Annotated in this window: 52 protein-coding genes and 5 pseudogenes (1 of these 57 running past the window's edge); 30 read left to right on the top strand and 27 right to left on the bottom strand. The window is 56.4% G+C overall.

Annotated features, from left to right (window positions below; translation table 11 throughout):
• The 12 genes and pseudogenes from K5I40_RS22770 to rpmH all read right to left on the bottom strand — a co-directional run.
• Positions 1-329, bottom strand: the 5' portion of a protein-coding gene (locus K5I40_RS22770) for an NADPH-dependent FMN reductase (protein ID WP_223075673.1). Its footprint begins 238 nt before the window's first position; the window shows 329 of its 567 coding nt (coding positions 1-329); it begins with the start codon at positions 327-329; its stop codon lies off the left edge, out of view.
• Between the two features lie 38 nt (positions 330-367).
• Positions 368-1,114, bottom strand: coding sequence for a 4'-phosphopantetheinyl transferase superfamily protein (locus K5I40_RS22765; RefSeq protein ID WP_039032228.1), 747 nt, complete (start codon positions 1,112-1,114; stop codon positions 368-370).
• Between the two features lie 143 nt (positions 1,115-1,257).
• Positions 1,258-2,220 (bottom strand): HTH-type transcriptional regulator YidZ, encoded by a 963-nt coding sequence (gene yidZ, locus K5I40_RS22760; protein ID WP_223075672.1) that lies wholly within the window; start codon positions 2,218-2,220, stop codon positions 1,258-1,260.
• Positions 2,189-3,364 carry an MFS transporter gene (locus K5I40_RS22755; protein ID WP_223075671.1) on the bottom strand — a complete coding sequence of 392 codons (1,176 nt, stop codon included), beginning with the start codon at positions 3,362-3,364 and terminating at the stop codon, positions 2,189-2,191. The genes yidZ and K5I40_RS22755 overlap by 32 nt, the downstream gene beginning before the upstream one ends.
• Positions 3,365-3,477: 113 nt before the next feature.
• Positions 3,478-4,734, bottom strand: coding sequence for a low affinity tryptophan permease TnaB (tnaB, locus tag K5I40_RS22750; protein ID WP_072036744.1), 1,257 nt, complete (start codon positions 4,732-4,734; stop codon positions 3,478-3,480).
• A gap of 84 nt (positions 4,735-4,818) precedes the next feature.
• Entirely contained in the window at positions 4,819-6,234 is a 1,416-nt protein-coding gene (tnaA, locus tag K5I40_RS22745) for a tryptophanase (RefSeq protein ID WP_138370940.1), read from the bottom strand.
• Between the two features lie 229 nt (positions 6,235-6,463).
• On the bottom strand, positions 6,464-6,541 hold the full coding sequence (gene tnaC / locus K5I40_RS24185; RefSeq protein WP_138370951.1) for a tryptophanase leader peptide: 78 nt from the start codon (positions 6,539-6,541) through the stop codon (positions 6,464-6,466).
• Between the two features lie 194 nt (positions 6,542-6,735).
• Positions 6,736-8,100, bottom strand: coding sequence for a tRNA uridine-5-carboxymethylaminomethyl(34) synthesis GTPase MnmE (gene mnmE / locus K5I40_RS22740; RefSeq protein WP_039032233.1), 1,365 nt, complete (start codon positions 8,098-8,100; stop codon positions 6,736-6,738).
• Positions 8,101-8,203: 103 nt separating this feature from the next.
• Entirely contained in the window at positions 8,204-9,847 is a 1,644-nt protein-coding gene (gene yidC / locus K5I40_RS22735; protein ID WP_039032234.1) for a membrane protein insertase YidC, read from the bottom strand.
• Between the two features lie 2 nt (positions 9,848-9,849).
• The gene (yidD, locus tag K5I40_RS22730) at positions 9,850-10,107 is read right to left on the bottom strand and encodes a membrane protein insertion efficiency factor YidD (RefSeq protein ID WP_072036746.1); all 258 of its coding nucleotides are present in this window, start codon (positions 10,105-10,107) and stop codon (positions 9,850-9,852) included.
• Positions 10,071-10,429: pseudogene (gene rnpA / locus K5I40_RS22725) on the bottom strand (ribonuclease P protein component). Before rnpA ends, yidD begins: the two are co-directional and overlap by 37 nt.
• Positions 10,430-10,445: 16 nt before the next feature.
• A complete protein-coding gene (gene rpmH, locus K5I40_RS22720) occupies positions 10,446-10,586 on the bottom strand; it encodes a 50S ribosomal protein L34 (RefSeq protein WP_003849659.1) in 141 nt (46 codons plus the stop codon).
• Between the two features lie 603 nt (positions 10,587-11,189).
• Between rpmH and dnaA the strand changes: the two genes are divergently transcribed.
• The 11 genes from dnaA to K5I40_RS22665 all read left to right on the top strand — a co-directional run bounded on the left by dnaA (position 11,190) and on the right by K5I40_RS22665 (position 24,601).
• On the top strand, positions 11,190-12,590 hold the full coding sequence (gene dnaA, locus K5I40_RS22715; RefSeq protein ID WP_039032235.1) for a chromosomal replication initiator protein DnaA: 1,401 nt from the start codon (positions 11,190-11,192) through the stop codon (positions 12,588-12,590).
• 4 nt (positions 12,591-12,594) lie between these two features.
• The gene (gene dnaN, locus K5I40_RS22710; RefSeq protein ID WP_103177630.1) at positions 12,595-13,698 is read left to right on the top strand and encodes a DNA polymerase III subunit beta; all 1,104 of its coding nucleotides are present in this window, start codon (positions 12,595-12,597) and stop codon (positions 13,696-13,698) included.
• The gene (recF, locus tag K5I40_RS22705; RefSeq protein WP_138370939.1) at positions 13,698-14,771 is read left to right on the top strand and encodes a DNA replication/repair protein RecF; all 1,074 of its coding nucleotides are present in this window, start codon (positions 13,698-13,700) and stop codon (positions 14,769-14,771) included. The genes dnaN and recF overlap by 1 nt, the downstream gene beginning before the upstream one ends.
• Positions 14,772-14,799: 28 nt before the next feature.
• On the top strand, positions 14,800-17,214 hold the full coding sequence (gene gyrB / locus K5I40_RS22700; RefSeq protein ID WP_039032238.1) for a DNA topoisomerase (ATP-hydrolyzing) subunit B: 2,415 nt from the start codon (positions 14,800-14,802) through the stop codon (positions 17,212-17,214).
• Between the two features lie 219 nt (positions 17,215-17,433).
• Positions 17,434-18,246, top strand: coding sequence for a sugar-phosphatase (gene yidA, locus K5I40_RS22695; RefSeq protein ID WP_223075670.1), 813 nt, complete (start codon positions 17,434-17,436; stop codon positions 18,244-18,246).
• Between the two features lie 250 nt (positions 18,247-18,496).
• Positions 18,497-19,186 carry a D-galactonate utilization transcriptional regulator DgoR gene (gene dgoR / locus K5I40_RS22690; protein ID WP_039032240.1) on the top strand — a complete coding sequence of 230 codons (690 nt, stop codon included), beginning with the start codon at positions 18,497-18,499 and terminating at the stop codon, positions 19,184-19,186.
• Complete coding sequence (locus K5I40_RS22685) at positions 19,183-20,061, top strand: 2-dehydro-3-deoxygalactonokinase (RefSeq protein WP_223075669.1); 879 nt, start codon at positions 19,183-19,185, stop codon at positions 20,059-20,061. The genes dgoR and K5I40_RS22685 overlap by 4 nt, the downstream gene beginning before the upstream one ends.
• Entirely contained in the window at positions 20,045-20,662 is a 618-nt protein-coding gene (locus K5I40_RS22680; protein WP_039032242.1) for a 2-dehydro-3-deoxy-6-phosphogalactonate aldolase, read from the top strand. The genes K5I40_RS22685 and K5I40_RS22680 overlap by 17 nt, the downstream gene beginning before the upstream one ends.
• Positions 20,659-21,807, top strand: a complete 1,149-nt coding sequence (gene dgoD, locus K5I40_RS22675; protein WP_138370936.1) for a galactonate dehydratase — start codon at positions 20,659-20,661, stop codon at positions 21,805-21,807. The genes K5I40_RS22680 and dgoD overlap by 4 nt, the downstream gene beginning before the upstream one ends.
• Before the next feature lie 178 nt (positions 21,808-21,985).
• Positions 21,986-23,323, top strand: coding sequence for an MFS transporter (locus K5I40_RS22670; protein ID WP_039032244.1), 1,338 nt, complete (start codon positions 21,986-21,988; stop codon positions 23,321-23,323).
• A 51-nt stretch (positions 23,324-23,374) separates the two neighbouring features.
• Complete coding sequence (locus K5I40_RS22665; protein ID WP_223075668.1) at positions 23,375-24,601, top strand: DUF3748 domain-containing protein; 1,227 nt, start codon at positions 23,375-23,377, stop codon at positions 24,599-24,601.
• On the opposite strand, the gene K5I40_RS22660 is transcribed toward K5I40_RS22665, so the two are convergent.
• Positions 24,602-24,934, bottom strand: a complete 333-nt coding sequence (locus K5I40_RS22660; RefSeq protein WP_039032246.1) for a YceK/YidQ family lipoprotein — start codon at positions 24,932-24,934, stop codon at positions 24,602-24,604.
• Positions 24,935-25,242: 308 nt separating this feature from the next.
• On the opposite strand from K5I40_RS22660, the gene ibpA reads away from it, so the two are divergent.
• The 3 genes and pseudogenes from ibpA (at position 25,243) to K5I40_RS22645 (ending at position 28,074) form a co-directional block, all read left to right on the top strand.
• Positions 25,243-25,653: a small heat shock chaperone IbpA gene (ibpA, locus tag K5I40_RS22655; protein ID WP_039032247.1), complete on the top strand. Its 411-nt coding sequence runs from the start codon at positions 25,243-25,245 to the stop codon at positions 25,651-25,653.
• 137 nt (positions 25,654-25,790) lie between these two features.
• A pseudogene (gene ibpB, locus K5I40_RS22650) lies at positions 25,791-26,218 on the top strand (small heat shock chaperone IbpB).
• Positions 26,219-26,412: 194 nt separating this feature from the next.
• Positions 26,413-28,074, top strand: coding sequence for a putative transporter (locus tag K5I40_RS22645; RefSeq protein WP_039032249.1), 1,662 nt, complete (start codon positions 26,413-26,415; stop codon positions 28,072-28,074).
• Here K5I40_RS22645 and K5I40_RS22640 read toward each other — a convergent pair.
• The 4 genes and pseudogenes from K5I40_RS22640 to K5I40_RS22625 all read right to left on the bottom strand — a co-directional run bounded on the left by K5I40_RS22640 (position 28,071) and on the right by K5I40_RS22625 (position 32,474).
• The gene (locus tag K5I40_RS22640; RefSeq protein WP_223075667.1) at positions 28,071-29,555 is read right to left on the bottom strand and encodes a sulfatase; all 1,485 of its coding nucleotides are present in this window, start codon (positions 29,553-29,555) and stop codon (positions 28,071-28,073) included. The genes K5I40_RS22645 and K5I40_RS22640 overlap by 4 nt on opposite strands.
• 9 nt (positions 29,556-29,564) lie before the next feature.
• Positions 29,565-29,888 (bottom strand): PTS sugar transporter subunit IIB, encoded by a 324-nt coding sequence (locus K5I40_RS22635; protein ID WP_223075666.1) that lies wholly within the window; start codon positions 29,886-29,888, stop codon positions 29,565-29,567.
• Positions 29,889-29,916: 28 nt separating this feature from the next.
• Positions 29,917-31,241: pseudogene (locus K5I40_RS22630) on the bottom strand (PTS sugar transporter subunit IIC).
• A gap of 339 nt (positions 31,242-31,580) precedes the next feature.
• The gene (locus tag K5I40_RS22625; protein WP_223075664.1) at positions 31,581-32,474 is read right to left on the bottom strand and encodes an AraC family transcriptional regulator; all 894 of its coding nucleotides are present in this window, start codon (positions 32,472-32,474) and stop codon (positions 31,581-31,583) included.
• 155 nt (positions 32,475-32,629) lie between these two features.
• Here K5I40_RS22625 and K5I40_RS22620 point away from each other — a divergent pair, with 155 nt between their 5' ends.
• Genes K5I40_RS22620 through K5I40_RS22600 form a run of 5 tightly spaced genes read left to right on the top strand, consistent with a single transcriptional unit; the run spans position 32,630 to position 37,695 of the window.
• On the top strand, positions 32,630-34,345 hold the full coding sequence (locus K5I40_RS22620) for a solute:sodium symporter family transporter (RefSeq protein ID WP_223075663.1): 1,716 nt from the start codon (positions 32,630-32,632) through the stop codon (positions 34,343-34,345).
• Positions 34,342-35,835 carry a sulfatase-like hydrolase/transferase gene (locus K5I40_RS22615; RefSeq protein ID WP_223075662.1) on the top strand — a complete coding sequence of 498 codons (1,494 nt, stop codon included), beginning with the start codon at positions 34,342-34,344 and terminating at the stop codon, positions 35,833-35,835. The genes K5I40_RS22620 and K5I40_RS22615 overlap by 4 nt, the downstream gene beginning before the upstream one ends.
• Before the next feature lie 60 nt (positions 35,836-35,895).
• Positions 35,896-36,243: a YidH family protein gene (locus tag K5I40_RS22610; protein ID WP_103177645.1), complete on the top strand. Its 348-nt coding sequence runs from the start codon at positions 35,896-35,898 to the stop codon at positions 36,241-36,243.
• On the top strand, positions 36,233-36,595 hold the full coding sequence (locus K5I40_RS22605) for a DUF202 domain-containing protein (protein ID WP_223075661.1): 363 nt from the start codon (positions 36,233-36,235) through the stop codon (positions 36,593-36,595). The genes K5I40_RS22610 and K5I40_RS22605 overlap by 11 nt, the downstream gene beginning before the upstream one ends.
• Positions 36,592-37,695: an anaerobic sulfatase maturase gene (locus tag K5I40_RS22600; protein WP_223075660.1), complete on the top strand. Its 1,104-nt coding sequence runs from the start codon at positions 36,592-36,594 to the stop codon at positions 37,693-37,695. The genes K5I40_RS22605 and K5I40_RS22600 overlap by 4 nt, the downstream gene beginning before the upstream one ends.
• Position 37,696: 1 nt before the next feature.
• On the opposite strand, the pseudogene dsdA reads toward K5I40_RS22600, so the two are convergent.
• Positions 37,697-38,996: pseudogene (gene dsdA / locus K5I40_RS22595) on the bottom strand (D-serine ammonia-lyase).
• 211 nt (positions 38,997-39,207) lie between these two features.
• Here dsdA and dsdC point away from each other — a divergent pair.
• Positions 39,208-40,134 (top strand): annotated as a pseudogene (dsdC, locus tag K5I40_RS22590) (DNA-binding transcriptional regulator DsdC).
• Here the strand turns inward: dsdC and emrD are convergent.
• The 4 genes from emrD to tisB form a co-directional block, all read right to left on the bottom strand.
• Positions 40,135-41,319 (bottom strand): multidrug efflux MFS transporter EmrD, encoded by a 1,185-nt coding sequence (gene emrD / locus K5I40_RS22585; RefSeq protein ID WP_039032271.1) that lies wholly within the window; start codon positions 41,317-41,319, stop codon positions 40,135-40,137.
• A 175-nt stretch (positions 41,320-41,494) separates the two neighbouring features.
• Positions 41,495-42,328 (bottom strand): DMT family transporter, encoded by an 834-nt coding sequence (locus K5I40_RS22580; RefSeq protein ID WP_223075659.1) that lies wholly within the window; start codon positions 42,326-42,328, stop codon positions 41,495-41,497.
• A 62-nt stretch (positions 42,329-42,390) separates the two neighbouring features.
• Positions 42,391-42,684: a hypothetical protein gene (locus K5I40_RS22575; protein ID WP_223075658.1), complete on the bottom strand. Its 294-nt coding sequence runs from the start codon at positions 42,682-42,684 to the stop codon at positions 42,391-42,393.
• A 66-nt stretch (positions 42,685-42,750) separates the two neighbouring features.
• Positions 42,751-42,840: a type I toxin-antitoxin system toxin TisB gene (tisB, locus tag K5I40_RS22570; protein ID WP_039032257.1), complete on the bottom strand. Its 90-nt coding sequence runs from the start codon at positions 42,838-42,840 to the stop codon at positions 42,751-42,753.
• A 523-nt stretch (positions 42,841-43,363) separates the two neighbouring features.
• On the opposite strand from tisB, the gene ivbL reads away from it, so the two are divergent.
• The 3 genes from ivbL to ilvN all read left to right on the top strand — a co-directional run bounded on the left by ivbL (position 43,364) and on the right by ilvN (position 45,541).
• The gene (gene ivbL / locus K5I40_RS22565) at positions 43,364-43,462 is read left to right on the top strand and encodes an ilvB operon leader peptide IvbL (RefSeq protein WP_138370925.1); all 99 of its coding nucleotides are present in this window, start codon (positions 43,364-43,366) and stop codon (positions 43,460-43,462) included.
• A gap of 99 nt (positions 43,463-43,561) precedes the next feature.
• Positions 43,562-45,250 (top strand): acetolactate synthase large subunit, encoded by a 1,689-nt coding sequence (gene ilvB, locus K5I40_RS22560; protein WP_223075657.1) that lies wholly within the window; start codon positions 43,562-43,564, stop codon positions 45,248-45,250.
• A gap of 3 nt (positions 45,251-45,253) precedes the next feature.
• The gene (gene ilvN / locus K5I40_RS22555; protein WP_039032259.1) at positions 45,254-45,541 is read left to right on the top strand and encodes an acetolactate synthase small subunit; all 288 of its coding nucleotides are present in this window, start codon (positions 45,254-45,256) and stop codon (positions 45,539-45,541) included.
• A 1-nt stretch (position 45,542) separates the two neighbouring features.
• On the opposite strand, the gene K5I40_RS22550 is transcribed toward ilvN, so the two are convergent.
• Complete coding sequence (locus tag K5I40_RS22550; protein WP_223075656.1) at positions 45,543-46,334, bottom strand: DeoR family transcriptional regulator; 792 nt, start codon at positions 46,332-46,334, stop codon at positions 45,543-45,545.
• A gap of 323 nt (positions 46,335-46,657) precedes the next feature.
• Between K5I40_RS22550 and rbsK the strand changes: the two genes are divergently transcribed.
• The 4 genes from rbsK (at position 46,658) to K5I40_RS22530 (ending at position 51,111) form a co-directional block, all read left to right on the top strand.
• Positions 46,658-47,578: a ribokinase gene (gene rbsK, locus K5I40_RS22545; RefSeq protein WP_039032261.1), complete on the top strand. Its 921-nt coding sequence runs from the start codon at positions 46,658-46,660 to the stop codon at positions 47,576-47,578.
• A gap of 29 nt (positions 47,579-47,607) precedes the next feature.
• Positions 47,608-48,924 carry an L-fucose:H+ symporter permease gene (gene fucP / locus K5I40_RS22540; RefSeq protein ID WP_039032262.1) on the top strand — a complete coding sequence of 439 codons (1,317 nt, stop codon included), beginning with the start codon at positions 47,608-47,610 and terminating at the stop codon, positions 48,922-48,924.
• 11 nt (positions 48,925-48,935) lie between these two features.
• Positions 48,936-49,946 (top strand): aldose 1-epimerase family protein, encoded by a 1,011-nt coding sequence (locus K5I40_RS22535; RefSeq protein ID WP_223075655.1) that lies wholly within the window; start codon positions 48,936-48,938, stop codon positions 49,944-49,946.
• Between the two features lie 160 nt (positions 49,947-50,106).
• Positions 50,107-51,111 carry an alpha/beta fold hydrolase gene (locus K5I40_RS22530; protein ID WP_223075654.1) on the top strand — a complete coding sequence of 335 codons (1,005 nt, stop codon included), beginning with the start codon at positions 50,107-50,109 and terminating at the stop codon, positions 51,109-51,111.
• Between the two features lie 360 nt (positions 51,112-51,471).
• Here the strand turns inward: K5I40_RS22530 and K5I40_RS22525 are convergent, their stop codons facing one another.
• Both K5I40_RS22525 and K5I40_RS22520 read right to left on the bottom strand, forming a co-directional pair.
• A complete protein-coding gene (locus tag K5I40_RS22525) occupies positions 51,472-52,272 on the bottom strand; it encodes an MBL fold metallo-hydrolase (RefSeq protein WP_223075653.1) in 801 nt (266 codons plus the stop codon).
• A gap of 79 nt (positions 52,273-52,351) precedes the next feature.
• Positions 52,352-53,254 carry a LysR family transcriptional regulator gene (locus K5I40_RS22520; protein WP_223075652.1) on the bottom strand — a complete coding sequence of 301 codons (903 nt, stop codon included), beginning with the start codon at positions 53,252-53,254 and terminating at the stop codon, positions 52,352-52,354.
• A 100-nt stretch (positions 53,255-53,354) separates the two neighbouring features.
• Between K5I40_RS22520 and K5I40_RS22515 the strand changes: the two genes are divergently transcribed.
• From K5I40_RS22515 to nepI, 3 genes are all read left to right on the top strand, one after another.
• Positions 53,355-53,807, top strand: coding sequence for a DUF1198 domain-containing protein (locus tag K5I40_RS22515; RefSeq protein ID WP_039032266.1), 453 nt, complete (start codon positions 53,355-53,357; stop codon positions 53,805-53,807).
• Between the two features lie 97 nt (positions 53,808-53,904).
• Positions 53,905-54,414: an SRPBCC domain-containing protein gene (locus K5I40_RS22510; RefSeq protein WP_039032267.1), complete on the top strand. Its 510-nt coding sequence runs from the start codon at positions 53,905-53,907 to the stop codon at positions 54,412-54,414.
• Between the two features lie 168 nt (positions 54,415-54,582).
• A complete protein-coding gene (nepI, locus tag K5I40_RS22505; RefSeq protein WP_223075651.1) occupies positions 54,583-55,773 on the top strand; it encodes a purine ribonucleoside efflux pump NepI in 1,191 nt (396 codons plus the stop codon).
• Between the two features lie 99 nt (positions 55,774-55,872).
• On the opposite strand, the gene K5I40_RS22500 is transcribed toward nepI, so the two are convergent.
• Together K5I40_RS22500 and K5I40_RS22495 are read right to left on the bottom strand one after the other, a co-directional pair.
• Positions 55,873-56,778, bottom strand: coding sequence for a DMT family transporter (locus tag K5I40_RS22500; protein ID WP_139563898.1), 906 nt, complete (start codon positions 56,776-56,778; stop codon positions 55,873-55,875).
• Positions 56,779-57,001: 223 nt separating this feature from the next.
• A partial coding sequence (locus tag K5I40_RS22495; protein WP_223074355.1) for a carbohydrate porin occupies positions 57,002-57,170 on the bottom strand: 169 nt, incomplete at its 5' end.

Here is a 57,170-nt window from a genome sequence, read left to right as displayed (position 1 = left end):
GGTTTACCCGCCAGCGGCTGTTCCGGCAGGCGAGAGAGCCAGTCAATGGCGTTCTTTAAGCCTCCCGGCACGGAATAGTTGTATTCCGGGGTGACAATCACCACGCCGTCTGCCTGGCGGATCTGCTCTGCCAGCGCTTCTACCGCAGCCGGGAATCCCTCTTCCTGCTGCACATCCGCGTCGTACAGCGGAATATCACCGATCGACGGCAGGGCGGTAATTTCCATCCCCTCAGGTGCCAGCTTCGGCAGGGTGCGGGCAACTATCCCGTTAAATGAACCCTTGCGCAGGCTTCCCAGTAACGTAACAACATTCAACGTATCAGACATCACTACTCCTTCTTCATCATGATGGCCCTGCTGAAGGGTCAGGTGAGGATAATCGCTTTTTCCGCCGGTAGACTGGTCAGCCGCATCAGGCGAGCCGCCGGTTCGTTGGCGCGGGCGGGAACGTCCGGCAGGCTTTGCCATCCAAGGCGCCCGTCGAACTCCCAGATTTTTAGTCTTTCAATGGCCGGGGTGACGGCAATCGACCAGATCAGCACGTCTTCGGCGTCGCTTAAGGCTTCGACCTGCGCGGCTCTGGAGGCCCGCAGACGACCGGAACCCGGTAACAGTTGCAGCAGGCTGGCGCAGTCGTTGGCCTCGCCTGACAGCTTACGGATGCACTGGCGCAGGGTAATCAGCTGCGCTCTGGCTTCATTGGGGTCGTTCTGATTACGCACCCATAAGTTCTCGTTGCTGGACAGCGGGTAGGTGTCATGCGCGTGGGTACCATCCAGGCTGCGAATGGTTCGCTGCAGCTCCATATCCAGACCGCAGTCGCCCTCGGTGGTCAGCACCAGACCCACGATATTGCCGGCGTAGGCAATAGAAAAACGGGGAAGCTCTGGATCGGCAAACACCGGGCGACCCTCAGGTTCGGTAATCACTTCCGGCAGCTCGCTGGTGCCGTAAAGCATAAACATCAGCTCCGCGAGCAGCGCCCGGGAGGCCAAAAAACGTATTCGACGATGTTCAGGAAGCTTTCGCGCTTCGTTGTGGCAGGATGGCGAGAGCCTGGTCGAAACCACCCATCCCTCGGTCAGCGTCCCTCTTGCAAAATGCGTAGCCATTTTTCACTCCATGATAATGGTTAGTCGTCAGGTTAAACGGTTACATGATTATCGCTTAACTTGCTTACTGTTTTAATGGCTAAATGGGGGTAATGGAAGTTTTGCTGCGGAACTTTACATTTTCTTAGCCAAAAACCAGACATTTAGCGCAACGGCGAACCATACAGCGCCTTAATGGTTTCTCTCAGCCAGAGGGTTTTGGGATTATGGCTGTTACGCTTATGCCAGATCAGGGTAAAAGGCACGGTGAGCTTTTGCGCCTGCGCTTCATCAATGGGGATCGGCAGGGTAACCAGCTTACGCTGGTGAAGCTGATTATAGTGATGGCAGTAGTGCGGTGCCGTCGCAATGTAGTTATGGCCCGGCTGCGCCGCCATAAACATCGACTGCTCGAATCCGGGCAAGCTCATGGCGATATTACGCGTCCGCCCCATCTCTCTCAGCACCTCATCCAGCGCCCAGGTGTCGCTACGCTCCCAGAAAATGCTGATATGCGGATAGCGCAGGAACGTCTCCAGGTTCCACTCTTCCTGGAGGGCCGGGTGATCCTCGCGCAGATAGACGCACGGACGGTCGCTGAACAGAATTTCGTAATCAAGAAACCACGGCATCAGCTTCAGCAATTCACGGGAGCGGGGGTGCGTTTCACGGCCGGTAAAACCGAGGTCGACCTCTCCGCGGGTAATAGCGTCCAGCGAATCGTAATCCCAGTGGCGCATCTTCACGGTCGCCTGGGGATAACGCTGATTCACCTGCTCCAGCAGGGCGTTAAAGCGGATCAGCATCAGCGGCGTTTCTGCCGCCAGCTCAAAGGTCAGGCCGCCGGGGGAGTCATGGTGGAATTTATCGAGGATCTGATTGCCAATCTGCATCCAGTCGGCCAGATCCTGCTCCAGACTCACCGTCAGCGGAGTCGGCAGCAGCCCCAGCGGGGTCTTCACAAACAGCGGATCGTCGAACCAGTCGCGCAGCTTCGCCAGCGACTTACTCACCGCGGACGGCGTGACGTTCATCCGTTTCGCGGCTTTGGTGACGCTGCGCTCCTGCAGCAAAAGCTGCAGGCACAACAACAGGTTAAGATCGAGATTGCTGAGGGGCTTCTTCATGTTGCGCTGCGGGCCGAATGACCATAAGTAGGATGATGCAGAGCATGCTACAGCCAATCAGAACCCCGATCAGCATATTCAATGCATTCAGCCCGATTATTGCTGCCAGCCAAATCCACAGCGATGAGCCGCAAACCTGAGTGATGCCCAGCATCGAACTGGCCACGCCCGCGCGCAGCGCAAACGGGCCTAACGCCTGGCTCATCGCCACGCCAAAGCCCACCGAGAACCCGGCGCAAATCAGGGTGATACCTGCCAGCATCAGGGTTGATGAGCTGGCGGTCGCCAGAAGCATGCCTGCCGCCAGGAACAGCACCTGAGAGGTGAGCATCAGCGTGCGCTGGCTGAAGATATTCAGCGCAAACGGCGTCGAGAAGGATACGGCCATGCTGACCAGGGCGGTTAACGCCATCACCGTGGAATATTCCCCGCGATCAAAACCCATGATTTCCATTAATAACACCGGGGAAACGTTTACATAGGTCAGGATCACCGCCACGCTCAGGGTAGTGATCAGCAATCGGCTGATGAAGAAGCGGTTGAGCAGCTTCTCTTCCGGCGGCACCGACGCGGCATGGCCCCGGTTTTGTGCCCCGGGATGGGTCTCTTTCAGCACCGCGATCGACAGGATAAAGACCAGCATCCCCATTGCCGCCATCGTCCAGAACAGGCTCTGCCACGGGAATTGCAGCATGATCAGGTAGCCCACCACCGGCGCCAGCACCGGGATAATGCAGGTGATGCCGTTCATCATGGAGAGCACTTTGGCGCGGCGCTGGGTGCTTAAGGTATCGCGCAAAATCGCAAAGGCCACCACGTAGCAACCGCCCGCGCCGATGCCCTGGATAAAGCGCCCGGACAGGAACAGGGTGCTCTCCTGCGCCATTGAACAGAGCACCGAGGCGAGGGCGAAAATCACGGCACCGGTAATGGCGATGGGCTGTCGCCCCGCTTTGTCGGCAATCTTCCCGGCAAACACCATCGATGACGCCATCCCCGCAAGGTAGGCTGAAAACGCGATATGCAGCTGCGCTTCGCTGGCGCCCAGATCCCGGGCGATGTGCGGCAGCCCCACCAGATACATATCGATGCCTGATGGATAAAGCAGCACCAGCGCAAAACTACAAAACAGAAAACGAGCCATAAAACCCCCATAAATGCAGGCAAGAAGAATAGGGGGAGAGAGCGTTATTAGCGAGTTGCCATTTGGACAAAGGTGATTTCCTCGCAGGAAATCACCTCAGAAAAGGGGCGGGCTCAGCCAAAGCGCGGCAGGAAATTAAAGACATTGCCGAACCAGCAAACAATGACCGCGACCCCGAACAGGATCACCAGCGAGGGGATCATCATCCCGCCCCAGACGGTGAACATCTTATTCGGGAACTTTTTTCGCGCTTTCAACGCCAGAACCGCTGGGATAATCACCGCCCAGATGGTCGCACACAACCCTGCGCCGCCAATACCGTAGATAAACCCGTTCGGGAAGATCAGGTACAGAATCGTAGGAGGCAGGAAGGTCAGCATGACTGTTTTCAGACGACCTGACGGGGAATTGTCGAGCTTAAAGAGGTCGGCAAGATAGTCGAATAACCCCAATGTGACGCCAAAGAAGGAGCTGGCCACCGCTAAATTGGAGAAAACCAGTAAGCAAAATTCGATAACCCCGTGCTGCCGGGTACCGAGGAAGGATTTCACCAGTGAATCGACGTTGCCCCCTGACGATATGATCTCGTTGAAGCTGTCGCGGGTAATATTCCCCATCGTGCAGTACAGCCAGAACAGGTAGATAAATAGCGCCAGCAGCGAGCCAAACACCAGGCTTTTGATCAGCTTATCTTTCCGCTTGCCATAGCAGATGATGAGACTGGGAATGTTGCCATGAAAACCAAAGGATGCCAGACAGACGGGCAGGGCCATAAAGATATAGGGGAAGTAGGAGTTGTTGCTGGCTGAGGTGACGTTGATATCTCTTAATATCGAGTAGTCAACCTGGAAGAAAAAGGAGCCAAATACAACGATAAAGGCGATGATCTTAATGCCTAAAAACAGCGAGGTAATTCTACTGGCGGCTAATGAGCTAAACCACAATACGGCAGCGACGAAGAGCGCTGTACTGACACCCACAATGCGGGGATTGACGTGCGTCCCCTGATTCATGGCGATGGTTTCGCTGATTATTGCGCCGTTGGCGGAGATATAGGCATACGTCAGGATATAAAGAACAAATGCAACCGTTAAACCGCTGACTATATTCCACTTGTTACCAATCAGATCTTTGGTGACCGTATTAAAACTTGAGCCGACAGGATAATTTAAATTTGCTTCCAGTAATAACAGCCCGGAGTGAAGCATCGAAAACCAGGCAATAATTAAAATAAACGCGCCCCAAAAAAACCACGCCCCTGCCAAATCCACGGGTAAAGCAAACATCCCCCCGCCAATAACCGTACCTGCTATAACCATGACACCCCACACCGAGGAGTGTTTAGTCTCTAACTCTAAAGTCTGTTCCATGGTGCCCCCATCAATGTGGCAAGCTTGACGTTGTTAATCGTTTTTGCGGGTGGATAAACTTATTTAGCCACCCGGGGAGAGACGTTAAACTTCTTTGAGTTTTGCAGTGAAGTGGCGTAATACTTTCGGTTCGTAGGTAAAGGTTAATCCCTTAATATTCATCGCATTTTCTTTAACGTGCTTAAAGGCTTCGACGATGAAATCCATATGGGATTGCGTGTAGGTTGCGCGCGGAATGGTTAAACGCAGTAACTCTGCCGGGCAGGGTAACTGTTTGCCGGTTTTCGGATCGCGGCCTAACAGGAACGAACCGATTTCAACTGCGCGAATACCTGCGACTTTATAGAGCTCACAGGCCAGCGCCTGCGCCGGGAACTGCTCTGCCGGAATATGCGGCAACAGCTTGCCCGCATCCACAAAGGCAGCATGGCCGCCCGCCTGCTGGCAAACCACGCCGATAGCTTCCAGACCGTCGACCAGGTATTGCACTTGATTAATGCGGTATGCCAGCCAGTCCTGGCCCATGCCGTCATGCAGGCCGACAGCCAGACGCTCCATGGCGCCCCCTTCAAGGCCGCCGTAGGTCGGGAAGCCTTCCTGGACGACGCATAAGGTTCTGCATTCGGTATAGACGTCGAAGTAGTCGTCATTCTTGATGCACAGCAGCCCACCCATCGGCACCATGGCATCTTTTTTCGCCGACATGGCCAGCATATCAGCATACTTGTAGGTTTCGCGGGTAATCTCGGCGATGGTCCAGTCTTTATACTCCGCTTCACGTTTTTGAATGAAGTACGCGTTTTCAGCGAAGCGTGCGGAATCCATGACCACCGGGATATCGTATTTTCTGGCAATCGCATACATCGCCTTCAGGTTCGCCAGCGACACCGGCTGCCCGCCAGCGGAGTTGCTGGTGATGGTCGCGACAATATAAGGCACATTGCTCGCACCCACTTCCTCGATGCCGTTTTCCAGACCCTGCAGGTCAAAGTTACCTTTAAAATCGTAACGGACGCCGGTATCAAAGGCTTCCTTGATATAGACGTTGCGCACGGTGCAGCCGTTTATCTGGCTGTGGCCCTGGGTGGTATCAAAGAAGTAGTTTGAGAAGGCGACCATCTTCGAGCGGTCTAAACCCTTTTCCTGCTCGCGTTTTTTGATTAAGACAGGAATATAGATCTGCTCCGCGCCGCGTCCCTGATGGGTTGGAATAGTATATTGATAGCCGAAAATCTCATTCACGGCGTTGGACAGCGCATAGTAGCTGCGGCTGCCGCTATAGGCTTCGTCACCGCGCAGCATGGCGGCCTGCATATTTTGGGTGACCGCACCGGTGCCGCTGTCGGTCAGTAAATCAATAAACACGTCTTCGCTATCCAGCAGGAACGGGTTCATGCCTGATTTAATAATAGCGTTTTCGCGATGCTCCCTTGTGGTACGTTTAACCGGCTCAATAACTCTGATGCGAAATGGCTCTGGTAAATGTTTGAAGTTTTCCATTATATAATTCCTGTTTTTATCGCAGCGGTGCTGGTGGTTATTTTAAATAACCATAAATAGCGGCAAGCCTGAGCTGGATATAACGCCACGCAGTAGGGAGAATAATTCTCACCAACACAGACGTGCAGAGGCGCTATTGCGGTTCTACAAGCGCAATGATTTCAGGCATACCGGATAAATAGAGTGTTAGTCTATTCAGGTTGCATAGAGAAAATGAGGCGAAGGGAGATTACGGATGGTGATTGACAATTTTATTGTCAATATTGAACCACTTAGAGGTGATGTATGTATTTAAGATAATCGTCATTGATTTATCCTCATTAGACACGCTACTACACTATTCGAATGAGAATGTTTGTCTATGTGCAGAGATATTAATTGTGATTGTAATCACACAGAATATAGCTGATATATTTGGTATTTATTCAGCTAATACAGAAAAGAAAAAAGCCGCAATAACATGAACGTTATGCGGCTTTTTAACAGAGGGCTGAAACGGACTTATTTCCCGATACAGAAGCTGGAGAAGATCCGCCCCAGCAAATCATCCGAGGTAAACTCCCCGGTGATCTCGCTTAACGCCTGCTGGGCCAGGCGCAGCTCTTCCGCCAGCAGTTCTCCGGCCCAGGCGCCGAGCAGCTGGGCTTTGCCCTGATCCAGATGCTGTGCCGCCTCTTCCAGCGCCTGCAGATGGCGACGACGGGCGAGGAAGCCGCCCTCCATGCTGGTATCGAAGCCCATGCTCTGCTTCAGGTGGTTGCGCAGCTCATCCACGCCCTCGCCGGTACGCGCCGACAGGCGAATGAGTGAGTGACCGTTCACATCGCTGAGGCCCAGCGTTTCACCGGTCACGTCCGCTTTGTTACGCACCACGGTGATCGGCAGTTTTGCCGGCAGGCGGGCGATAAAGTCCGGCCAGATCTCTGCCGGGTCTACGGCGGCGGTGGTGGTACCGTCCACCATAAACAGCACCCGGTCGGCCTGCTCGATCTCCTGCCAGGCGCGCTCGATACCGATGCGCTCCACTTCGTCGCTGGCATCACGCAGGCCCGCGGTGTCGATGATATGCAGCGGCATACCGTCGATATGAATATGTTCCCGCAACACGTCGCGGGTAGTACCGGCTATGTCGGTCACAATCGCCGCTTCACGCCCCGCCAGGGCATTCAGCAGGCTCGATTTCCCGGCGTTCGGACGTCCGGCAATCACCACCTTCATCCCTTCACGCAGCAGGCTGCCCTGACGCGCTTCGGCGCGTACCGCGTCGAGATCGGCCATCACGTCGTTAAGCTGGGCTTCGATTTTGCCGTCGGAGAGGAAGTCGATCTCCTCATCCGGGAAATCAATGGCCGCTTCCACGTAGATCCGTAGGTGAGTGAGTGCTTCCACAAGATGGTTTACGCGAGCGGAGAACGCCCCCTGCAGCGAGTTCAGCGCGGAGCGCGCGGCCTGCTCGGAGCTGGCGTCGATCAGATCGGCAATCGCTTCAGCCTGGGCCAGATCCAGCTTGTCGTTAAGAAACGCCCGCTCGGAGAACTCGCCCGGTTTGGCGATGCGCACGCCCGGCAGGGTCAGAATGCGTTTCAGCAGCAGGTCGAGGATCACCGGCCCGCCGTGGCCCTGCAGTTCGAGCACGTCTTCACCGGTGAAGGAGTTAGGGCCCGGGAACCACAGCGCGATACCCTGATCCAGAGCCGTACCGTCGTTATCCTTGAAAGGCAGATAGTCGGCGTAACGTGGCTTTGGCAGTTTGCCCAGCACCGCTTCTGCCACCTCGCGCGCCTTCAGGCCGGAGATACGCAGAATGCCCACACCACCGCGTCCCGGTGGGGTTGCCTGGGCGACGATAGTGTCGTTATGGCTCATTGTTTGTCTCTTCTTAATGCAATAAAAAAGGCGGTCAATAGACCGCCCTGTCATCACTGTTCTTTATGCCGGGTGGCGCTTCGCTTACCCGGCCTACTGAGGATCAGGAATTTTTCTTTTCGCGGCTATGCAGGCCACGTTTTTCCAGACCACGGTAGATCAGCTGCTGCTGAAGGATGGTCACCAGGTTGCTGACGATATAGTACAGCACCAGACCTGACGGGAACCACAGGAAGAACACGGTAAAGATGACCGGCATAAAGGTCATGATCTTCTGCTGCATCGGGTCGGTCACGGTGGTTGGCGACATCTTCTGGATGAAGAACATCGTCACGCCCATCAGGATCGGCAGGATGTAGTACGGGTCCTGTGCGGACAGGTCATGGATCCACAGAGCGAACGGCGCATGGCGCAGCTCAACGGAGCCCATCAGCATGTAGTACAGCGCAAGGAAGATTGGCATCTGGATCAGCAGCGGGAAGCAGCCACCCAGTGGGTTCACTTTCTCGGCTTTATACAGGGCCATCATCTCCTGGCTCTGACGCTGTTTGTCATCGCCCAGACGCTCACGCATCGCCGCAATCTTCGGCTGCAGCATACGCATCTTCGCCATGGAGGTGTACTGCGCTTTGGTCAGCGGGTACATGATGCCACGAACGATGAAGGTGATAACGATGATGGAGAAGCCCCAGTTACCCAGGAAGCTGTGGATCCACTTCAGCAGTTTGAACAGCGGCTGAGAGATGAACCACAACCAACCGTAGTCTACGGTCAGATCCAGGTGCGGTGCCACGGCAGCCATTTTGTCCTGGATTTCCGGACCAACCCACAGGGTGCTGGCCAGGCTACCGGTTTGACCCGGCTGAACCAGAACCGGCTCAGACTTATAGCCGATCGCGGCAATACCGTTACCGAGGTTCGCAGTGTAGAAATTATTGGAACCCGCGTTATTCGGTACCCATGCGGTCGCGAAATACTGTTGCAGCATCGCCACCCAGCCGCCTTTCGAGCTGACGTTCAGGTTTTCGTTATCGGCGATGGTGTCGAATTTGTATTTCTCGTACTTGGTATCTGGCGTGGAGTACGCCGCGCCACGGAAGGTGTGCAGCGCGAAGTTGCTGCTTCCAGTGTCACGGTGAGACGGCAGATTGATGGACTGCTTCAGCTGACCGAAGGTGGAGAGCTCCAGCGGTTTCGCACCGGTGTTCTGCACGCTATAGCCCACGTTCACCGCATATTCACCGCGTTTCAGGGTGAAGGTTTTGGTGAAGGTGTTGCCGGCCGCATCAGTGTAAGTCATCGGGATCGCGATTTCGTTCTGGCCATCGGCCAGCACAAACGCATCTTTATCGACGTTATACAGCGGACGAGCGCCGTTAGCCGGGTTATCCGGGCCATCACGACCGGTCAGGCCGCTCTGTGCCTGGTAGATAAACTGCGGCGTGGTTTCCAGTAACTGGAACGGCTCGTTAGAACCGAGCTCTTTCGGGTAAGTCACCAGCTGCGCCTGCTCAACATCACCACCACGGGTGTTGATAGTCAGCTCAAGCACATCGGTCTTAACCGTAATCAGTTTACCCTGGCCACTGGCCGGTACGCCCTGGTCGGCGGCGCTACCCGCTGCGGTGGTCGTTGTCTGCGTGACCTGCTGCTGAGGTTGAGGATTTTTGTCCTGCTCCCAAGCCTGGAAGATCATGAAAGACACGAACAACAAAGCGATGATAAGAAGATTGCGTTGCGAATCCATCGTTAGTGTTCTCTGGTATCAAAAGGTCCTGGAGGGACGGGATCGTCTCCACCTGGGTGTAAAGGGTGGCATTTTAATACGCGTTTCACCGTCAACCAACTGCCTTTTATCACTCCAAACCTGCGCAATGCCTCAATTCCGTATTGCGAACAGGTCGGTCTGAAACGGCAGTGTGGCCCGAGTAGCGGACTAATCAGGCGTTGATAGACCCGGATAAGGCCGATCAGGACCCGTGAGCCAGGCGACAGTGGCGGCGCCATAATTTTCCAACGCTTCCGAGAGAGCACGGTTATCGAGGTCGGCAACCCCTTTTTTAGCCACCACCACGAAATCCATTGAAGGCAGTTCATGTTGACGTAAACGGAAGCTTTCACGCGTCAGACGTTTAATCCGGTTGCGTTCATGCGCACGCTTAACGTTTTTCTTGGCGACAGTGAGACCGATACGGGGATGCCCCAGCGAATTTTGGCGGCCGAGGATGGTGATTTGCGGCGTGCCAGCCCGTTGTGGCTGCTGGAAGACGAAAGTGAAATGAGTGGGAGTTAACAAACGTAACTCCCTGGGAAATGCTAGCTTAACCACTCAGGGGTTAGCTTAATTACTTGGAAACGGTCAGACGTGAACGGCCTTTAGCACGACGACGTGCCAGAACCTGACGACCATTTTTAGTAGCCATACGAGCACGGAAGCCGTGAGAACGGTTGCGCTTCAGTACAGACGGTTGAAAAGTGCGTTTCATGGCGATTTCTACCTAAACTTGAATAAATTCAATGACTTTTTATGGAGTCCGAACGAATAACGAACGATGGACGCCGAAGCCATGGGTGATTAAAGAGGCCGGATTGTAATAATTGTACACTCCGGAGTCAATTCTCTTTCCTTATTTCCCGCGTCTTTCCGCACGTTTTTAGCGTGCAAATTGAGCTGCGTCAGACGCAGGAAATCGAGTCCCACGCGCCGGGTGGGGAATTATACGGGCTCCAGGGCAAATCGCAAGGATCGTCCAGGATCTTCGTTAGATCATTTAAGCAAAAAATTGTCGTTACTCATTAATTTTTCCAATATGCGGCCTAAATCGCGGGGTCGCTTCGCCAGGATCGTTTACACTTACCCGGTTTCGGATCCTCCTGTGGATAAATCGGGAAGAAACTGTGAGAAACAGAAGATCTCTGGCGCAGTTTAGGCTATGATCCGCGGTCCTGATCGCGATCCCAGGATCCCGAGCAGGTAAAAAACCGCAGATAGCGGTTCGCACGTCCCCCTTAACGCCGGGTTCTTTCGACGTGTGTCTACAATCACGACTATTCAATAGCTTTCTTTTTATGTTCGAGTGGAGTCCGCCGTGTCACTTTCGCTTTGGCAGCAGTGTCTTGCCCGATTGCAGGATGAGTTACCAGCCACAGAATTCAGTATGTGGATCCGCCCGTTGCAGGCGGAACTGAGCGATAACACGCTGGCTTTGTATGCGCCAAACCGTTTTGTGCTCGATTGGGTCAGGGACAAATACCTCAATAACATCAATGGACTGCTAAACGAATTTTGCGGTGCCGATGCCCCACAGCTGCGTTTTGAAGTGGGCACTAAGCCGGTCACCCAAACCCTCAAAGAGACCGTTAACGTCGCCGCTGCACCCGCGCAAACCGCGCAGGTTCATATGCCGCGCGTCGCGCCTGCGCCGCGGGCTGGCTGGGATAACGTCCCGGCACCGGCAGAGCCGACCTATCGCTCTAACGTTAACGTCAAGCACACCTTTGATAACTTCGTCGAAGGTAAATCGAACCAGTTGGCCCGCGCGGCTGCCCGTCAGGTAGCGGATAACCCGGGCGGTGCCTATAACCCGCTGTTCCTTTATGGCGGTACCGGTCTGGGTAAAACGCACCTGCTGCACGCGGTGGGTAACGGCATCATGGCGCGCAAGCCCAATGCCAAAGTGGTGTATATGCACTCCGAGCGCTTCGTTCAGGACATGGTAAAAGCCCTGCAAAACAACGCGATCGAAGAGTTTAAACGCTACTACCGTTCCGTTGATGCGCTGCTGATCGATGACATTCAGTTCTTTGCTAATAAGGAACGATCCCAGGAAGAGTTTTTCCACACCTTCAATGCGCTGCTGGAAGGCAATCAGCAGATCATTTTGACCTCGGATCGCTATCCCAAAGAGATCAACGGCGTTGAAGATCGTCTCAAATCCCGCTTCGGCTGGGGTCTGACCGTGGCGATCGAGCCGCCGGAGCTGGAAACCCGCGTGGCGATCCTGATGAAAAAAGCGGACGAGAACGATATTCGTCTGCCGGGCGAGGTGGCGTTCTTTATCGCCAAGCGTCTGCGTTCCAACGTCCGTGAGCTGGAAGGCGCGCTGAACCGCGTCATCGCTAACGCCAACTTCACCGGACGGGCGATCACCATCGATTTCGTGCGTGAAGCGCTGCGCGATCTGCTGGCGCTGCAGGAAAAATTGGTCACCATCGACAATATTCAGAAGACGGTGGCGGAGTACTACAAAATTAAAGTGGCAGATTTGCTGTCGAAACGCCGTTCCCGCTCGGTAGCGAGACCGCGTCAGATGGCGATGGCGCTGGCAAAGGAATTAACCAACCACAGTCTGCCGGAGATCGGCGATGCGTTTGGTGGCCGTGACCACACCACCGTGCTGCACGCCTGCCGTAAGATTGAGCAGCTGCGTGAAGAAAGCCACGACATAAAAGAAGACTTCTCCAATTTAATCAGAACATTATCATCGTGATGCTATGAAATTTACCGTTGAACGTGAACACTTATTAAAACCGCTGCAACAGGTGAGTGGCCCCTTAGGCGGCCGCCCGACGCTGCCTATCCTCGGTAACCTGCTGCTGCAGGTGGCAGACGGCACGCTGTCGCTGACCGGCACCGACCTCGAGATGGAGATGGTCGCACGCGTGACGCTTTCCCAGCCTCACGAAGCGGGCGCAACCACCGTTCCGGCGCGTAAGTTCTTTGATATCTGCCGTGGCCTGCCTGAAGGGGCAGAAATTGCCGTGCAGCTGGAAGGCGACCGCATGCTGGTGCGCTCCGGCCGCAGCCGTTTCTCGCTCTCCACACTGCCTGCTGCTGATTTCCCGAACCTGGACGACTGGCAGAGTGAAGTCGAATTCACCCTGCCGCAGGCCACCATGAAACGCCTGATCGAAGCCACTCAGTTCTCCATGGCGCATCAGGACGTTCGTTACTACTTAAACGGCATGCTGTTCGAAACCGAAGGGGAAGAGCTGCGTACCGTGGCCACCGACGGCCACCGCCTGGCGGTCTGCTCCATGCCGGTTGGCGTGACGCTGCCGAACCATTCGGTGATCGTACCGCGTAAAGGCGTGATTGAGCTGATGCGTATGCTCGACGGCGGCGAAACCCCGCTGCGCGTGCAGATTGGCAGCAACAACATCCGCGCCCACGTCGGTGATTTCATCTTTACCTCTAAGCTGGTGGACGGTCGTTTCCCTGATTATCGCCGCGTATTGCCGAAGAACCCGGACAAAACGCTGGAAGCGGGCTGCGATATCCTCAAGCAGGCGTTTGCCCGTGCGGCGATCCTCTCTAACGAGAAGTTCCGCGGCGTGCGTCTGTACGTGAGCGAAAACCAGCTGAAAATCACGGCGAACAACCCGGAGCAGGAAGAGGCCGAAGAGATCCTGGATGTCACCTACGCGGCGGGCACCGAAATGGAAATCGGCTTTAACGTCAGTTACGTGCTGGATGTGCTGAACGCGCTGAAGTGCGAGAACGTGCGTATTCTGCTGACCGACTCCGTGTCGAGCGTACAAATTGAAGATGCCGCATCACAGTCGGCTGCTTATGTTGTCATGCCAATGAGACTGTAATGTCGCTCACCCGCCTGTTGATCCGCGACTTTCGCAATATCGAAAGCGCGGATCTTGCTTTATCCCCCGGCTTTAATTTTCTGGTTGGCGCCAACGGCAGCGGCAAGACCAGCGTGCTGGAAGCCATCTATACGCTCGGCCATGGCCGGGCGTTTCGCAGTTTGCAGATTGGTCGCGTTATTCGCCACGAGCAGGAAGCGTTTGTGCTTCACGGTCGTTTACGCGGCGAAGAGCACGAGACGGCCATCGGGCTGACCAAAGACAAGCATGGCGACAGCAAGGTGCGCATCGACGGCACCGACGGCCACAAAGTGGCCGAGCTGGCGCTGCTGATGCCGATGCAGCTAATCACTCCCGAGGGGTTTACTTTACTCAACGGCGGCCCCAAATACAGAAGAGCCTTCCTCGACTGGGGATGCTTCCATAACGAAGCGGGTTTCTTCACCGCCTGGAGCAACCTGAAACGGCTGCTGAAACAGCGCAATGCCGCGCTGCGCCAGGTGACCCGCTACGCCCAACTGCGGGCGTGGGACAAAGAACTTATCCCGCTGGCGGAGCAGATCAGCCGCTGGCGTGCGGAATACAGCGCCGGGATCGCGGAAGACATGGCGGATACCTGCCAGCAGTTTTTACCCGAGTTCTCCCTGAGCTTCTCCTTCCAGCGCGGCTGGGAGAAAGAGACGGATTATGCCGAGGTGCTGGAGCGAAGCTTTGAGCGCGATCGCATGCTGACCTACACCGCGCACGGCCCGCACAAGGCGGATTTCCGCATTCGTGCCGACGGTGCGCCGGTAGAGGACACCTTATCACGCGGGCAGCTCAAGCTCCTGATGTGCGCGCTGCGCCTGGCGCAGGGCGAGTACTTAACCCGTGAAAGCGGGCGACGCTGTCTGTATCTGATTGATGATTTTGCCTCGGAACTTGACGACGCGCGGCGCGGACTGCTTGCCAGCCGCTTAAAAGCCACACAGTCGCAGGTTTTCGTCAGCGCGATTAGCGCTGAACACGTAATGGACATGTCGGACGAAAATTCGAAGATGTTTAACGTGGAAAAGGGTAAAATAACGGATTAACCCAAGAATAAATGAGCGAGAAACGTTGATGTCGAATTCTTATGACTCCTCCAGTATCAAAGTCCTGAAAGGGCTGGATGCGGTGCGTAAGCGCCCGGGTATGTATATCGGCGACACGGATGACGGCACCGGTCTGCACCACATGGTATTTGAGGTGGTAGATAACGCTATCGACGAAGCGCTCGCGGGTCACTGTAAAGACATCGTGGTGACCATCCACGCCGACAACTCCGTCTCCGTTACCGATGATGGCCGTGGCATCCCGACCGGTATTCACCCGGAAGAGGGCGTCTCTGCGGCGGAAGTGATCATGACCGTCCTGCACGCAGGCGGTAAGTTCGATGATAACTCCTATAAAGTGTCCGGCGGCCTGCACGGCGTGGGCGTCTCTGTGGTTAACGCCCTGTCGCAGAAGCTGGAGCTGCTGATCCGCCGCGAAGGCAAAGTGCATCAGCAAACCTACGTCCACGGCGTACCTCAGGCTCCGCTGGCGGTTACCGGTGAAACCGACGTGACCGGGACTCAGGTCCGTTTCTGGCCAAGCCTCGAAACCTTCACCAACGTCACCGAGTTTGAATATGACATTCTGGCCAAGCGTCTGCGCGAGCTGTCATTCCTGAACTCCGGCGTCTCTATCCGCCTGCGCGACAAGCGCGACGGCAAAGAAGACCACTTCCATTACGAAGGTGGTATCAAGGCGTTCGTTGAGTACCTGAACAAGAACAAAACGCCCATTCACCCGAACATCTTCTATTTCTCCACCGAGAAAGACGGTATCGGCGTAGAAGTGGCGCTGCAGTGGAACGACGGTTTCCAGGAAAACATCTACTGCTTCACCAACAACATTCCGCAGCGCGACGGCGGTACGCACCTGGTGGGCTTCCGTACGGCGATGACCCGTACCCTGAACGCCTACATGGACAAAGAAGGCTACAGCAAAAAAGCGAAAGTCAGCGCCACCGGTGACGATGCCCGTGAAGGCCTGATCGCTGTGGTCTCGGTAAAAGTGCCGGATCCGAAGTTCTCGTCTCAGACCAAAGACAAGCTGGTCTCCTCTGAGGTGAAATCGGCGGTTGAGCAGCAGATGAACGAACTGCTGAGCGAATACCTGCTGGAAAACCCGTCCGACGCCAAAATCGTGGTTGGCAAAATTATCGATGCGGCGCGTGCCCGTGAAGCGGCGCGTAAAGCCCGTGAAATGACCCGTCGTAAAGGCGCGCTGGACTTAGCAGGCCTGCCGGGCAAACTGGCGGACTGTCAGGAACGCGACCCGGCGCTGTCCGAACTGTACCTCGTGGAAGGGGACTCCGCGGGCGGTTCTGCGAAGCAGGGCCGTAACCGTAAGAACCAGGCGATCCTGCCGCTGAAGGGTAAAATCCTTAACGTTGAGAAAGCGCGCTTCGACAAGATGCTCTCTTCTCAGGAAGTGGCGACGCTGATCACCGCTCTGGGCTGCGGCATTGGCCGTGACGAGTACAACCCGGACAAGCTGCGCTATCACAGCATCATCATCATGACCGATGCGGACGTCGACGGCTCGCACATCCGTACGCTGCTGTTGACCTTCTTCTACCGTCAGATGCCGGAAATCGTTGAGCGTGGCCACGTCTACATCGCCCAGCCGCCGCTGTACAAAGTGAAGAAAGGCAAGCAGGAGCAGTACATCAAAGACGACGAAGCGATGGATCAGTACCAGATCGCTATCGCCCTGGATGGCGCGACCCTGCACGCCAACTCAAGCGCCCCGGCGCTGGCGGGTGAACCGCTGGAGCGTCTGGTGTCTGAGTACAACGCGACCCAGAAGATGATTGGCCGCATGGAGCGTCGCTTCCCGCGCACGCTGCTGAAAGCGCTGGTCTATCAGCCGACGCTGTCCGAAGCCGATCTCGGTAACGAGCAGGCCGTGACCCGTTGGGTGAACACCCTGGTGACCGATCTGAACGAGAACGAGCAGCACGGCAGCCAGTGGAAGTTCGACATCAACGAGAACACCGAGCTGCAGCAGTTCGAGCCGGTGATCCGCGTGCGCACCCACGGTGTGGATACCGACTACCCGCTGGATCACGAGTTTGTGACCGGTGCGGAGTACCGTCGTATCTGTACGCTCGGCGAGAAGCTGCGCGGCCTGATCGAAGACGATGCCTTCATCGAGCGTGGCGAACGCCGTCAGCCGGTTGCCAGCTTCGAGCAGGCGCTGGAATGGCTGGTGAAAGAGTCCCGCCGTGGCCTCTCCATTCAGCGTTATAAAGGCCTGGGCGAAATGAACCCGGATCAGCTGTGGGAAACCACCATGGATCCGGAAAGCCGCCGCATGCTGCGCGTGACCGTGAAAGACGCCATTGCTGCGGATCAGCTGTTCACCACCCTGATGGGCGATGCGGTTGAACCACGTCGTGCCTTCATTGAAGAGAACGCCCTGAAAGCGGCGAATATCGACATCTAAGTCGTTTGTTCCCCTCACCCTAACCCTCTCCCCATAGGGGAGAGGGGACTGCCCGGAGCGGTCTTTGCTCTCTCGCCCCTATGGGGAGAGGGCCGGGGTGAAGGGAATAATGCTGCGCAAAAGAGGAATCCTCCTCTGAACCCCATCCCCCTTTTCTTTACTGTTTTTTGAGCGGAATCGCGTTAGCATGAGGAAAGACTCATTCCAACCGGGGATCCCATGGCTATCAAACTCATTGCAATCGATATGGACGGCACCCTGCTGCTGCCGGACCACACCATCTCTCCCGCCGTTAAAAACGCGATTGCCGCAGCCCGTGCCAAGGGCGTGAACGTGGTGCTGTGCACCGGTCGTCCGTACGCAGGTGTTCATAACTACCTGAAAGAGCTGCACATGAATGAACCGGGTGATTACTGCATTACCTACAACGGCGCGCTGGTGCAGAAAGCGGCCGACGGTAGCACCGTGGCGCAAACGGCGCTGAGCTATGACGATTACCGCTATCTGGAACAACTCTCCCGCGAGGTGGGCTCACACTTCCACGCGCTCGATCGCAACACGCTCTACACCGCCAACCGCGACATCAGCTACTACACGGTGCATGAATCCTTCGTTGCCACCATCCCGCTGGTGTTCTGCGAAGCAGAGAAGATGGACCCGGCCACCCAGTTCCTGAAAGTGATGATGATTGATGAGCCAGAGATCCTCGACAAAGCCATCGCCCGTATCCCGGAAGAAGTCAAAGAGAAGTACACCGTGCTGAAAAGTGCGCCGTACTTCCTCGAAATCCTCGATAAACGCGTCAATAAAGGCACCGGCGTGAAGTCGCTGGCCGAAACGCTGGGGATCAAGCCGGAAGAGATCATGACCCTGGGCGATCAGGAAAACGACATTGCGATGCTGGAATATGCTGGCTTAGGCGTGGCGATGGAGAACGCGATCCCGTCGGTGAAAGAGGTGGCGAACTTCGTTACCAAATCTAACCTCGAGGACGGCGTGGCGTATGCCATTGAGAAGTTTGTCCTGAATTAAGACCCCGCAAAATGCGCGTCCCATAACCCGCACCCGTTGCGGGTTTTTTTATCCCCGCAGGAAGCTTTCTTTAACATTCCTTTCACTGATTGTTCTTTTTGTGATCCAGATTGTAGTACAACACAATGTGATTGTACTACATTACGACCACGGCAATGACGAATGGCATCACGTTTGTACTGCAAAATTGAGGCGAAATTCAGCGGTCGCGGTAAAGTAGTGGTGGACCTACAGAGCACAAGGACTCTCCATGACTCTCAATAAAACCGATCGCATCGTCATCACGCTGGGCACCCAAATTGTGGGTGGCAAGTACGTTCCCGGGTCACCGCTGCCCGCAGAGGCCGAGTTGTGCGAGGAGTTTGAAACCTCGCGCAACATCATCCGGGAAGTGTTCCGCTCGCTGATGGCGAAGCGGCTGATTGAAATGAAGCGTTATCGCGGTGCCTTTGTCGCCCCGCGTAACCAGTGGAACTACCTCGATACCGACGTCCTGCAGTGGGTGCTGGAAAACGACTACGACCCGCGGCTGATTGGCGCGATGAGCGAGGTGCGAAACCTGGTAGAGCCGGCGATAGCCCGCTGGGCGGCAGAACGCGCCACCTCAGGCGACCTGGCGCAGATTGAGTCGGCCCTGAACGACATGATCGCCAACAACCAGGACCGGGATGCCTTTAACGAGGCGGATATCCGCTACCACGAAGCGGTGCTGCAGTCGGTGCATAACCCGGTGTTACAGCAGCTGAGCGTGGCGATCAGCTCGCTACAGCGAGCAGTATTTGAACGAACCTGGATGGGTGATGAGGCCAACATGCCGAAGACGCTCCAGGAACATAAAGCGCTGTTCGATGCGATACGCCATCAGGACAGCAATGCGGCAGAGCAGGCGGCGCTCACCATGATCGCCAGCTCGACACGAAGGTTGAAGGAAATCACATGACATCTCGCTACATCGCAATTGACTGGGGATCGACCAATCTGCGCGCCTGGCTGTATCAGGGCGATCAATGCCTGGAGAGCAGGCAATCAGAAGCAGGCGTCACGCGCCTGAACGGCAGATCTCCTGAAGCGGTGTTAGCAGAGGTGACACAAAACTGGCGCGACAGCGCCACGCCGGTGGTGATGGCGGGGATGGTCGGCAGTAACGTGGGCTGGAAGGTAGCCCCTTATCTGCCGGTTCCTGCCCATTTCTCTGCCATTGGCGAACAGTTAACGTCCGTTGGCGACAATATCTGGATCGTGCCAGGGCTGTGTGTCTCCCGCGACGATAACCACAACGTGATGCGCGGCGAAGAGACCCAGCTGCTCGGCGCACGCACGCTCTCTCCTTCTTCTGTCTACGTCATGCCCGGTACACACTGTAAATGGGTGCAGGCCGATACTGAGCAGATCGTTGATTTTCGCACCGTGATGACCGGCGAACTGCACCATTTGCTGCTTAAGCACTCGCTGGTGGGTGCCGGTCTGCCGGAGCAGTCAGCCTCACCGGAGGCATTTGCCGCCGGGCTTGAGCGCGGGATCGCTTCCCCTGCCGTTTTGCCGCAGCTTTTTGAGGTTCGCGCCTCGCACGTGCTGGGAAACCTTCCCCGCGAGCAGGTGAGCGAATTTTTATCGGGCCTGCTGATTGGCGCAGAAGTCGCCACCCTGAGCGAGCAGTTCGCCGGGCAGCAGGCCATCACCCTCGTCGCGGGTTCATCGCTGACCGCACGCTACCGCCAGGCGTTCCATGCCATCGGCCGGGACGTGAAGGCGGTGGAGGGCGACACGGCATTTCAGGCTGGTATAAGGAGCATCGCTCATGCAGTGGCAAACTAATCTCCCCCTTATCGCGATCCTGCGCGGCATCACCCCTGACGAGGCCTTAGCCCACGTTGGCGCGGTGATTGACGCCGGATTCGACGCGGTGGAAATCCCGCTCAACTCCCCGGAGTGGGAAAAAAGCATTCCGGCGGTTGTGGACGCGTATGGCGACAGAGCGCTGATCGGCGCGGGCACGGTGCTGAAACCGGAGCAGGTGGACCGCCTGGCGAAGATGGGCTGCAGGCTTATCGTCACGCCTAACATCAACCCTGAGGTGATCCGCCGCGCGGTGGGCTACGGCATGACCGTCTGCCCGGGATGCGCCACGGCGACAGAAGCCTTTACTGCCCTCGATGCGGGCGCGCAGTCGCTGAAAATTTTCCCGTCGTCGGCCTTTGGCCCGGATTACATCAAAGCGCTGAAAGCGGTGTTACCCGCCAGCGTACCAGTCTTTGCCGTGGGCGGCGTCACGCCAGAGAACCTGGCCCAGTGGATGAAAGCTGGCTGTGTGGGCGCGGGCCTCGGCAGCGATCTCTATCGTGCCGGGCAGTCCGTTGAACGTACCGCGCAGCAGGCGGCAGCATTTGTAAAAGCGTATCGAGAGGCAATGCAATGAAAATAACCAAACTCACCACCTACCGTTTACCGCCGCGTTGGATGTTCCTGAAAATCGAAACCGACGAAGGGGTGGTTGGCTGGGGCGAGCCGGTGATTGAGGGCCGTGCGCGCACCGTGGAAGCGGCGGTGCATGAGCTGGGCGAATACCTGATTGGTCAGGATCCGGCGCGCATTAACGACCTGTGGCAGGTGATGTACCGTGCGGGCTTCTACCGCGGCGGCCCGATCCTGATGAGCGCCATCGCCGGTATCGACCAGGCGCTGTGGGACATCAAAGGCAAAGTGCTGAATGCCCCGGTCTGGCAGCTGATGGGTGGCCTGGTACGCGACAAGATTAAAGCCTACAGCTGGGTGGGCGGTGACCGTCCGGCAGAGGTGATCGACGGTATCAACAAGCTGCGCGGCATCGGTTTCGACACCTTCAAGCTCAACGGCTGCGAAGAGATGGGCGTTATCGACAATTCGCGGGCGGTGGATCGGGCGGTGAATACCGTAGCGCAAATCCGCGAAGCCTTCGGCAATGAGATTGAGTTTGGACTCGATTTCCACGGTCGCGTCAGCGCGCCGATGGCGAAAGTGCTGATCAAAGAGCTGGAGCAGTATCGTCCGCTGTTTATCGAGGAGCCGGTGCTGGCCGAGCAGGCCGAGTACTATCCGAAACTGGCGGAACAGACCCATATTCCTATCGCAGCGGGTGAACGTATGTTCTCGCGCTTCGAGTTCAAACGCGTGCTGGAAGCGGGCGGGATTGCCATCCTGCAGCCGGATCTCTCCCACGCGGGCGGCATCACCGAATGCTACAAAATTGCCGGGATGGCAGAAGCCTATGACGTGGCGCTGGCGCCGCACTGCCCGCTGGGCCCGATTGCGCTGGCAGCCTGTCTGCACGTGGACTTTGTCTCGCGCAACGCGGTGTTCCAGGAGCAGAGCATGGGCATTCACTACAACAAGGGCGCGGAGCTGCTCGACTTTGTGAAGAACAAAGAAGATTTCAACATGGAAGGCGGTTTCTTTAGACCGTTAACGAAGCCGGGCCTTGGCGTGGACATCGACGAAGCCAAAGTCATTGAGCTGAGTAAAAATGCGCCGGACTGGCGTAATCCTTTATGGCGTCATGAAGACGGCTCCGTAGCCGAGTGGTAATGCGCGTCATACTTCGCGCCGGTAGTGCGTTGGCTGCGTTTTCTTACCCCGGTCACATACTTTTGTATGCTCCCGGGGATGCGAAAACTTGCCGCCTTCCCCCGACACGAATTATTTAGCGCATTCCGGTTACGTTTTTAATTAAAAAATCAAACACACCCTCTGTAAATTACAGGGCATGGTGAGCGGCTTCGCTATGCCCAAAATCTGGAGACAGATTGCGATGGATATTCCAGTTACAGCTACCAAAACCGGGCGTCGCCGTTACCTGACGCTGATTATGATCTTTATTACCGTGGTCATCTGCTATGTCGACCGTGCCAACCTCGCCGTGGCATCGGCCCATATTCAGGAAGAGTTCGGTATTACCAAAGCGGAGATGGGCTACGTCTTCTCGGCTTTTGCCTGGCTCTATACGCTGTGCCAGATCCCGGGCGGCTGGTTCCTCGACCGCGTCGGCTCGCGCCTGACCTACTTTATCGCCATTTTCGGCTGGTCCGTGGCGACCCTGTTCCAGGGGTTTGCTACCGGCTTAATGTCGCTGATTGGCCTGCGCGCCATCACCGGGATTTTTGAGGCACCGGCGTTCCCGACCAATAACCGCATGGTGACCAGCTGGTTCCCGGAACATGAGCGCGCCTCTGCCGTCGGGTTCTATACCTCCGGCCAGTTTGTGGGCCTCGCGTTCCTGACCCCGCTGCTGATCTGGATCCAGGAGCTGCTGAGCTGGCACTGGGTGTTTATCGTCACCGGTGGGATCGGCATCATCTGGTCGTTTATCTGGATTAAGGTCTATCAGCCGCCGCGTCTGACCAAAAGCATCAGCAAAGCCGAGCTGGATTACATCCGCGACGGCGGCGGCCTGGTGGATGGCGATGCGCCGGTGAAAAAAGAGGCGCGTCAGCCGCTGACCAAAGCTGACTGGAAGCTGGTGTTCCACCGTAAGCTGGTGGGCGTGTACCTGGGCCAGTTCGCCGTGACCTCCACGCTGTGGTTCTTCCTCACCTGGTTCCCGAACTATCTGACCCAGGAGAAAGGCATCACCGCGCTGAAGGCGGGCTTCATGACCACCGTGCCGTTCCTGGCGGCCTTCTTTGGCGTGCTGCTCTCCGGCTGGCTGGCGGACAAGCTGGTGAAAAAAGGTTACTCCCTCGGCGTGGCGCGTAAAACGCCGATCATCTGCGGGCTACTGATCTCCACCTGCATCATGGGCGCAAACTACACTAACGATCCGGTGTGGATTATGACCCTGATGGCGGTCGCCTTCTTTGGTAATGGCTTTGCCTCTATTACCTGGTCGCTGGTGTCGTCCCTGGCGCCGATGCGTCTGATCGGCCTGACCGGTGGCGTGTTTAACTTCGTTGGCGGCCTGGGCGGGATCACCGTTCCGCTGGTGATTGGCTACCTAGCGCAGGACTACGGTTTCGGTCCGGCGCTGGTCTATATCTCTGCGGTAGCCCTGATCGGCGCGCTCTCCTACATCCTGCTGGTGGGCGACGTGAAACGGGTAGGCTAATCCCCGGCAATGCTATACCCTGATGCGACATCCGCGCATCAGGGTATCCTCATGAAACAAATCACTTTCGCACCCCGCAACCATCAGCTTACCAACACCCGCACCTGGAGTGCAGACAGCCAGTGGCTGGCCTTTGACGTCCGTCCTTCCGGGGCATCCTTTACCGGCGAAACCATTGAGCGGGTTAATGTTAAAACCGGCGAAGTCGAGGTGATTTATCGCGCCAGCAACGGTGCCCATGTGGGGGTTGTCACCGTCCATCCAACGGACGATAAGTATGTTTTCATCCACGGCCCGCAGCACCCCGATGCCCACTGGCAGTACGATTTTCACCACCGCCAGGGGGTGATTTCAGCGCACGGGCAGCTGAGCAATCTCGATGCGATGGATATCACCGCGCCCTTTACCCCCGGCGCGCTGCGCGGCGGCAGCCATGTCCACGTGTACAGCCCGGACGGGCAGTTCGTCAGCTTTACCTATAACGACCATGTGCTGCACGAGCGCGATCCGAAGCTGGATTTACGCAACGTGGGGGTGGCCGCGCCTTTTGGTCCGGTGACGCCTGCGGGCCACCATCCGCGAGAATATGCCGGAACGCACTGGAGCGTGCTGATCAGCTGTACCACGCCTGCGCCGCAGCCGGGCAGCGATGAGATCAACCGCGCCTATGAGGAGGGCTGGGTGGGTAACAGCCGTCTGGCCTTTATCGGCGATACCCTTTCCGCCAGCGGCGACAAAGTGCCAGAGCTGTTTATCGTCGATCTGCCAAAAGACGAACAGGGCTGGAAACAGGCGGGCGAGACACCGCTTCAGGGCACAGCGGATCGTATGCCCGCTCCCCCTGCCGGGGTGATGCAGCGCCGGTTAACCTTTACCCACGACAGCCGCTATCCGGGGCTGGTGAACGTGCCGCGCCACTGGGTGCGCAGCAATCCGCAGGCGACGCAAATCGCGTTTCTGATGCGGGATGATAACGGCGTGGTGCAGCTGTGGCTGATTGCGCCAGAAGGGGGAGAGCCCCGTCAGCTCACCCATAACGCAAGTGATATCCAGTCGGCCTTTAACTGGCATCCGGCGGGTCATTCGCTGGGGTTTGTGCTGGAAGATCGCATTGCGACCTGTGATGCGGTGTCCGGCGCGGTGACGTTTTTGACGTCCGATCACGGCAATCCGCCGTCGGGCGATGCGGTGGTTTACTCCCCGGACGGGCACACCATTGCCTGGATGGAAGAGACAGACGGTTTCCGGCAGCTGTGGGTAACAGAGACCGGACGCTAATCAGCGCGCGGGCATTCCGGCGGGCGGGATCACGGCGTTAGTCGCCAGCGTCTCCTGCTCGCTCTGCTCCACGCGGGAACGAACGGAACTATCGGTACGGAAGAAGTCCCACGGCAGCAGCAGGGTATCAACAACCGCCGTAAACGGCATATCCAGCACTACCAGGGATTTGGTGCCCCAGTTGGTGTCGTCATCGGCCAGCATGTTCGCGCTGGCTCGCGTCCCGGGATAGGTTCCTTCTTTACCGCCGGTGTGAGACATCACGCTCGAACACCCGCAAAGTAAAACCACCGTACTGAACGTCGTCAGCTTTATCAGAACATTTTTCATCATTAGTCAGTCATCATTAATGGCAGTAAGACCTGCAACCCGGTTTATAACGGGCCATTCTTAAAATGAATAGTTGAAAAGTACCGCTCTGTGGCACCTATCGCAATTTAACCTTACGTGCTGTGGACTCAGTCTATTCCAGTACCCGCAAAGTGCAAAAAAATCTCGCATCGGCACGCTTGAAAAGGCCGCAAGCGGACCCATTTTAAAAGTGTATCGATGAACAAGCGTGCCTGAGGGGCGTTTGTGATACCCCAGCCTGTCCACGGTGGAAGGCGACAATTCTTGCTGATTTCAGGAGTTTTAACTGTATGCGTAACTTTGATCTTTCTCCGCTTTATCGTTCAGCCATTGGTTTCGACCGTCTGTTCAGTCATTTAGAAAACAACCAAAGCCAGAGCAATGGCTACCCTCCATACAATGTTGAGCTGGTTGATGAAAACCACTACCGCATTGCGATTGCCGTGGCCGGTTTCGCGGAAAGCGAACTTGAGATCACCGCCCAGGACAACCTGCTGGTGGTGAAAGGCGCGCATGCGGGCGAGCAGAAAGAACGTACCTACCTGTATCAGGGCATCGCGGAACGTAACTTTGAACGTAAGTTCCAGTTAGCTGAGAACATTCACGTTCACGGCGCGAACCTGGTTAACGGCCTGCTGTATATCGATCTGGAACGTGTGATTCCGGAAGCGAAAAAACCGCGCCGTATCGAAATTAATTAATTATCCGGGTCGCCGCTGCGGCCCAAACAGGAATGCTTGCCGATATCGGGAGCATATGTGAATCCATTCGGATTTGCAGGAACAACTGCGTACAAAAATAAATTGTACGGAACTCGCTTCTCAGAAGGAGATTTAGTATGCGTAATTACGATTTATCCCCGCTGCTGCGTCAGTGGATCGGTTTTGACAAACTGGCCTCCGCGCTGCAAAGCACCACCGAAAGCCAGACCTTCCCGCCGTATAACATTGAAAAGAGCGACGATAACCACTATCGCATTACGCTCGCGGTGGCCGGCTTCAGCCAGCAGAACCTCGATATTCAGCTGGAAGGCACGCGCCTGACGGTGAAAGGCACTCCGGAAAACCGGAAACCGAAACCAAATGGCTGCATCAGGGGCTGGTGACCCAGCCGTTCAGCCTGAGCTTTACCCTTGCTGAACATATGGAAGTGACGGGCGCCACCTTCACCAACGGGCTACTGCATATCGACATCACCCGTAACGTGCCGGATGAGGTTGCTCCGCAGCGGATCGCCATCAGCGAACGCCCGGCGCTGAACAGTTAATTTGGGTTTGTGCGGCCTGATGCCCTCACCCCAACCCTCTCCCACAGGGAGAGGGCGCAAACACCAAAAACGGCCACCTTCGGGTGGCCGTTTTGCTTTTACCTCGGGCTTTTTTGTGCGCCATCGCCCATACAACCCGCCTGTGCTCTGCGAGAATCCCTGATAATAATAATGTTATTCACAGGGATGCCGTCATGAGTGATATAGCGTTAACTGTCAGTATTCTGGCGTTGGTTGCGGTGGTCGGGTTGTGGATAGGCAATGTCAAAATCCGGGGCGTCGGCTTTGGCATTGGCGGCGTGCTGTTTGGCGGAATTTTTGTCGGCCACTTTGCCGACCAGTTGGGCATCACGCTCAGCGCGGAAATGCTGCACTTCATTCAGGAATTTGGCCTGATCCTCTTCGTTTACACCATCGGCATTCAGGTCGGGCCCGGCTTTTTCGCCTCGCTTCGCGTCTCCGGCCTGCGCCTGAACCTTTTTGCGATGGGCATTGTGGTGATGGGCGGGCTGGTCACCGCCCTGCTGCACAAACTCTTCGCCATCCCGCTCCCGGTGGTGCTTGGCATCTTCTCCGGGGCGGTCACCAACACGCCCGCGCTGGGTGCCGGGCAGCAAATCCTGCGCGATCTGGGCATCGCGCCCGACATCGTGGATCAGATGGGCATGAGCTACGCCATGGCCTACCCGTTCGGCATCTGCGGCATCCTGCTCACCATGTGGCTGATGCGCATCTTCTTTCGCGTGGACGTCGAGCAGGAAGCCCGGGAACACGAATCTACTCTCACCCAGGGACAGGCGCTGATTAAGACCATCAACATCCGCGTTGAAAACCCCAATCTGAACAACATGCCGATCCAGGATGTGCCGATCCTCAACAGCGCCAACATTATCTGCTCGCGGCTGAAGCGGGAGGAGACGCTGATGGTGCCCCTGCCCGGCACGGTGATCCAGACGGGGGACCTGCTGCATCTGGTCGGGCAGCCGGCAGACCTGCACAACGCACAGCTGGTGATTGGCCAGGAGGTCGATACCTCGCTTTCCACCCGCGGCACCGATATGCGCGTCGAGCGCGTAGTGGTCACCAATGAGAAGGTTTTAGGCAAGAAAATCCGCGAACTGCAGGTAAAAGAGCGTTATGACGTAGTGATCTCCCGCCTGAACCGCGCCGGGATCGAGCTGGTGGCAAGCCCGGATGCCAGCCTGCAGTTTGGCGACATTCTCAACCTCGTCGGACGCCCGGCCTCCATCGACGCCGTCGCCAATATGGTGGGCAACGCGCAACAAAAACTGCAGCAGGTGCAGATGCTGCCGGTGTTTATCGGCATCGGGCTCGGCGTCCTGCTCGGCTCCATCCCGCTGTACGTGCCCGGATTCCCGGTGGCGCTCAAGCTGGGGCTGGCTGGCGGACCGCTGATTATGGCGCTGATCCTCGGACGTATCGGCTGCGTGGGTAAGCTCTACTGGTTTATGCCCCCGAGCGCTAACCTTGCCCTGCGCGAGCTGGGGATTGTGCTGTTTCTGGCGGTGGTGGGGCTCAAATCGGGCGGCGATTTTGTCGAGACGCTGGCCCGCGGCGACGGGGTGAGCTGGATTGGCTACGGTATCCTCATTACCGCCGTCCCGCTGATCACCATGGGGCTTCTGGCGCGGCTGCTCGCGAAGATGAACTACCTGACCCTGTGCGGCATGCTGGCCGGTTCGATGACCGATCCCCCGGCGCTGGCCTTCGCCAACAACCTGCATGCCACCAGCGGCGCGGCGGCGCTCTCCTACGCCACGGTCTATCCGCTGGTGATGTTTATGCGCATTATCACCCCGCAACTGCTGGCGGTGCTGTTCTGGGGGATGGGTTAAACCTCTAAACCCAACCTGGCGAACTGCTCTGCCGGAGCGTCGCTCTCATGCAGCAGACGCACCAGCAGGGCAATCATTCGCGCTTCGATGGCTTTGTCCTCAATCGGGGACTGCTGGTGCGGATCGGTGTGTAGATCGAACAGCAGATGGCCGACGCGATTAACCCCAGGGTATTTTTCCTGGGCCGGAATACGCAGCGTTTTCACCCCTTTGGTAAAGCGGAAGGGCGGTGCAAGGGCGATCGCTTCCAGCTCGTCCGGCGTAAAACGGATATTCATCTTGATCGGCATCAGGGTGTAGTTAGCGATGTCATTCTCACGCCCGGGCATCGCGGCGCGCATATAGACATAGCGCCCGTCCGTAACGTTGACATGCCCACTGAAGACCCCGAACAGCGCAGCGTCACGCACCGGGGTGTCATCTTCAAGGATGCGGGCTAACGGATGACCCTGAACGTCGGGCGGAACAGGCTGGTTGAAGAACTCCAGCAGCGTGGGGGCCCAGTCAATCATCTGCACCAGGGCATCACGCTGCACTCCCTGGCAAGCGCTGCGCGGATCCCAGATAAACAGCGGGTTATTCGCCACCTCGTTGTAGTAAGGCATCTGGTTTTTCGCCCACCAGCCGTGCTCCCCGAGTAAAAAGCCGTGATCGGTGCCGACGATTAACAGCGTATCGCGCCACAAATCGTGGTGGTCCATCAGGTCGAGGATGCGCCCCAGGTTGCGATCGCACATGGAGACCAGGGCACGATAGCGGCAGCGAATATGTTCTACCGCCTCCGGGCACTCTTCCACTTTGCCGCGCGGCCAGTCATAGTGCGGGCCGTCCCAGGGATCCTGATATAACGAGAGATACTCTTCAGTGGTATAAAATGGCTCGTGGGGATCGAAGGTTTCCACCTGCAACAGCCAGCTATCCTGTTGATGGTTCCTGTCGATAAATTCACATCCGGCATCGAACACGCGGGTTTGCGGGAAATCGGCTTCCTGCTGAATGTACTCGCGGTTGACCCAGTCCTGCCGCCAGAGTCCGGAGACGCCGCCGCCGGTTTGCTTCTGCGGCACGCGTAATACCTCCGGGATCGCCGGGTCGGCCACGCTGCCTTTCCAGTGATCGCCCTCCTGGCCACGGATGATTTCCCATGAGCTGTAGCGATTATGGTAGTTGCCACCACCATCTTCCCAGTAGTGCAGGTGATCGCTAATCAGGTGCGTATAGACCCCCGCTTTTTTCAACAGCTCCGGCATGGAGTCATCAAACGGCTCCAGCGGCCCCCACTCCCGGTGCAAAAAATTATACCGCCCGGTGTGCAGCTCACGGCGTGCAGGCATACAGGGCATGCTGCCGACATAGCTATTGTTAAAAGTAGCGCAGTGGGCCGCCAGACGCTGGAAGTTGGGCGCCTGGGTGATCATATCCCCGTAGGGTGGCAGGTAGTGTTTATTCAGGCTGTCGAAGAGCAGAATTATCGCTTTCATCGTCGCTCCTTAGCTGGCCTGAACCAGATGCGGGAAGTGTTCTTCAACCACCGCATAGATCTGTTTGCCGATAGTCTCCCCGTCCATAATATTTTCGATAGGGATCAGATACTGTCCGTGACGCGGATCGAGACTGACCACATCAATCAGTTTTTTCGAAATCGCGTAGATATCCGCCCACTCGGTAAAGCCGCCCACTTCTCCCGCGGCGGTATGCTCCATTTCAAAATTAATGTCATATTTCGCTAAGGCTTTTTTTACCACCGTCTGCAACATCACGCTGCTGCCCACGCCATAGCCACAAACAAACAGAATATTAATTTTATCTTTCATCACGTAATCCTTTTAAAGGTGCAGTTATTTAGCTCGCGTAAGGACCAAGCTGGAATGTTGAGGCAATTAATTTAAGTACTTCGCAAATAGCAGGCCATAATGTCGCCCAGTCGAAAATACCGGTCCAGCCCACGCCTTCTGCAGCCAGGCCGGTTAAGGGGATCGCCCACACGGTGCCGAAGGTTTGAATTATCCCCAGCAGGAAAGTACAAATAATGACGGCACGATAACCTCCCAGCCGGTTGGCTAATACCCCGATGGGGCCACCTGCGAAAAATAGCGGTACAAAACCGGGCAACACCATAATTGGGCTATGGGTAAGCAGCAGAATGCCCATCGAAAAATAGTGCCAAAGGTACAGAAGATAAATCCAAGGGTGGCGGCATTAGGGGAGAAGGGCAATAACGCCGCGACATCCACTGCGGGAATTGCATTTGGAATTAAACGATCCTGCCAGCCCTTAAAGGAGGCATTAATTTCCCCGACCATCATGCGTACGCCCTGCAGCAGGATCACCATATACATGGAGAACTGCAGGCCGAGATTAATAATGTAGATGTACCAGGGCTTATTTTTCGCCATGATCTGAACGTTATCAATACCGGTAGTCAGCAGGAACCCGCCGACAAACAGGGTCATCACAATAGCGATGGAGGTGACATTATGGTTAAAAATCGCCAGCCAGCCGGGTAACTTCATGTTCTCGGCATCCTGCTTTTCGGCGTCGCCGAAAAAGTGGGCGAATTTTGAGAAAAACCAGATGCCTAACATCTGGTTATGGGCGATGGTAAAGCCTGCATTATTGGTAATTTTTGCAACAGGTTTGGCAACCAGAGTGGTGGCAAACGCCCAGAATACCCCGGTTAAAATCCCGGCGATGATAATAGACTGAACCCATCCAAAGCCCAGCCAAAAGACGATCAGCCACAGCACAGCCTGGGAGTGAGAGACCCCGGTATTACCGGTTAAGAAAATGCCTTTCACACCGGTATAGCGGCCAAATAACACCAGCAGCAGGTTGGTGAAAAAGGCCAGCACAAAGACATAGCCCACAAAACCGAAATTATCCCCGAGCGCAATCTGGGTTGCCGCTTTCATAGCATAGGAATCCATTAAATAACCATGGATGCCATAAGATTTACTCACTGCATCGGCGACGGGTTTAAACGTTGCTGAAAACTGAAACCCGCCAAATAACACCATCATTAACCCGACCATGGCGCTAACCATACCGGTAATAATTTTTATCGGTGATTTTCTGTCGAGGGCATAACCCAGTCCCACCAGTAACCCAATTAAGATAGCGGGTTCGGTAAGAAAAGATTGTAATACTGAAATAAAATCAGAAAACATAATGTAGTCAACCTCCGTGATATTCGCTTTTAGAACGACTTTTTAGATGTTTATCTAATAACGGAAAGGTGCTTTTTTATTAGACAGGGATTTATGCTTGCGGAAGCAATGTAATAATCAAAAGCGCTCATTTAAAGATCGTTTGTGATTTTTTGTGATTTGATTTGCAAAAAAATGCGAATCTCTTTCTCAGAAAGTTAACTGGAGAGTTTAATAAATAGTTCGAATGCGAGACATTTTTACGATTGAACAAGAATGTTGTTAGCAGGAGTATTAAAAATATCTCGTATCCATAAATCCTTAAAATCGTACTAACCCTACATCTAAGATTAAATACTATTAATCCTCTGTTGCGGAACCTTGCTGTTGTTGAGGTATACGCTTCGACACCGCTGAAGGCACATAGCCAAATTTATGCTTAAACGCTTTGCTGAAATGAAAAGAATCAAAAAAGTTGAGCATATCTGCTACCTGCCCGACAGTATTCCCTTCCTGTTTTAACAGGGATAACGCCAGTTCCAGACGGGCGTTGAGATAATATTCTTTGGGTGTTTTACCGGTATAACGCAAAAAGAGGCGTCTCAACCAGGCTTCGCTACAGGGAATGCTGGCCGCCATTTCTGCGACGCTCCAGCGTTTTTGCAGGCTGGAATGGAGCGCTGCGATGAGTTTTTCAATCTGGAGTCGCTGGGGATCTTTTTTACCGTCGACAGATATGAGGCATATCCATTGATAAATTATTTTTGTCAGAAATGCGACCGCCAGATTATTTTTCATAGCGTTATCAGAAGTAATTAGCTGTGAGACCTCTATAAGTTCCTGATTATAGCGATCGCCATTATAAATAACGCTTTGCTGGCGAAGGGGAATATCCATAATGCTTGTCGGGGTAAATTCCATCCAGTACTGTTCCCAGACCAACCCTTCACAGTGATAAGACAAGATGTCCGTGGGTTTTAAAAAGATAATACAGTTACCCGTAAGGGTGATTTGCTCTCCATCCTGCAATAATATTTTTCCACAGCCCTGCACGGTATAGACGGCGACCCATGAGTTGGCAATAAGCGGCTTTTTCTTATCCCGAGGCCAGATTACCCGGTAGTCTTCGTTGGCGAAGGTGTGCCAAAGGGATATTAATGAAATTCCGCTTGAGATCACACTTTCATTAATCAACAGCGGAATGTTGAACGTTGTTTCGTTTTTTACATGCGAATTTTGCAAGTTTCCATTCATTTTATTTTTCCGCCAGCGAATTATGAGCTCAACCTGAACCTACCAGAAAAATAGTGGCTCAGGGATATCACTTTGTATTTTAGGAAATCTGACTGCCTGACCCGGTGATAAATCCCTACAGCTGCCGGGACATAATCTACAACAAGGGCTATGAGATGAATACGCTACAAATTTTGAGCTTCGTCGGTTTTACGCTACTGGTGGCGATTATCACCTGGTGGAAGATCCGTAAAACGGATACCGGATCGCAGCAGGGCTATTTTCTTGCCGGACGTTCGCTAAAAGCGCCGGTGATTGCCGCCTCGCTGATGCTCACTAACCTCTCTACTGAACAACTGGTCGGCCTCTCGGGGCAGGCGTACAAAAGCGGAATGTCGGTCATGGGCTGGGAAGTCACATCGGCAGTGACCTTAATCTTTCTGGCGCTGATCTTCCTGCCTCGCTATTTGCAACGCGGTATCGCCACCATTCCCGATTTTCTGGAAGAACGCTACGACAAAACCACCCGCATTATTATCGACTTTTGTTTTCTTATCGCTACCGGCGTCTGCTTCCTGCCGATTGTGCTCTATTCCGGCGCGCTGGCGCTGAACAGCCTGTTTCATATCGGGGAGTCGTTGCAGATGTCGCAGGGCGCGGCCATCTGGTTACTGGTGATTTTGCTCGGAATAGCGGGAATTATTTACGCCGTGGTCGGTGGATTGAGAGCGATGGCAGTGGCTGACTCGATCAACGGTATCGGTCTGGTCATTGGCGGCCTGATGGTGCCGGTGTTTGGGCTGATCGCTATGGGCAAGGGCAGCTTTATGCAGGGCCTTGAGCAATTGACCACCGTGCATGCAGAGAAGCTGAACTCTATCGGCGGCGCGAACGATCCGCTGCCGATTGGCGCGGCCTTTACCGGTCTGATTCTGGTGAACACCTTTTACTGGTGTACCAACCAGGGCATTGTGCAACGTACGCTGGCGTCCAAAAGCCTGGCCGAAGGGCAAAAAGGGGCGCTGCTCACCGCGGTGTTGAAGATGCTCGATCCGCTGGTGCTGGTTTTACCGGGTTTGATTGCTTTTCACCTGTATCAGCATCTCCCGAAAGCGGATATGGCCTACCCCACGCTGGTCAATAATGTTCTTCCTGTCCCGCTGGTCGGTTTTTTTGGTGCAGTCTTATTTGGCGCGGTGATCAGCACGTTTAATGGATTTTTAAACAGCGCCAGTACCTTATTCAGCATGGGTATCTATCGCCGCATCATTAATCAGAACGCGCAACCCGAACAGCTGGTGCACGTGGGGCGCAGATTTGGACTCTTCATCGCAGTGATTTCGGTACTGGTTGCGCCGTGGATCGCCAATGCGCCAGAGGGTCTTTACAGCTGGATGAAGCAGCTCAACGGGATTTATAACGTGCCGCTGGTCACCATCATCATTATGGGCTTCTTCTTTCCGCGCATCCCGGCGCTGGCCGCAAAGGTGGCGATGGGACTCGGCATTGTCAGTTACATCACCATTAACTATCTGGTGAAGTTCGATTTCCATTTCCTTTACGTACTGGCCTGCACCTTCTGCATCAACGTGGTGGTGATGTTATTGATCGGCGCGATTAAACCGCGCGCGACACCGTTTAAATTTCACGATGCGTTTGCCGTTGATATGCAGCCCTGGAAAAACGCGAAAATCGCTTCTGTTGGCATCCTTGCCGCCATGATTGGCGTCTATTCCGGACTGGCGCAGTTCGGTGGCTATCAAACCCGGTGGCTGACGGTTATCAGCTATTCAATCACAGCAGCAGTGGTGATTTACATGGTTTACAGCAGCTGGCAGACACGCCGTTCCGCCGCTGTGCAGAGTGTCTGTGACGCTAAGGATAAAGCATGACCCGTCCTAACTTTCTTTTCATCATGACCGACACCCAGGCGACCAACATGGTGGGCTGTTATAGCGGTAAGCCGCTCAACACGCAGCATATTGATGGTCTGGCGGCGGAAGGTATTCGCTTTAACTCCGCCTATACCTGTTCGCCGGTATGCACACCTGCGCGTGCTGGCTTATTTACCGGTATCTATGCCAACCAGTCCGGCCCCTGGACTAACAACGTAGCGCCGGGAAAAAACATTGCCACTATGGGACGCTACTTTAAGGATGCGGGCTATCACACCTGCTATATCGGCAAGTGGCACCTCGACGGGCACGACTATTTTGGCACCGGTGAGTGCCCCCCGGAATGGGATGCCGACTACTGGTATGACGGCGCCAACTACCTTGCGGAACTGACAGAAAGTGAGATCAGCCTCTGGCGTAACGGGTTAAACAGCATCGAAGATTTACAGGCCAACAATATTGATGAAACCTTTACCTGGGCACATCGCATCAGTAATCGCGCCGTCGATTTCCTCGGCCAGCCCGCGCGATCCGACGAGCCGTTTCTGATGGTGGTCTCCTATGACGAGCCCCATCATCCCTTTACCTGTCCGGTTGAATATCTGGAAAAGTATCAGGACTTTTATTACGACCTCGGGGCACGGGCGCAGGACCCGCTGAATGATAAGCCCGAGCATCATCGCCTGTGGTCTCAGGCGATGCCTTCTCCGGTCGGGGAGGATGGGCGCTACTACCATCCGCTCTATTTCGCCTGTAATGATTTCGTCGACGACCAGATTGGCCGGGTGATCAATGCCCTGACTCCAGAGCAACGGGATAACACCTGGGTTATCTATACCTCAGACCACGGGGAAATGATGGGTGCCCATAAGCTCATCAGTAAAGGGGCGGCGATGTACGATGATATCACCCGTATTCCACTGATTATGCGCTCGCCACAGGGCGAACATCGGCAGGTGGATACGCCCGTCAGCCATATCGATCTCCTGCCAACTATGATGGCGCTGGCAGGCATCCAAAAACCCGATATTCTCCCGGGCGAAAATATCCTGGCCGTTGATAAGCCCCGGGGCGTAATGGTGGAGTTCAACCGCTATGAGATTGAGCACGATAGCTTCGGCGGCTTTATTCCGGTGCGTTGCTGGGTGACGGACGACTGGAAGCTGGTACTAAACTTGTTTACCAGCGATGAGCTTTATGACAGAAAAAATGATCCCGATGAGCTCCATAATCTGATCGAAGTCCCGGCTTTCGAAGATGTTCGCATCAGGATGCACGATGCCCTGCTGGATTATATGGATAAAATCCGCGATCCCTTCCGGACCTATCAGTGGAGCCTGCGTCCGTGGCGCAAAGATGCCACGCCACGCTGGATGGGGGCCTTCCGTCCGCGTCCCAAAGATGGCTACTCTCCGGAGGTGCGTGACTATGACACCGGCCTTCCGACACAGGGTGTAAAAGTGGAGGAGAAAAAGCAGAAGTTCTGACTAAAATGCCGGGGCGGTGTTTATACCGCCATCCGGCAATGACAGCAAAAAGGAATGCAGATGAAAATTTCCCGCCTCGGCGAAGCGCCAGATTATCGCTTCTCGCTGGCAAACGAGCGCACCTTTCTGGCCTGGATCCGCACCGCGCTGGGTTTTCTGGCGGCAGGCGTTGGCCTCGACCAGCTGGCCCCTGATTTTGCCACGCCGGTGATCCGCCAGCTGCTGGCGCTGCTGCTGTGCCTCTTTTCCGGCGGGCTGGCGATCTACGGCTACCTGCGCTGGCTGCGCAATGAAAAGGCGATGCGCCTGAAAGAAGATCTCCCCTATACCCACAGCCTGCTGATTATCAGCCTGATCCTGATGGTGGTAGCGGTGATTGTCATGGGACTGGTGCTGTATGGCGGATAGCCGCAAAGCCCGCCGTCTGGCCGATCCGGGGCTGCAGCCGGAGCGGACCTCGCTTGCCTGGCTGCGCACCCTGCTGGGCTACGGCGCGCTGATGATGCTGGCAATCAAACACAACTGGCAGCAGGCGGGCCCGCTGTTTTGGGTGGCGCTGGGCGTGCTGGCCATCGCGGCGCTGATCCTCTGGTACTACACCCGCAGCCGGGCGCAGATGGACGTGTCGCTGTATGATTTTTCATCATCCCGACCTGTGCGTATTAAATTTATGATCGCCCTCGCAGTGTTGTCCCTCGCATTATTGTTTGCTGCTAGCCACGTCCACCATCTCATTATTTTTATCAGGGATTTTGCATGACAGGATGTCAGGTCATGGCCAAGCCAGCCAGTTCACGCTGCAATCTTGACTGCCGCTACTGTTTTTATATCGATAAACCCCAACAGCCGATCATGGATGACGCCACCCTTGAGGGCTTTATCCAACAGCATATCGCGGCCCAGCCCGGGCCAGAGGTACAGTTTGCCTGGCAGGGCGGCGAACCAACCCTTTGCGGGCTGGATTTCTTCCGCCGGGTCGCAACGTTGCAGCGTCGTTATGGCGCGGGAAAACGTATCCACAACGCGTTTCAGACCAACGGGATCCTGCTCAATGATGCCTGGTGTACCTTTTTTCGCGAGCAGGGCTGGCTGGTGGGTATATCCCTCGATGGGCCTGCGGCGCTGCATGATGCGTACAGGGTCAGCCGCAGCGGTAATCCCACCCATCATAAGGTGCTGGCGGCGATAGAAAAGCTGCGGGCGCACAAGGTGTCGTTTAACCTGCTGACGGTCATCAACCGGCAGAACAGCCGCCAGCCGGAGCGGATGTATCGCTATTTGCGCGCGCTGGGCACGCCGCATCTGCAGTTTATTCCGCTTCAGGAACACGACAACCCGGAATCCGTCAGCGATCGGCAGTGGGGCGAATTCCTGTCGACGGTCTTTGACGTCTGGGTGCGGGAAGATATTGGTCGCGTCTTTGTGCAGCTCTTCGACTCGACGTTAGGTGTATGGTGCGGCTACCCGTCGCAGATGTGTTCTCTTGCCGTCACCTGCGGCCACGCCTTTGCGCTGGAGGCCAATGGCGATCTCTACCAGTGTGACCACTACGTCTGGCCCCAGCACCGGCTGGGCAATATTCATCACACGCCGCTGGTGCAGCTCAATAAGAGTGAGGCGGCCATCGCCTTTGGACAGCGTAAGCAAAGCGCTTTATCCGGCGAGTGCCATGCCTGTCCGTTTCTTCATCTGTGTAACGGCGACTGCCCTAAACATTGGGTGAACGGCAAAAGCGCGCTCTGTGCGGGGTATCAGGCATTTTTCCGCCACTCAGCCCCGCATATGCGGGTGATGCGCGATCTGCTTAGCCATCACCGCTCGCCCATGGAACTCATGGCCCTGTTACGCCAGAGCCAGTAAGTTACCGCCCCTTCGCCAGATACGTCGCCATCTCCTCTTCCGGCACCATGCCGCCGCCGGTCGCCCATACGAGGTGGGTGGCGTTATCCAGCGCATAGTGTCCGGATGCGGCGAGGCGTGCCGGCCCGGCCATGCCCGCCAGCGCGGATGGTTCAAGACGGATATTCTCCTCCTGCGCCAGCCAGCCCAGCATGTCATACATGCTTTGATCCGAGAGGGTGTAGAACCCGTCGAGCAGGCGCTCCATGGCGCGGCCGACAAAGCCAGACGCACGGCCAACCGCCAGGCCATCCGCTGCCGTCACGTTATCAATGCCGAGATCCTGCACCGCAATCTGGTCATGCAGCCCGGTATACACCCCCAGCAGCATGCACGGCGAGTGAGTCGGTTCGGCAAAGAAGCAGTGAACGTGGTCGCCAAAGGCCAGCTTCAGCCCAAACGCCACCCCGCCAGGGCCGCCGCCCACGCCGCAGGGCAGATACACAAACAGGGGATGATCCGCATCCACCACGCGGCCCTGCGCTGCAAACTGCGCTTTCAGTCGCGCGCCTGCCACGGCATAGCCTAAAAACAGGGTGCGGGAGTTTTCATCGTCGATGAAGAAGCAGTTGGCATCGCTCTCTGCCGCTTTGCGTCCTTGCTCCACCGCTACGCCGTAATCCTCTTCATACTCAACCACCGTCACGCCGTGGCTGCGCAGTTTGGCCTTTTTCCATTCCCGGGCGTCGGCGGACATATGCACCGTCACCTTAAAGCCGAGGCGGGCGCTCATAATGCCGATGGACATCCCCAGGTTACCGGTGGAGCCTACAGCAATGCTGTACTGGCTGAAGAAGTCCTTAAAGCGCGGCTCCAGCAGAATGCTGTAGTCGTCATCGACGCTGAGCAACCCGGCGGCCAGGGCCAGTTTCTCCGCGTGGGTTAGCACTTCATAAATCCCACCGCGAGCTTTAATGGAGCCGGAGATCGGCAGATGGCTGTCTTTTTTCAGCAGCAGCGTGCCGGGAAGGAGGATATCGAACTCCGCCTCCAGCCGTTTATGCATTGCCGGGATAGCCACCAGTTCAGACTCAATAATCCCATTAGTGGCCGCCGTTTCCGGGAACGCCTTCGCCAGATACGGCGCAAAGCGCGCCAGGCGCGCGTGGGCATCATCCACATCGGCCTGGGTCAGGCCGACATGCGGCAGCTTCGGCCAGGGTGGTGGCTTTCGGGTTAAGCCAGGTGGTCTCTTTCAGGGCGATCAGATCCTCAACCAGAGGATACTGTGCGATTAAGGTGGTGATGTTTGCGTTTTCCATACGAGATCTCTTCGCGCCAGAAAATGAAAACAGGATCGTGCAGCCAATGGCACCAGGATGACAAACGATATTAATGGCGGTTCACATGAGCCAGATTGAATCAAAAGAATAACACCGCGATAAAAAATGTATTTTTATCGTCGCTGGGTCACATTTTTTCACCCTGAACCGCTATTCTGGGCGCGATAAAGAGAGGAAGGAGGGCGGCGTGATGAACGAGGGGAGAGAGGCGAAGAATCGCTTACTGAACGGCTGGCAGCTGTCGAAGATGCATACCTTTGAGGTGGCGGCACGCCATGAGTCGTTCGCGCTGGCGGCGGAAGAGCTTTCCCTAAGCCCGAGCGCGGTAAGCCACCGAATCAACCTGCTGGAAGAGGAGTTGGGGATTGCGTTGTTTATTCGCTCGCACCGCAAAGTGGAGCTGACCCAGGAGGGAAAACGCATTTACTGGACCCTGAAATCGTCGCTGGATACGCTGAATCAGGAGATCCTCGACATCAGGAACCAGGCCCTGTCCGGCAGCCTGACCGTCTACTCACGTCCGTCACTCGCCCAGTGCTGGCTGGTGCCCATGCTGGGAGACTTCACCCGCCGCTATCCGTCGATCTCTCTCACGCTGTTGACCGGCAATGATTACGTCAATATGCAGCGAACCGGCGTCGACCTGGCGATTTATTTCGACGATATGCCGCCAAACCAGCTCTCCCATCACTTTTTGATGGACGAGGAAATCCTGCCGGTCTGCTCACCGGAGTATGCCCGGGAGCGTCAGCTGCCCGCCAGCCTGGATAATCTGCGTCAATGCACTCTGCTGCATGATCGACAGGCATAGAGCAACGATTCCGGTACGGATGAGTGGGGTAGCTGGGCGCGTCATTATGCGGTGAATTTGCCGCCATCATCGGGGATGGGTTTCGATCGTTCCGATTTGGCGGTCAGCGCGGCGATAAATCACGTCGGGGTGGCGATGGGACGCAAGCGGCTGGTACAAAAGCATCTTGAGCGCGGGGAACTGATTGCGCCCTTTGGCGAGAAGACGCTGAAATGCCACCAGCACTATTACGTCTCCACGCTCCCCGGGCGCCAGTGGCCAAAGATTGATGCCTTTATCCACTGGCTCAAGGAAAAAGCTGGCTGATCACACCGCCTGCTCGTGGTGCGAGGCGCGGGAGGCCAGCGGCAGCCAGCAGAGCACAATCAGCAGGCCCATAAGCAACATTAGCAGCCCGAGGCTCGCCTGGCCGTTTTGCGGCATCATCGCCGAGAGCCAGGCCAGCGCGCCGGAGCCGATATTCTGCAAACCCCCCACCAGCGCCCCGGCGGTACCCGCGAGGTACGGGAACGGCTCCATCGCGCCGCTGGTCGCCAGCGGGAACAGCATCCCCGCGCCAAAGAAGAACAGCGCGGCCGGGATCAGCAGGGTCCAGACGTTCATTACCCCGAACAGCCCCGGGATCCACATCATCAGCCCCGCCAGCAGGCAGCTCAACACCGACTGCCACATCAGGGTGGAGAAGCGTTTGTTGGCGCGACCGGCAAACCAGGCGCCGAAAAACGCCGCCGGGATCGGCAGGATAAACAGAACACTCACCACCATACTGCTGAGGCCGAGCCCGGCACCCAGCAGCACGCCCGAGCTGGCTTCGAATACCGCGATACCCGCCAGGCCACCCACCAGCATCAGCACGTAGCAGTTAAACGCCCCGTTGCCGAAGAGGATTTTGTAGCTGGTGAGAAGCTTTGTGCGCGGCGCTTCGGCGGGCCGGGTTTCCGGCATCCAGCGCGCCATGCTGAAGGTGACGATGACGCACAGCACCAGCAGAAAACCATAGCAGGCGCGCCAGGACCAGGCGGTATCCAGCAGGCCGCCAATCAGCGGGGCCAGCAGCGGGCTGACCAGGATGCCCATGTTCAGCAGGCTGTTGGCATGACGCAGCTGGCTGCCTTCATAGAGATCGCGCGGCAGGGTGCGCGCCATCACGCCGCCGACGCCGGTGCCAACGCCCTGCAGCGCGCTGGCGGCAATCAGCACGCTCAGGCTGTGGGTGGTCATGGCGATGACCGTAGCTACCATAAAAATGGTCATCCCGACCAGGATCACCGGACGGCGGCCGACGCGATCCGAGAGCGGGCCGTAAAAGAGCTGCGACACGCCATAGGTCAGCAGATAGGCGCCCATCACGCTCTGGACCGCCCCTTCACGCACCTGGAGTTCCTTCGCCATGTCCGCAATGGCCGGGATATAGATGGTTTGCGCCATCTGACCGACGGCCACCAGCAAGATCAACATCAAGAGTAAATTAACGTTCCGCTGCCTTTTCATGTCGCTGAATACTTTTGCCAAAAGTGAGAAATAAAGAATAAGTAACTGCGCATTCCCATAAATGCGCGAGGAATCTACCACAGTGAGATGACAAGTTAAGCCTTGCGGTGGTGAATGGAGGAGGGCAGAAAGGCAGGATAAGTAAACAAGAACGGCAACTAATGTTGCCAGCGGATCAGGCCAGGCGCAACAGCATTGCGCCAGCGGCAATGCCCACCGCGGCCGCGATGCGCAGTGCGGCAACCCGCTCTTTTAAAAGTATAAAAGCGATAAGCGCGCCAAAGAGAATAGAGGTTTCACGCAAAGCCGCCACTACCGCCAGCGGTGCCTGAGTCATCGCCCAGAGCGCCAGCCCGTAGGAGCCCATGGTGGCCACGCCGCCGAGCAGCCCCTTTTTCCAGTGCAGGCGCAGGTAGCCGGACGCCTCCCGGCGGTGCGTCACCATCGCCCAGCACAGCAGGCAGAAACCGTTCATAAAGAAGGTCCAGAACGTGTAGCCCAGGGCGGTATTCGATAACCGTACTCCGGTGCCGTCCACCAGGGTATACCCGGCGATAAAGCAGGCGTTAATCAGCGCCAGCCAGATCCCCTTGCGCGATTGCATTCGGCCGTTTATCGCCATCACCAGAATCGACAGACAGATAACGGCGATGCCGGTCCATGCCAGCCCGGATAACGTATCGCCCAGGGTGAACACGCTAATCAAGGCCACCAGCAGCGGCGCGGTGCCGCGCATCAGCGGGTAGGTCTGGCTCATATCGGAGACCTGATAGGTCTTCGCCACCAGCACCGTGTAGACCACCTGCAGTGCACAGGAGACGATCAAATAAGGCCAACTGGCCATTGAGGGCTGGGGAGAGAAAGGGAGGCAGATCAGGGCGATAAGCGTTGCGGAGCCGCTCACACTGATGGCGGAGTAGAGTTTGTCCGTCCCGGCTTTGACGATGGCGTTCCAGCTGGCGTGCAGCAGCGCGGCAAAAAGCAGAATGCAGAAAACGGTCAGGGTCATGGCGTGTCTGGTGATGTATTGTCACCAGAACTTAACATTCATGGCTGAGGTGTGCCAGCCAGTTACACCGCGCAGAACAGGCGGTGCGTCACGCGCGGCTCATCCACGACCAGCGTAAAGCCAGCCCGCGGCTGCTGGCTGAACGGATCGCGGTTTAGCCCGCAAATTCCCACCAGTTTGCCGTTCAGAAACGCCCCCAGCAGCTTTTCACCCGGGGCGTTAAAGCGATTTTCACCCCGTTCCCAGTTCTCTTCGAGCCTGCGCAGCATATTGAAGTTGAGCGCGGTGCTCTCGGTTTTCAGCGCGATATACCCCGGTTCGTCCGGCGTAACGGGCTCAATTAACAAACGCAACATAGCGCATTCCCTCGTTATTAAAGAGGGGCGGTTTCCCGCCCCTCTTCGGTGCGGCTTGAACCTGAATCACTTAACGTATTTCAGGACAGCATCAAGCAGTTGCAGTGCTGCAACAATGAGTTTGAGGATAAGTACAACCATATCCACTACGCTCATACGCGTCTCCTCTGGTTAAGGAGCACGATGCTGGCGTACCTTTCCGCCGCCTGTGACCAGCACCTTTGTTGACGTAACACAGTGTGCTCAGGTGGGGAGTGGAGGCGCTGACGGCACCACCCGTTTCAGCCAGGACTTCGTTGCGCCGGTGTACTACGAGCGGCTCCCCTCACACCCTGTGAACACACCCAGTATAGATAAATACTGTATATATGAACAGTAATTTATGGACAAAACGTGAAGAGCGATCCATACTCAAATGCGTCAAAATTCGTGCCGAAAATTGCGCGTTCCTGTGCGATCGCGTATACTTCGTGCGTTGACGTAACACAGTGTGCTCTGCGGTCACCAGCCGCAAACGCTGTTAAAAAAACCTCGCTCCGGCGGGGTTTTTGTTTTCATCACCCGACAAACGAAACGTGATCCCTGACGCATTTTCAGGCAGATGAAAATAATTCCATTGTCTCGTCTGTAAACCTGTGCTTGTATAAATCCACTCAATGATTCCAGAGACAGGTTCCTAATGACCTCTTCCATGCTGACCTCGACCCTACTAAAAACTGCGCACCCAGCCGCAGTGGTCGTCGTGCGTGTGGTGGTCGTCGTCGGCAATGCGCCGTAGGGACTGGATCAACACACGATTCCAAACCCCGCCGGCGCAAACCGGCGGGGTTTTTGTTTAAAGCCTCCCGGAAAGTCGGCCCATAAGAAGGACTGGAGCATGGCAAGTTCGGGCACAACATCACACAAGACGCGTTTCACAGGCGCGCAGTTAATCGTTCATCTGCTGGAACGTCAGGGCATTACCACGGTTGCGGGTATTCCTGGCGGGACGGTACTCCCGCTGTATGACGCCTTAAGCCAGAGCACGCAGATCCGCCACGTGCTGGCGCGACACGAGCAGGGCGCAGGCTTTATCGCCCAGGGCATGGCCCGTACGCAGGGCAAACCGGCGGTCTGTATGGCCTGTAGCGGGCCGGGGGCCACCAACCTGGTGACCGCCATCGCCGATGCGCGCCTCGACTCCATCCCGTTAGTCTGCATTACTGGCCAGGTGCCCGCCTCGATGATCGGCACCGACGCGTTTCAGGAAGTAGACACCTACGGCATCTCTATCCCCATCACCAAGCACAACTACTTAGTGCGTGATATCAGCGAATTACCGCAGGTTATCAGCGATGCGTTCCGCATCGCCCAGTCCGGTCGTCCGGGTCCGGTGTGGATAGACATTCCTAAGGATGTGCAGACCGCTGAAATTGAGATCGACGTGCTGCCTGAGCCGGGCACCCGCGCGCCATCGCCGGAATTCAGCGCTGACAGCGTGCGCGAAGCCGCAGCCATGATTAACGCCGCGCAGCGCCCGGTGCTCTATCTGGGCGGCGGGGTGATTGATGCGCCTGACGCGGTGCGCAGCCTGGCTGAAAAAGCGAATCTGCCGACCACCATGACCCTGATGGCGCTGGGCATGCTGCCAAAAGCGCACCCGCTGTCGCTGGGCATGCTCGGGATGCACGGCGCGCGCAGCACCAACTTTATTCTGCAGGAAGCCGATCTGCTGATCGTTCTCGGGGCGCGTTTTGATGACCGGGCGATTGGCAAAACCGAGCAGTTCTGCCCGAACGCCAAAATCATTCACGTGGATATCGACCGCGCGGAGCTGGGTAAAATCAAGCAGCCGCACGTGGCGATCCAGGGCGATGTTAACGAGGTGCTGGCGCAGCTGCTGCCGCACATTGACGCCACTCCGCGCACCGCGTGGCGCGAGCAGGTGAGCGGCCTGCAGCAGGAGTTCCCGGGCGCCATCCCGACTGAAGGCGATCCGCTGAGCCACTACGGGCTGATTAACGCCGTAGCCGCCTGCGTGGACGACAGCGCCATCATCACCACCGACGTGGGCCAGCATCAGATGTGGACCGCCCAGGCCTATCCGCTGAACCGTCCGCGCCAGTGGCTGACCTCCGGCGGTCTGGGCACCATGGGCTTTGGCCTGCCTGCGGCGGTGGGTGCGGCGCTGGCGAACCCGGATCGCAAGGTGATCTGCTTCTCCGGCGACGGCAGCCTGATGATGAACATTCAGGAGATGGCCACCGCGGCGGAAAACCAGCTGGATGTGAAAATCATCCTGATGAACAACGAGGCGCTGGGCCTGGTGCATCAGCAGCAGAGCCTGTTCTACAAGCAGGGGGTGTTTGCCGCCACCTATCCGGGCACGATCAACTTTATGCAGATTGCCGCCGGGTTTGGCCTCTACACCTGCGATCTGAACGCCGAAGCGGATGCGCAGGCCGCGCTGCAGGAGGCGATTTCACGTCCGGGCCCGGCCCTGATCCACGTGCGTATCGATCAACAACAAAAAGTTTATCCGATGGTACCGCCGGGTGCGGCCAATACAGAAATGGTGGGGGAATAAGCCATGCAGAAGCAAAATGATAACGTCATTCTGGAACTCACCGTCCGCAACCACCCTGGCGTCATGACCCACGTCTGCGGGCTGTTTGCCCGCCGGGCGTTCAACGTGGAAGGCATTCTTTGTTTGCCCATTCAGGGCAGCGAGCACAGCCGCATCTGGCTGCTGGTGAATGACGATCAGCGTCTGGAGCAGATGATGGCGCAGATCGACAAGCTGGAAGACGTGGTGAAAGTGGTGCGTAACCAGTCCGATCCGACCATGTTTAACAAAATTGCGGTGTTCTTCGAGTAACTTACTCCCCGGCGGCGTCCGGGGTAATAATCTTCACAAAACCGTTCCGGCAGTGGGCCGGATAGTCTGCCGGAAGCGGGCGGTCGCTGATCAGCACGTCAAACGCCGACAGCGGCCCGATGCTGGCGGGCGCCACTTCATCAAACAGGGCGTAGCGGGCCAGCAGGATCTTACGGATACCGTGCTGAATGGCTTTGCGCTTGGTGGCCAGGTCGTCAAGGTTAAACCAGGTCACGCCGTAGTGCTCATGCACGCCGCTGGCCGAGATAAACACCTTGCGCGGGTTGAGGGAGTCCAGCACCGACGGGTTGCTGGTGTCGTAAAACGCATCGCTTTTTGCCCGGTAGGTACCGCCGCACAGGATCGCGGTGGCGTTCGGTTTCTCATTGAGCGCCATAAACACGCGATGGGAATAGCAGATGCCGGTAAAGGTGATGTCGTCGGGGATCATGCTGATGACCAGCGGCATTTCCGGGCCATTATCGAAAAACACTAAATCGTTTTCCGCCACCATGCCGGCCGCCAGAATGGCGATCGGCAGGTCGTCGGGATGATGGGTCTGGCTGCGCACCACGGGTGCTGCGGGGGCGGTGGCCGGTTTATTGACCATCACGATATAGCCGCCCAGCAGGGTGAGGGGCAGGACGGTATCATGGTTGTCCGGGCTGAGATCGCGTCGGATGGTCATGACGGAGACTTCCAGCATCCGGGCGGCATCTTTCAGGTGAATGCGGTCGGTTTTCTTTAACAGCTCAACCAGACGCCGGATTCGTTCTTTTTGCTTCGTCTCCATTCACCCTCTCCGCACGGTGTGATGTTCCTTAAAACACATTGATGATGCGTCAGGAACATTTTTGTTGCGTCATACTATACTGCCGCCCGGCCGGAAAGAAAAGTCACTTCTCAAACTGCGTTTACCACTCAATCTATTGTAATTAATGGTTTAATTTGGAATTCCCGTCGTTACATCTCACTTTCCACTCCGCGAGTTGATTAATCATTAAACAGCGTTAATGGATCTGCTAATCGCGATCGCAGTCACAAATGATACGGAAATAACATGATAATGTTACGATAATATCATTGTTATGTGATTGTTTCAGAGAGGTAGTAAACATGGATATCGCGGTTATCGGCTCCAACATGGTGGATCTCATCACCTACATTAATCAGATGCCGAAAGAGGGCGAAACGCTCGAAGCCCCGGCCTTTAAGATTGGCTGTGGCGGCAAAGGGGCGAATCAGGCGGTGGCAGCGGCCAAGCTCAACTCAAAAGTGATGATGCTCACCAAAGTCGGTGACGATATCTTTGCCGATAACACCATCCGTAACCTGGAATCCTGGGGCATCAATACTACCTATGTGGAAAAAGTGCCGTGCACCAGCAGCGGCGTGGCGCCCATCTTTGTGAACGCCAACTCCAGCAACAGCATTCTGATTGTGAAGGGTGCCAATAAATTCCTCTCGCCGGAAGATATCGACCGCGCGGCAGACGATCTGAAAAAGTGTCAGCTTATTGTCCTGCAGCTCGAAGTGCAGCTTGAGACGGTTTATCACGCCATTGAGTTTGGTAAAAAGCACGGTATTCAGGTTTTATTAAATCCGGCCCCGGCGCTGCGTGAATTAGACATGTCCTACGCCTGTAAATGTGATTTCTTTGTGCCGAATGAAACCGAGCTGGAAATTCTGACCGGTATGCCGGTAAACACTTACGAGAATATTTGCCTGGCTGCCCGCTCGCTGGTGGATAAAGGGCTGAACAATATTATCGTCACCATGGGTGAAAAAGGGGCGCTGTGGCTCACCCGTGATAAAGAAGTCGTGGTCCCGGCCTTTAAAGTGAATGCCGTCGACACCAGCGGAGCGGGCGATGCCTTTATTGGCTGTTTTGCCCACTATTACGTCCAGAGCGGCAACGTCGAAGCCGCCATGAAAAAAGCCGCTCTCTTTGCCGCGTTCAGCGTCACCGGGAAAGGTACTCAGTCGTCTTACCCCAGCATTGAACAATTCAATGAGTTCCTGGCATTGAACGAATAATAAAACCCTGCGAAATAAAAGGTAGCACTATGAACGATAAAAACATCATTCAGATGCCTGACGGCTATCTGAATAAAACCCCTCTGTTCCAGTTTATTTTGTTATCCTGCTTATTCCCGTTATGGGGATGCGCTGCTGCTTTAAATGATATTTTAATTACGCAATTTAAAAGCGTCTTTGCACTGAGTAATTTTGCTTCGGCGCTGGTGCAAAGCGCGTTTTATGGCGGCTATTTCCTTATTGCTATTCCTGCCTCGCTGGTCATTAAAAAGACCAGCTATAAAGTAGCGATCTTAATCGGCTTAACGCTTTATATTGTGGGCTGCACGCTCTTTTTCCCCGCCTCGCACATGGCAACCTACACCATGTTCCTGGCGGCGATCTTTGCCATCGCTATCGGTCTGAGCTTCCTCGAAACGGCGGCTAACACCTATAGCTCGATGATCGGCCCGAAAGCCTACGCCACGCTGCGCCTGAACGTCAGCCAGACCTTCTACCCGATTGGCGCTGCCGCCGGCATCCTGCTGGGTAAATATCTGGTCTTCTCCGAAGGCGACAGCCTGGAAAAACAGATGGCGGGCATGAATGCTGAGCAGATCCACAACTTTAAGATTTTGATGCTGGAGAACACCCTGGAGCCCTACAGGTACATGATTATGGTCCTGGTGGTGGTGATGGTGCTGTTCCTGTTAACCCGCTTCCCGACCTGCAAAGTGGCACAAACCGCGGAGCATAAACGGCCGTCGGCGATGGATACCCTGCGCTACCTCGCCACCAATGCCCGCTTCCGTCGCGGTATTGTGGCGCAGTTCCTCTATGTGGGCATGCAGGTGGCGGTGTGGTCGTTCACCATCCGTCTGGCGCTGGAGCTGGGCGATATCAACGAGCGCGACGCCTCTAACTTCATGGTCTACAGCTTTGCCTGCTTCTTCATCGGCAAGTTTGTCGCCAACATTCTGATGACCCGCTTTAACCCGGCGAAGGTGCTGATTATGTACTCGGTGATCGGCGCGCTGTTCCTGGCGTACGTGGCGCTGGCCCCAAGCTTCAGCGCGGTGTATGTCGCGGTGCTGGTGAGCATTCTCTTCGGGCCATGCTGGGCAACCATCTACGCTGGGACCCTGGATACGGTGGACAACGAGCATACCGAAATGGCCGGGGCGGTGATCGTGATGGCGATTGTCGGCGCGGCGGTAGTGCCAGCGGTGCAGGGCTATGTGGCCGATCTGTTCCACTCCCTGCAGGCCTCGTTCCTGGTATCGATGCTGTGCTTTGTTTATGTGGGCTTCTACTTCTGGCGTGAGAGCAAAGTGCGCCGCGAGCTGACCGAAGCCACCGCTTCCTGAGGAGGATCACCATGACGCAACTTCCCCTGTGGCGCGCGCTCTTTACCGAACAGCCGCGCACCCTGCTACAAAACGATGACTTCACGGTAACGGCGTTTCGCTACGCCAGTGGCGTGGAGGGGCTGCGGGTGCAAAACCGCCGCGGTCATCTGGTGATCCTGCCCTGGCTGGGGCAGATGATCTGGGATGCGGAGTTCGACGGCCACGACCTGACGATGCGCAATATGTTCAGCCAGCCTAAAGCGGCAAAAGAGGTGGTCGAAACCTATGGCTGCTTCGCCTTCCACTCTGGCCTGCTGGCGAATGGCTGCCCGTCGCCGGAGGACAGCCATCCGCTGCACGGCGAAATGCCCTGTGCGCCCATGGATGAAGCCTGGCTGGTGCTGACCGACGACAGCCTGACGGTGACCGGGCGCTATGAGTATGTGATGGGATTTGGTCATCACTACCAGGCGCAGCCCGCCGTCACGCTGCGCAAGGACAGCGCCCTGTTCGATATCGCCATGTCAGTAACCAACCTGGCGTCGGTGCCGATGCCGCTCCAGTACATGTGCCACATGAACTATGCCTACGTGGCGGGGGCGACCTTCAGCCAGAACGTGCCGGATGAGGCGATCGCGCTGCGGGAGTCGGTTCCGGCACACGTGAAGCCCACCGAACAGTGGCTGGCGTTCAACCAGCGTTTGCAGCAGGGCGAGGCCTCCCTGAAGGCGCTGGACGAGCCGCACTATTACGATCCGGAAATCGTCTTTTTTGCCGACAGGCTCGATCGCTACACCGCACAACCGGAGTTTCGTATGATCGCCCCGGATGGCGTCACGTTCGTGACCCGCTTTGCCAGCGCGGAGCTGAATTACGCCACCCGCTGGATCCTCTACAACGGCGACCAGCAGGTGGCGGCCTTCGTGCTCCCCGCCACCTGTCGTCCGGAAGGGTTCCTCGCGGCCCGGCGTAGCGGCAGCCTGATTGAACTGGCTCCGGCTGAAACCCGCCGTTTTACGGTGACAACCGGGATCCTCTGACGGCGACAGTGCCGGATGGCGTTACGCCGCCATCCGGCGCTTTCACACCCTTGCCCTGGCTTTACCCCGCTTTACACACCCGCCCCGCCTCATGCTCTACAGTTTTATTTTGCTGCCGCCTTTCGCGCAGCCTTAGCCCCTTTGCTAATGGAGAGCTTGCATGTTGACCCGACGATTGTCCTGCCTGGCGCTGCTGGTGGCGCTTGCCTCACCCGCGATGGCTGCGGATACCCCCGCCTACGGCGAGAAGCTGGAAGGTTTTGACTACGCCTGGCCGGTGAAACACTTCACCTTTACCTCGCAAAACCAGTCTCTGGATATGGCGTATCTGGATGTGAAGCCGGAAAAAGCCAACGGCCGCACCGTGGTGCTGATGCACGGTAAAAACTTCTGCGCCGGTACCTGGGATGCCACCATCCGGGCCCTTACCACCAGCGGCTACCGCGTGGTGGCCCCCGATCAGATCGGTTTTTGCAAATCCACCAAGCCCGAGCGGTATCAGTACACTTTCCAGCAGCTGGCGGATAACACCCATGCGCTGCTGAAGGAGCTGGGCGTCGATCGCGTCACCGTCATCGGGCACTCCACCGGCGGCATGCTGGCGACCCGCTACGCGCTGATGTGGCCGCAGCAGGTAGAGCAACTGGTGATGGTCAACCCGATTGGCCTTGAGGACTGGAAGGCGCGCGGCGTGCCGCATATCACCGTTGACCAGTGGTATCAGCGCGAGCTGAAAACCAGCGCCGACGGCATCCGCCAGTACGAGAAAAACACCTACTACGCCGGGGAGTGGAAGCCGGAATATGAACGCTGGATCACCATGCTCGCCGGGCTCAATAACGGGCCGGGCAAAGAGCGCGTGGCCTGGAACTCGGCGCTGCTCTACGACATGATCTACACCCAGCCGGTTATCTATGAATTCAGCGAGCTGAAGATGCCGGTATTATTGATGATCGGCACGAAGGACAACACCGCCATCGGAAAAGATCTCGCCCCGCCTGAGATCCGCAAAACCCTTGGCAACTACGCGGTGCTGGGCAAAGAGACGGCGAAGCGGATCCCACAGGCCACGCTTGTCGAGTTTAACGATATGGGCCACGCCCCGCAGATGCAGGATCCTGCGCGTTTCCATGAGGCGCTGCTGAAGGGGCTTCAGACGCGCTGACTGGTCTCCAGCATCACCCCGCGCAGCCACGCCTGCGCGGGATTGCGGTGCAGCAGCCATCGGCTGTATTGTCCTGATGGAAATGCTCATGGTATTAAAAGAGCATAAAATCTATTGTGAAAAGCGTACGCAGCTTTCTTACACGCCGACGCTTACGGTAAAGAATTCGTGTGGTTCGGTGCATATTGATTCTTGCGGCTCTTATACGGGAACCCTGACTGGCGTTATCGATGGAATGAGTTCTTTCGATACTTTCAACAAAAGGATTGTTCTAAGTTGTAATGTTCTTATTTGTACAATGATCAGCTCCCTGTACTTTTTAGTGGGATAGCAGTAATAGCAACCTTATTTATTTAGATCCTAACCCAGAACATACACATCGCCTGTTGCCGGATTAACTGAATTCGGCAACCACAAGCTCCCCCATTTACCGGTACAATGGCAGCCCATTATTTTATCGGGTTTAAGGTCGTCCAAAAACTGCCTGATAGCCCAGAGCTTACGGGGGGAGGCGCTGCGCAGGTGAAAACCACCGAACAGGGCGTGAATATGATTTATGCCTGTTATTCTCTGGCAGTGACGCACAATATCAATGAGTCCCCGATGTCCACAGCCGATAAAAATGACCAGGCCATGCTCAGATTTATAGATCAAAACGCCTTCATCTTTTACATAGTCCACTGTCGCATTTTTATCGCCCATAACACCGTACGCGCGCGGATGAGCAACAGGGATTTCTCCTGACCATATGAAACGCTCACCAAGATGAAGTGGCGTTGCGCTGTACTCCATGCGATACCGTGAATAATCATTATTCAACGACAATTTTTTTATTCTGGCGGTAAAGCCTGGAAACCTTACTGCCGCGTAGCGCTTTTCGGCCACCAGGGGATGGCATACGATCCGGCAATTCTCCGGTAACCACGGAACACCGCCACAATGGTCATAGTGGCCGTGTGAAAGTACGGCTGCGGTCAGTTGGGTCAAGTCGATCCCCATAAGGGCAGCGTTATGCAGGAAGCTATCATCAGGTCCGGTATCAAACAGAATTGAATCATTTTCATCCTGTATCAACAGACTTAGCCCAGCTTTAGCATGTAGCAAATTCTTAGCGCTGGCGTTAAGTCGGTTTTCCAGCAATACGTTGATTTTTATGACCATGTTTGCTCTTTCCCTGAAGTATGGATTTGTTATCGGCGGTCCGGATGTTCATCGATAATACACCGTTGATATTCTTTCTTCAGACGCGCTGACTGGTCTCCAGCAGCAACCCGCGCAGCCACGCCTGCGCGGGATTACGGTGCGTTCTTCCGTGCCAGGCCATGCTTTTGGTGAACCCCGCAATGTCGACGGGTGCCTCGCCGACCCACATGCCTTGCCGGTTCTCCGCCATCCGCGCGGGCACCACGGCCAGCATGTCGCTGATCGCCAGCACCTCCGGCAGCACCAGAAAGCTGCTTACCGATAACCCGATGTAACGCGTGCGCCCAATCCGCGCCAGCGCGTCGTCGGTGACGCCATGAAAACTTTCGCCTTCATAGGAGACCAGCACGTGCTCCAGGGCGCAAAACCGCTCCAGCGTCAGCGACTTGCCCGCATTCGGGTGGTCGGCGCGCATCATGCAGACATAGGTTTCGTCGTACAGCGCGCGGCTGTGCAGTTCGTCCGGTGTGGTGTGGGGCGTCAGCAGGGCCAGGTCTATCTTCCCCTGTTCAAGCTGGCTTACCAGGCGGTCGGGCTCGACCGGCACAACGCGCACGCGCACCGCGGGTGCCTGGACTTTCAGCGCGGCAATAAAGGGCACAACCACCGCCCGCAGGGCGTAGTCGGTGGCGGCAAGGGTAAAGGTCAGGCTGGCGCTGAGGGGATCAAATTCGGTAGGCTGCAGCAGGACGTCGATATCCGCCAGGATACGTTTCACCGGCGCGGCCAGCGCTTCTGCGCGGGTGGTCGGTACGATGCCGTGCGGCACGCGGATGAACAGCGGATCGTCAAAGTAATCGCGCAGTCGATTGAGCATGCCGCTGACCGCGGGCTGGGTCAGCGACAGGCGCGCTGCCGCACGGGTGACGCTGCGCTCATCCAGCAGGGCATCCAGGGTTTTTAAAAGATTCAAATCCAGGGTGCGGATATCCGTTTTCATCGCCTTGTACCACCTGTTTTGTGCGCATTAATACGACTTTGTACGCTGTCGACGCGCTGCGTTTCCCGATATTATGCTCGCCTAATCGTAAGGAGAGTGCATGGTCTGGATAATGCTGGCTACGCTTGCCGTGGTGTTTGTGGTGGGCTTTCGCGTAATGACGTCGGGTTCCCGGCGCGCCATTCGTCGTCTCAGCGAACGTCTGGGGATCACCCCTGTGCCGCTGGAGTCGATGATCGACCAGTTTGGCAAAAGCGCCGGCAATGAGTTTATCCGCTACCTTGAACGCCCCGACGAAGCGCATCTGCAAAATGCCGCCCAGGTGCTGCTGATCTGGCAGGTGTGCATTGTAGACAGCAGCGAAAATAATCTTCTTACCTGGTATCGCCTGCTGCGCAAGGCGCGTCTCGCCGCGCCCATCACCGATGCCCAGGTTCGTCTGGCGCTCGGCTTTATGCGCGAAATGGAGCCCGATCCGTACGACCTTAACGCCTTCCAGCTGCGCTATAACCAGCTCTTCCTGCCGGAAGAGGGGGTCTTTTTCCTGCACTGATATCACCAACCGTGATGAGGATTATAAATCATCGTCATTAGATTTATACCACTGCCCGGCGCACCATTGCCTCATCAACAACAGGATGAGGTGAACCATGAAACAATCAGCCATTATCTGGCCGCAGGACTTCCTGCCAGGCACGACCGACAACTTTGCATCCAACGAAATCATCGTCGCCGGGCTGACCGCCCAGGCAGTCTGGGATCAGCTCAATGACACCTCCCGGTGGCCGGGATACTACAGCAATGCCGAAGACATTCGCTTTCACGACGGCAGCGGCCCGGCGTTAAGCGCCAACGCCCGCTTTCGCTTCACTACCTTTGGCTTCCCGGTAGAAGCGCAGATCACTGAATACGTGCCGCCGGTGGCAGGGCAGGCCGCGCGTATTGCCTGGCACGGCTGGGTGGAAGGGGATGCGAATTCGCGCCTCGACGTTATCCACGCCTGGCTGTTTGAAGACTTGCCCGGCAACCGGGTACGCATCCTGACCCAGGAGTCGCAGAAAGGCGTTCCGGCGCAGGAGTTGGCGCGCACCGTGCCGAATCCGATGATCAACGGCCATCAGGAGTGGATTGTCGGGCTGGCGAAGGCGGCGCGAGGGTAATTTTTTGCCCGGTGGCGCTACGCTTACCGGGCCTACGAGACCTGTAGGCCGGTGCAAGCGCAGCGCCGCCCGGCAAAAAGTGCCAAAAGTTGTCTAAACGTTAAATAGATCACACTTTAACTGTTAAACTGCACGGCTTTCCCGCTCGTTTTCTCCTCAGGTGATGCCATGACAGAACAGATCCAATCCGCCCCTTCGCCCCATGCCAGGGCGGTCTCCCGCCCAAACTGGTCGGCGGTTTTTTCCGTGGCGTTTTGCGTCGCCTGCCTGATTACCGTGGAGTTTTTACCGGTCAGCCTGCTGACACCGATGGCGCAGGATCTGGGCATTTCCGAAGGGCTGGCGGGTCAGTCCGTCACCGTTACCGCCTTTGTCGCCATGTTTGCCAGCCTGTTCATCACTCAGGCGATTGGTACCACCGATCGCCGCAAGGTGGTGATCCTCTTTTCTGTCCTGCTGACGCTCTCCTGTCTGCTGGTCTCGTTTGCCGATAACTTCACCCTGCTGCTGTTAGGGCGTGCCTGCCTCGGGCTGGGACTCGGTGGGTTCTGGGCGATGTCCGCCTCGCTCACCATGCGCCTGGTGCCGGCGCGTACCGTGCCAAAAGCGCTGTCGGTGATCTTCGGTGCTGTCTCCATCGCGCTGGTGATTGCCGCGCCGCTGGGCAGTTTCCTCGGGGGCATCATCGGCTGGCGCAACGTCTTTAACGGCGCGGCGGTGATGGGCGTACTCTGTATTCTGTGGGTGTGGAAAGCGCTGCCGTCGCTGCCGGGCGAAGCCGCGCATCACAAGCAGAACATGTTCAGCCTGCTGAAACGCCCCGGCGTGCTGGCGGGGATGACCGCCATCTTTATGGCCTTCGCCGGGCAGTTCGCCTTCTTTACCTATATCCGCCCGGTGTTTACGACCCTGGCCGGATTTAACGTCGACGGCCTGACGTTGGTGCTTTTAAGCTTCGGTATCGCCAGCTTTGTCGGCACTTCGCTCTCGGCGCAGTTCCTGAAACGCTCCCTGAAAGTGGCACTGGCGGGCGCACCGCTGGTACTGGCCATTAGCGCTGCCGTGCTGATCCTGTGGGGGAGTGACAAGTGGGTTGCCTCGGCGATTGCCATTATCTGGGGTTTTGCCTTTGCGCTGATCCCGGTGGGCTGGTCGACGTGGATCACCCGTTCCCTTGCTGATCAGGCCGAAAAAGCCGGTTCCATTCAGGTGGCGGTGATCCAGCTGGCGAACACCTGCGGCGCGGCGGTGGGCGGTATCGCGCTGGATAATTTGGGGCTGACATCACCGCTGGTGATTTCCGGTACGCTGATGCTGCTGACGGCCCTGCTGGTGGCGGGGAAAGTGAAGGCGCAATAGGTAATTTTCCCCTCACCCCGGCCCTCTCCCCAAAGGGGCGAGGGAGAAAAGACAGTTCCCTCTCCCCTGTGGGGAGAGGGTTAGGGTGAGGGGTAATGGCTACCCAGACTTCTGAACCCGTCTTCTCGAATCCATCGAAATCAGCACCACCGACGACACAATCAGCAGCGTGCCCAGCCAGTCCGGCAGGGTAAACGCCACCCCCAGTAAAATCACTGACAGCAGAGCGCTGCTCAGCGGCTCGGCGCAGCTCAGAATGCTCGCCTTCGGCCCGCCAATCATCTGGGCGCCTTTCAGATACAGGCTGAAGGTCACCGCCGTGCCGATCACCACCAGATAGAAGAACGCCAGCAGTATACTGCCGTCGATGACGAAGCTGGTGCCGCGCCCGGCGTAGAACGGCGTCAGCATTAATCCGGCCAGCAGCATACTCCAGCCGACAATCGGCAGCGTGCCGTAGCGGGCGATCAGCGTGGACGGGTAGGTGGTGTAAAACGCTGCGGCGAAGGCGGAGGCGATACCCCAGGCCAGCGCGGCCGGAGAGATGGTCAGCGAGGTGGGATCGCCGTGGGTGACCAGTAAAAAGGTGCCGATAAGCGAGGTCATGATCGCCGCCAGCACAAAGATGCCAGGTCGCTTTTTGCGCGCCAGCGCGAACCACGCCACGATAATGGTCGGCGACAGGAACTGCAGCACGGTGGCGGTAGCGGCGTTGGATTTTTCAATCGTCACCAGGAAGGTGAGCTGGACGATCAGCGCCCCGAACAGGGAAAAAATCAGCAGGCTGAGGGCGTCTTTGCGATTTTTGATGACCGTGAAAATCTTGTCACCGTGGACGAATGAGAGTGTCAGCAGGATCACGCCGGCAAACAGCAGGCGGATCATGGTCAGATACGGCGAAGGGATCTGACTTTTCTCCATGATGTACTGCGCGCAAACCCCCGAGCTGCCCCATAAAATGGCGGCGATCAGGACGTTCAGCATCCCTTTTTTTGTGGCACCCATGTTCTCCCCTGCAATATTGGCTTTTCAAAGGCCAGCAGCATAACACGGGTCTTGCCGGGTGGCGCTACGCTTACCCGGCCTACGAATTTAGTAGGCCCGTGCAAGCGCAGCGCCGCCGGGCGCAATGGGGGTGTGCGGCCTGATGCCCTCACCCCGGCCCTCTCCCACTGGGAGAGGGTGCAAACACTAAAAACGGCAACCTGGTTGCCGTTTTGCTTTTACCTCAGAACCACGCCTCCCACATCGCGCCGACGTTGAAGTCGTCGAGGGTTTCGTCTTTGGTGTTGTTCACCCGGGCGGTGCGTTCGTTATCCACCTTGCCGCCGGTGACGTAGAAGCGCAGCATCGGGCGGAATTCCGGGCCCATGGCGATGGACATGTTCTGCGACAGG

This window comes from Leclercia sp. LTM14 (genome assembly GCF_023736175.1).
Lineage (GTDB): Bacteria > Pseudomonadota > Gammaproteobacteria > Enterobacterales > Enterobacteriaceae > Enterobacter > Enterobacter barmai.
The sequence above is the reverse complement of the archived record's forward strand: the minus strand, read 5'-3'. Positions and strand labels throughout refer to the sequence as shown.

Excerpts from the sequence above, each read along its gene's own strand:
- dgoR (WP_039032240.1), top strand. The coding sequence starts at position 18,497 with ATGACTCTCAATAAAACCGATCGCATCGTCATCACGCTGGGCACCCAA.
- K5I40_RS22525 (WP_223075653.1), bottom strand. The coding sequence starts at position 52,272 with ATGGTCATAAAAATCAACGTATTGCTGGAAAACCGACTTAACGCCAGC.
- nepI (WP_223075651.1), top strand. The coding sequence starts at position 54,583 with ATGACAGAACAGATCCAATCCGCCCCTTCGCCCCATGCCAGGGCGGTC.
- K5I40_RS22550 (WP_223075656.1), bottom strand. The coding sequence starts at position 46,334 with ATGGAGACGAAGCAAAAAGAACGAATCCGGCGTCTGGTTGAGCTGTTA.
- yidZ (WP_223075672.1), bottom strand. The coding sequence starts at position 2,220 with ATGAAGAAGCCCCTCAGCAATCTCGATCTTAACCTGTTGTTGTGCCTG.
- yidA (WP_223075670.1), top strand. The coding sequence starts at position 17,434 with ATGGCTATCAAACTCATTGCAATCGATATGGACGGCACCCTGCTGCTG.
- ibpA (WP_039032247.1), top strand. The coding sequence starts at position 25,243 with ATGCGTAACTTTGATCTTTCTCCGCTTTATCGTTCAGCCATTGGTTTC.
- dgoD (WP_138370936.1), top strand. The coding sequence starts at position 20,659 with ATGAAAATAACCAAACTCACCACCTACCGTTTACCGCCGCGTTGGATG.
- K5I40_RS22515 (WP_039032266.1), top strand. The coding sequence starts at position 53,355 with ATGGTCTGGATAATGCTGGCTACGCTTGCCGTGGTGTTTGTGGTGGGC.
- K5I40_RS22615 (WP_223075662.1), top strand. The coding sequence starts at position 34,342 with ATGACCCGTCCTAACTTTCTTTTCATCATGACCGACACCCAGGCGACC.
- yidC (WP_039032234.1), bottom strand. The coding sequence starts at position 9,847 with ATGGATTCGCAACGCAATCTTCTTATCATCGCTTTGTTGTTCGTGTCT.
- K5I40_RS22640 (WP_223075667.1), bottom strand. The coding sequence starts at position 29,555 with ATGAAAGCGATAATTCTGCTCTTCGACAGCCTGAATAAACACTACCTG.
- K5I40_RS22670 (WP_039032244.1), top strand. The coding sequence starts at position 21,986 with ATGGTGAGCGGCTTCGCTATGCCCAAAATCTGGAGACAGATTGCGATG.
- K5I40_RS22575 (WP_223075658.1), bottom strand. The coding sequence starts at position 42,684 with ATGTTGCGTTTGTTAATTGAGCCCGTTACGCCGGACGAACCGGGGTAT.
- rpmH (WP_003849659.1), bottom strand. The coding sequence starts at position 10,586 with ATGAAACGCACTTTTCAACCGTCTGTACTGAAGCGCAACCGTTCTCAC.
- K5I40_RS22510 (WP_039032267.1), top strand. The coding sequence starts at position 53,905 with ATGAAACAATCAGCCATTATCTGGCCGCAGGACTTCCTGCCAGGCACG.
- tnaC (WP_138370951.1), bottom strand. The coding sequence starts at position 6,541 with ATGACGATTATCTTAAATACATACATCACCTCTAAGTGGTTCAATATT.
- K5I40_RS22625 (WP_223075664.1), bottom strand. The coding sequence starts at position 32,474 with ATGAATGGAAACTTGCAAAATTCGCATGTAAAAAACGAAACAACGTTC.
- gyrB (WP_039032238.1), top strand. The coding sequence starts at position 14,800 with ATGTCGAATTCTTATGACTCCTCCAGTATCAAAGTCCTGAAAGGGCTG.
- rbsK (WP_039032261.1), top strand. The coding sequence starts at position 46,658 with ATGGATATCGCGGTTATCGGCTCCAACATGGTGGATCTCATCACCTAC.
- emrD (WP_039032271.1), bottom strand. The coding sequence starts at position 41,319 with ATGAAAAGGCAGCGGAACGTTAATTTACTCTTGATGTTGATCTTGCTG.
- K5I40_RS22635 (WP_223075666.1), bottom strand. The coding sequence starts at position 29,888 with ATGAAAGATAAAATTAATATTCTGTTTGTTTGTGGCTATGGCGTGGGC.
- K5I40_RS22580 (WP_223075659.1), bottom strand. The coding sequence starts at position 42,328 with ATGACCCTGACCGTTTTCTGCATTCTGCTTTTTGCCGCGCTGCTGCAC.
- K5I40_RS22660 (WP_039032246.1), bottom strand. The coding sequence starts at position 24,934 with ATGATGAAAAATGTTCTGATAAAGCTGACGACGTTCAGTACGGTGGTT.
- dnaN (WP_103177630.1), top strand. The coding sequence starts at position 12,595 with ATGAAATTTACCGTTGAACGTGAACACTTATTAAAACCGCTGCAACAG.
- yidD (WP_072036746.1), bottom strand. The coding sequence starts at position 10,107 with ATGGCGCCGCCACTGTCGCCTGGCTCACGGGTCCTGATCGGCCTTATC.
- ilvB (WP_223075657.1), top strand. The coding sequence starts at position 43,562 with ATGGCAAGTTCGGGCACAACATCACACAAGACGCGTTTCACAGGCGCG.
- tnaA (WP_138370940.1), bottom strand. The coding sequence starts at position 6,234 with ATGGAAAACTTCAAACATTTACCAGAGCCATTTCGCATCAGAGTTATT.
- ilvN (WP_039032259.1), top strand. The coding sequence starts at position 45,254 with ATGCAGAAGCAAAATGATAACGTCATTCTGGAACTCACCGTCCGCAAC.
- K5I40_RS22755 (WP_223075671.1), bottom strand. The coding sequence starts at position 3,364 with ATGGCTCGTTTTCTGTTTTGTAGTTTTGCGCTGGTGCTGCTTTATCCA.
- recF (WP_138370939.1), top strand. The coding sequence starts at position 13,698 with ATGTCGCTCACCCGCCTGTTGATCCGCGACTTTCGCAATATCGAAAGC.
- K5I40_RS22500 (WP_139563898.1), bottom strand. The coding sequence starts at position 56,778 with ATGGGTGCCACAAAAAAAGGGATGCTGAACGTCCTGATCGCCGCCATT.
- tisB (WP_039032257.1), bottom strand. The coding sequence starts at position 42,840 with ATGAGCGTAGTGGATATGGTTGTACTTATCCTCAAACTCATTGTTGCA.
- K5I40_RS22645 (WP_039032249.1), top strand. The coding sequence starts at position 26,413 with ATGAGTGATATAGCGTTAACTGTCAGTATTCTGGCGTTGGTTGCGGTG.
- K5I40_RS22605 (WP_223075661.1), top strand. The coding sequence starts at position 36,233 with ATGGCGGATAGCCGCAAAGCCCGCCGTCTGGCCGATCCGGGGCTGCAG.
- K5I40_RS22765 (WP_039032228.1), bottom strand. The coding sequence starts at position 1,114 with ATGGCTACGCATTTTGCAAGAGGGACGCTGACCGAGGGATGGGTGGTT.
- K5I40_RS22520 (WP_223075652.1), bottom strand. The coding sequence starts at position 53,254 with ATGAAAACGGATATCCGCACCCTGGATTTGAATCTTTTAAAAACCCTG.
- K5I40_RS22665 (WP_223075668.1), top strand. The coding sequence starts at position 23,375 with ATGAAACAAATCACTTTCGCACCCCGCAACCATCAGCTTACCAACACC.
- K5I40_RS22620 (WP_223075663.1), top strand. The coding sequence starts at position 32,630 with ATGAATACGCTACAAATTTTGAGCTTCGTCGGTTTTACGCTACTGGTG.
- ivbL (WP_138370925.1), top strand. The coding sequence starts at position 43,364 with ATGACCTCTTCCATGCTGACCTCGACCCTACTAAAAACTGCGCACCCA.
- fucP (WP_039032262.1), top strand. The coding sequence starts at position 47,608 with ATGAACGATAAAAACATCATTCAGATGCCTGACGGCTATCTGAATAAA.
- mnmE (WP_039032233.1), bottom strand. The coding sequence starts at position 8,100 with ATGAGCCATAACGACACTATCGTCGCCCAGGCAACCCCACCGGGACGC.
- K5I40_RS22535 (WP_223075655.1), top strand. The coding sequence starts at position 48,936 with ATGACGCAACTTCCCCTGTGGCGCGCGCTCTTTACCGAACAGCCGCGC.
- K5I40_RS22680 (WP_039032242.1), top strand. The coding sequence starts at position 20,045 with ATGCAGTGGCAAACTAATCTCCCCCTTATCGCGATCCTGCGCGGCATC.
- K5I40_RS22600 (WP_223075660.1), top strand. The coding sequence starts at position 36,592 with ATGACAGGATGTCAGGTCATGGCCAAGCCAGCCAGTTCACGCTGCAAT.
- K5I40_RS22530 (WP_223075654.1), top strand. The coding sequence starts at position 50,107 with ATGTTGACCCGACGATTGTCCTGCCTGGCGCTGCTGGTGGCGCTTGCC.
- tnaB (WP_072036744.1), bottom strand. The coding sequence starts at position 4,734 with ATGGAACAGACTTTAGAGTTAGAGACTAAACACTCCTCGGTGTGGGGT.
- K5I40_RS22610 (WP_103177645.1), top strand. The coding sequence starts at position 35,896 with ATGAAAATTTCCCGCCTCGGCGAAGCGCCAGATTATCGCTTCTCGCTG.
- K5I40_RS22685 (WP_223075669.1), top strand. The coding sequence starts at position 19,183 with ATGACATCTCGCTACATCGCAATTGACTGGGGATCGACCAATCTGCGC.